The sequence below is a fragment of the Nocardioides ginkgobilobae genome (assembly GCF_054781275.1).
The window spans coordinates 1-54,690 of sequence record NZ_BAAGUS010000005.1 but is presented as its reverse complement, the minus strand read 5'-3'; the positions used below and the strand labels follow the sequence as shown (position 1 = coordinate 54,690).

Annotated in this window: 58 protein-coding genes, 1 pseudogene and 3 riboswitches (1 of these 62 only partly in view); of the genes and pseudogenes, 28 read left to right on the top strand and 31 right to left on the bottom strand. The window is 74.6% G+C overall.

Annotated features, from left to right (window positions below; all coding sequences use genetic code 11):
- Positions 1-1,285 carry the 5' portion of a sensor histidine kinase gene (locus tag ACYVID_RS06585; protein WP_460735609.1) on the bottom strand. Its footprint begins 191 nt before the window's first position, so 1,285 of the gene's 1,476 nt are visible here — the first part of the coding sequence; the start codon lies at positions 1,283-1,285; its stop codon lies off the left edge, out of view.
- A gap of 66 nt (positions 1,286-1,351) precedes the next feature.
- Here ACYVID_RS06585 and ACYVID_RS06580 point away from each other — a divergent pair, with 66 nt between their 5' ends.
- The 4 genes from ACYVID_RS06580 to ACYVID_RS06565 are packed head-to-tail and all read left to right on the top strand — an operon-like array spanning position 1,352 to position 4,832.
- On the top strand, positions 1,352-2,215 hold the full coding sequence (locus ACYVID_RS06580; protein WP_460735607.1) for a DUF2785 domain-containing protein: 864 nt from the start codon (positions 1,352-1,354) through the stop codon (positions 2,213-2,215).
- Positions 2,216-2,257: 42 nt separating this feature from the next.
- Entirely contained in the window at positions 2,258-3,919 is a 1,662-nt protein-coding gene (locus ACYVID_RS06575) for an acetolactate synthase (RefSeq protein WP_460735605.1), read from the top strand.
- Positions 3,916-4,443 carry a GNAT family N-acetyltransferase gene (locus ACYVID_RS06570; protein WP_460735603.1) on the top strand — a complete coding sequence of 176 codons (528 nt, stop codon included), beginning with the start codon at positions 3,916-3,918 and terminating at the stop codon, positions 4,441-4,443. The genes ACYVID_RS06575 and ACYVID_RS06570 overlap by 4 nt, the downstream gene beginning before the upstream one ends.
- The gene (locus ACYVID_RS06565) at positions 4,440-4,832 is read left to right on the top strand and encodes a thioesterase family protein (protein ID WP_460735602.1); all 393 of its coding nucleotides are present in this window, start codon (positions 4,440-4,442) and stop codon (positions 4,830-4,832) included. The genes ACYVID_RS06570 and ACYVID_RS06565 overlap by 4 nt, the downstream gene beginning before the upstream one ends.
- 72 nt (positions 4,833-4,904) lie before the next feature.
- On the opposite strand, the gene ACYVID_RS06560 is transcribed toward ACYVID_RS06565, so the two are convergent.
- The 6 genes from ACYVID_RS06560 to ACYVID_RS06535 all read right to left on the bottom strand — a co-directional run bounded on the left by ACYVID_RS06560 (position 4,905) and on the right by ACYVID_RS06535 (position 8,535).
- The gene (locus ACYVID_RS06560) at positions 4,905-4,979 is read right to left on the bottom strand and encodes a 50S ribosomal protein bL37 (RefSeq protein WP_369759046.1); all 75 of its coding nucleotides are present in this window, start codon (positions 4,977-4,979) and stop codon (positions 4,905-4,907) included.
- Positions 4,980-5,071: 92 nt separating this feature from the next.
- Positions 5,072-5,359 carry a mycothiol system anti-sigma-R factor gene (gene rsrA / locus ACYVID_RS06555; protein WP_460735600.1) on the bottom strand — a complete coding sequence of 96 codons (288 nt, stop codon included), beginning with the start codon at positions 5,357-5,359 and terminating at the stop codon, positions 5,072-5,074.
- Positions 5,356-5,991 carry a sigma-70 family RNA polymerase sigma factor gene (locus ACYVID_RS06550; protein ID WP_460735598.1) on the bottom strand — a complete coding sequence of 212 codons (636 nt, stop codon included), beginning with the start codon at positions 5,989-5,991 and terminating at the stop codon, positions 5,356-5,358. The genes rsrA and ACYVID_RS06550 overlap by 4 nt, the downstream gene beginning before the upstream one ends.
- Positions 5,992-6,142: 151 nt before the next feature.
- Positions 6,143-6,793, bottom strand: a complete 651-nt coding sequence (locus ACYVID_RS06545) for an alpha/beta hydrolase family protein (RefSeq protein ID WP_460735596.1) — start codon at positions 6,791-6,793, stop codon at positions 6,143-6,145.
- Complete coding sequence (locus ACYVID_RS06540) at positions 6,790-7,557, bottom strand: SOS response-associated peptidase (RefSeq protein ID WP_460735594.1); 768 nt, start codon at positions 7,555-7,557, stop codon at positions 6,790-6,792. Before ACYVID_RS06540 ends, ACYVID_RS06545 begins: the two co-directional genes overlap by 4 nt.
- 207 nt (positions 7,558-7,764) lie before the next feature.
- Positions 7,765-8,535, bottom strand: coding sequence for a TetR/AcrR family transcriptional regulator (locus tag ACYVID_RS06535; RefSeq protein WP_013884807.1), 771 nt, complete (start codon positions 8,533-8,535; stop codon positions 7,765-7,767).
- Positions 8,536-8,730: 195 nt separating this feature from the next.
- Between ACYVID_RS06535 and ACYVID_RS06530 the strand changes: the two genes are divergently transcribed.
- The 3 genes from ACYVID_RS06530 (at position 8,731) to ACYVID_RS06520 (ending at position 11,628) form a co-directional block, all read left to right on the top strand.
- The gene (locus tag ACYVID_RS06530) at positions 8,731-10,392 is read left to right on the top strand and encodes an ABC-F family ATP-binding cassette domain-containing protein (protein WP_460735925.1); all 1,662 of its coding nucleotides are present in this window, start codon (positions 8,731-8,733) and stop codon (positions 10,390-10,392) included.
- A gap of 71 nt (positions 10,393-10,463) precedes the next feature.
- On the top strand, positions 10,464-11,075 hold the full coding sequence (locus ACYVID_RS06525; protein WP_460735591.1) for a DUF5701 family protein: 612 nt from the start codon (positions 10,464-10,466) through the stop codon (positions 11,073-11,075).
- A 10-nt stretch (positions 11,076-11,085) separates the two neighbouring features.
- Positions 11,086-11,628, top strand: a complete 543-nt coding sequence (locus tag ACYVID_RS06520; RefSeq protein ID WP_460735589.1) for an SRPBCC family protein — start codon at positions 11,086-11,088, stop codon at positions 11,626-11,628.
- 145 nt (positions 11,629-11,773) lie between these two features.
- Here the strand turns inward: ACYVID_RS06520 and ACYVID_RS06515 are convergent, their stop codons facing one another.
- The 4 genes from ACYVID_RS06515 to ACYVID_RS06500 form a co-directional block, all read right to left on the bottom strand.
- A complete protein-coding gene (locus ACYVID_RS06515) occupies positions 11,774-12,418 on the bottom strand; it encodes a ribonuclease FAU-1 family protein (protein ID WP_460735587.1) in 645 nt (214 codons plus the stop codon).
- A 30-nt stretch (positions 12,419-12,448) separates the two neighbouring features.
- Positions 12,449-13,882: an HNH endonuclease gene (locus ACYVID_RS06510; RefSeq protein WP_460735585.1), complete on the bottom strand. Its 1,434-nt coding sequence runs from the start codon at positions 13,880-13,882 to the stop codon at positions 12,449-12,451.
- A gap of 129 nt (positions 13,883-14,011) precedes the next feature.
- Entirely contained in the window at positions 14,012-14,539 is a 528-nt protein-coding gene (locus ACYVID_RS06505; protein WP_460735583.1) for a hypothetical protein, read from the bottom strand.
- 35 nt (positions 14,540-14,574) lie between these two features.
- On the bottom strand, positions 14,575-15,258 hold the full coding sequence (locus ACYVID_RS06500; protein WP_460735581.1) for a hypothetical protein: 684 nt from the start codon (positions 15,256-15,258) through the stop codon (positions 14,575-14,577).
- Between the two features lie 200 nt (positions 15,259-15,458).
- Between ACYVID_RS06500 and ACYVID_RS06495 the strand changes: the two genes are divergently transcribed.
- The 6 genes from ACYVID_RS06495 (at position 15,459) to ACYVID_RS06470 (ending at position 21,461) form a co-directional block, all read left to right on the top strand.
- Positions 15,459-17,138: a sigma-70 family RNA polymerase sigma factor gene (locus tag ACYVID_RS06495; protein ID WP_460735579.1), complete on the top strand. Its 1,680-nt coding sequence runs from the start codon at positions 15,459-15,461 to the stop codon at positions 17,136-17,138.
- 70 nt (positions 17,139-17,208) lie between these two features.
- The gene (locus tag ACYVID_RS06490) at positions 17,209-17,706 is read left to right on the top strand and encodes a DoxX family protein (RefSeq protein WP_300641151.1); all 498 of its coding nucleotides are present in this window, start codon (positions 17,209-17,211) and stop codon (positions 17,704-17,706) included.
- A 30-nt stretch (positions 17,707-17,736) separates the two neighbouring features.
- Positions 17,737-19,041, top strand: a complete 1,305-nt coding sequence (gene aroA / locus ACYVID_RS06485; RefSeq protein WP_300641153.1) for a 3-phosphoshikimate 1-carboxyvinyltransferase — start codon at positions 17,737-17,739, stop codon at positions 19,039-19,041.
- A 7-nt stretch (positions 19,042-19,048) separates the two neighbouring features.
- On the top strand, positions 19,049-20,050 hold the full coding sequence (rsgA, locus tag ACYVID_RS06480) for a ribosome small subunit-dependent GTPase A (RefSeq protein WP_460735577.1): 1,002 nt from the start codon (positions 19,049-19,051) through the stop codon (positions 20,048-20,050).
- A 23-nt stretch (positions 20,051-20,073) separates the two neighbouring features.
- Positions 20,074-20,964, top strand: coding sequence for a histidinol-phosphatase (gene hisN, locus ACYVID_RS06475; protein ID WP_460735575.1), 891 nt, complete (start codon positions 20,074-20,076; stop codon positions 20,962-20,964).
- Positions 20,965-21,026: 62 nt separating this feature from the next.
- A complete protein-coding gene (locus ACYVID_RS06470) occupies positions 21,027-21,461 on the top strand; it encodes a CBS domain-containing protein (protein ID WP_460735573.1) in 435 nt (144 codons plus the stop codon).
- 19 nt (positions 21,462-21,480) lie between these two features.
- On the opposite strand, the gene ACYVID_RS06465 is transcribed toward ACYVID_RS06470, so the two are convergent.
- Positions 21,481-21,966, bottom strand: coding sequence for an FHA domain-containing protein (locus ACYVID_RS06465; protein ID WP_460735571.1), 486 nt, complete (start codon positions 21,964-21,966; stop codon positions 21,481-21,483).
- 60 nt (positions 21,967-22,026) lie between these two features.
- On the opposite strand from ACYVID_RS06465, the gene ACYVID_RS06460 reads away from it, so the two are divergent.
- From ACYVID_RS06460 to ACYVID_RS06450, 3 genes are read left to right on the top strand one after another with little or no spacing between them, the layout of a single operon-like run.
- Entirely contained in the window at positions 22,027-22,938 is a 912-nt protein-coding gene (locus ACYVID_RS06460; protein WP_460735569.1) for a DICT sensory domain-containing protein, read from the top strand.
- Positions 22,935-24,209, top strand: coding sequence for an NAD(P)/FAD-dependent oxidoreductase (locus tag ACYVID_RS06455; RefSeq protein WP_460735568.1), 1,275 nt, complete (start codon positions 22,935-22,937; stop codon positions 24,207-24,209). The genes ACYVID_RS06460 and ACYVID_RS06455 overlap by 4 nt, the downstream gene beginning before the upstream one ends.
- 7 nt (positions 24,210-24,216) lie before the next feature.
- Positions 24,217-24,636 carry a hypothetical protein gene (locus tag ACYVID_RS06450; RefSeq protein WP_460735566.1) on the top strand — a complete coding sequence of 140 codons (420 nt, stop codon included), beginning with the start codon at positions 24,217-24,219 and terminating at the stop codon, positions 24,634-24,636.
- A gap of 4 nt (positions 24,637-24,640) precedes the next feature.
- Here ACYVID_RS06450 and lepB read toward each other — a convergent pair whose 3' ends face one another.
- Entirely contained in the window at positions 24,641-25,387 is a 747-nt protein-coding gene (lepB, locus tag ACYVID_RS06445) for a signal peptidase I (RefSeq protein WP_460735564.1), read from the bottom strand.
- Between the two features lie 92 nt (positions 25,388-25,479).
- Here lepB and ACYVID_RS06440 point away from each other — a divergent pair, with 92 nt between their 5' ends.
- From ACYVID_RS06440 to ACYVID_RS06430, 3 genes are read left to right on the top strand one after another with little or no spacing between them, the layout of a single operon-like run.
- On the top strand, positions 25,480-25,848 hold the full coding sequence (locus ACYVID_RS06440) for an FKBP-type peptidyl-prolyl cis-trans isomerase (protein WP_460735562.1): 369 nt from the start codon (positions 25,480-25,482) through the stop codon (positions 25,846-25,848).
- A 4-nt stretch (positions 25,849-25,852) separates the two neighbouring features.
- The gene (locus ACYVID_RS06435; RefSeq protein WP_460735560.1) at positions 25,853-27,022 is read left to right on the top strand and encodes an alpha-hydroxy-acid oxidizing protein; all 1,170 of its coding nucleotides are present in this window, start codon (positions 25,853-25,855) and stop codon (positions 27,020-27,022) included.
- Positions 27,019-27,306, top strand: a complete 288-nt coding sequence (locus ACYVID_RS06430; RefSeq protein ID WP_460735558.1) for an RNA-binding S4 domain-containing protein — start codon at positions 27,019-27,021, stop codon at positions 27,304-27,306. The genes ACYVID_RS06435 and ACYVID_RS06430 overlap by 4 nt, the downstream gene beginning before the upstream one ends.
- A 14-nt stretch (positions 27,307-27,320) precedes the next feature.
- Here the strand turns inward: ACYVID_RS06430 and ACYVID_RS06425 are convergent, their stop codons facing one another.
- Positions 27,321-28,643: a DUF445 domain-containing protein gene (locus ACYVID_RS06425; RefSeq protein ID WP_460735556.1), complete on the bottom strand. Its 1,323-nt coding sequence runs from the start codon at positions 28,641-28,643 to the stop codon at positions 27,321-27,323.
- Between the two features lie 61 nt (positions 28,644-28,704).
- On the opposite strand from ACYVID_RS06425, the gene ACYVID_RS06420 reads away from it, so the two are divergent.
- Both ACYVID_RS06420 and ACYVID_RS06415 read left to right on the top strand, forming a co-directional pair.
- The gene (locus ACYVID_RS06420; RefSeq protein ID WP_460735554.1) at positions 28,705-29,103 is read left to right on the top strand and encodes an adenylyltransferase/cytidyltransferase family protein; all 399 of its coding nucleotides are present in this window, start codon (positions 28,705-28,707) and stop codon (positions 29,101-29,103) included.
- Between the two features lie 43 nt (positions 29,104-29,146).
- The gene (locus ACYVID_RS06415) at positions 29,147-30,709 is read left to right on the top strand and encodes an MXAN_6640 family putative metalloprotease (RefSeq protein WP_460735552.1); all 1,563 of its coding nucleotides are present in this window, start codon (positions 29,147-29,149) and stop codon (positions 30,707-30,709) included.
- Between the two features lie 15 nt (positions 30,710-30,724).
- Here the strand turns inward: ACYVID_RS06415 and ACYVID_RS06410 are convergent, their stop codons facing one another.
- The gene (locus ACYVID_RS06410; RefSeq protein WP_460735550.1) at positions 30,725-31,306 is read right to left on the bottom strand and encodes a hypothetical protein; all 582 of its coding nucleotides are present in this window, start codon (positions 31,304-31,306) and stop codon (positions 30,725-30,727) included.
- A 189-nt stretch (positions 31,307-31,495) separates the two neighbouring features.
- Here ACYVID_RS06410 and ACYVID_RS06405 point away from each other — a divergent pair, with 189 nt between their 5' ends.
- On the top strand, positions 31,496-31,669 hold the full coding sequence (locus ACYVID_RS06405; RefSeq protein WP_460735548.1) for a hypothetical protein: 174 nt from the start codon (positions 31,496-31,498) through the stop codon (positions 31,667-31,669).
- Positions 31,670-31,672: 3 nt separating this feature from the next.
- Here ACYVID_RS06405 and cobC read toward each other — a convergent pair whose 3' ends face one another.
- Genes cobC through ACYVID_RS06380 form a run of 5 tightly spaced genes read right to left on the bottom strand, consistent with a single transcriptional unit; the run spans position 31,673 to position 37,373 of the window.
- Positions 31,673-32,689, bottom strand: coding sequence for an Rv2231c family pyridoxal phosphate-dependent protein CobC (gene cobC, locus ACYVID_RS06400; RefSeq protein ID WP_460735546.1), 1,017 nt, complete (start codon positions 32,687-32,689; stop codon positions 31,673-31,675).
- Positions 32,682-34,016: a cobyrinate a,c-diamide synthase gene (locus ACYVID_RS06395; RefSeq protein ID WP_460735544.1), complete on the bottom strand. Its 1,335-nt coding sequence runs from the start codon at positions 34,014-34,016 to the stop codon at positions 32,682-32,684. Before ACYVID_RS06395 ends, cobC begins: the two co-directional genes overlap by 8 nt.
- Positions 34,013-34,627, bottom strand: a complete 615-nt coding sequence (cobO, locus tag ACYVID_RS06390) for a cob(I)yrinic acid a,c-diamide adenosyltransferase (RefSeq protein WP_460735542.1) — start codon at positions 34,625-34,627, stop codon at positions 34,013-34,015. Before cobO ends, ACYVID_RS06395 begins: the two co-directional genes overlap by 4 nt.
- Positions 34,627-35,283: a 5,6-dimethylbenzimidazole synthase gene (gene bluB / locus ACYVID_RS06385; protein ID WP_460735540.1), complete on the bottom strand. Its 657-nt coding sequence runs from the start codon at positions 35,281-35,283 to the stop codon at positions 34,627-34,629. Before bluB ends, cobO begins: the two co-directional genes overlap by 1 nt.
- Positions 35,280-37,373, bottom strand: coding sequence for a VWA domain-containing protein (locus ACYVID_RS06380; protein WP_460735538.1), 2,094 nt, complete (start codon positions 37,371-37,373; stop codon positions 35,280-35,282). The genes bluB and ACYVID_RS06380 overlap by 4 nt, the downstream gene beginning before the upstream one ends.
- Positions 37,374-37,397: 24 nt before the next feature.
- Positions 37,398-37,565: riboswitch (cobalamin riboswitch) on the bottom strand.
- Between the two features lie 16 nt (positions 37,566-37,581).
- Here ACYVID_RS06380 and cbiE point away from each other — a divergent pair.
- Positions 37,582-38,883 (top strand): precorrin-6y C5,15-methyltransferase (decarboxylating) subunit CbiE, encoded by a 1,302-nt coding sequence (gene cbiE, locus ACYVID_RS06375; RefSeq protein ID WP_460735536.1) that lies wholly within the window; start codon positions 37,582-37,584, stop codon positions 38,881-38,883.
- Here the strand turns inward: cbiE and ACYVID_RS06370 are convergent.
- The 4 genes from ACYVID_RS06370 to ACYVID_RS06355 are packed head-to-tail and all read right to left on the bottom strand — an operon-like array spanning position 38,856 to position 42,632.
- Positions 38,856-39,614: a cobalt-precorrin-4/precorrin-4 C(11)-methyltransferase gene (locus ACYVID_RS06370; RefSeq protein WP_460735534.1), complete on the bottom strand. Its 759-nt coding sequence runs from the start codon at positions 39,612-39,614 to the stop codon at positions 38,856-38,858. The two genes, cbiE and ACYVID_RS06370, sit on opposite strands and share 28 nt — an antisense overlap.
- A complete protein-coding gene (locus tag ACYVID_RS06365; protein WP_460735532.1) occupies positions 39,611-41,101 on the bottom strand; it encodes a precorrin-2 C(20)-methyltransferase in 1,491 nt (496 codons plus the stop codon). The genes ACYVID_RS06370 and ACYVID_RS06365 overlap by 4 nt, the downstream gene beginning before the upstream one ends.
- Positions 41,102-41,139: 38 nt before the next feature.
- Positions 41,140-41,808 (bottom strand): precorrin-8X methylmutase, encoded by a 669-nt coding sequence (locus tag ACYVID_RS06360; RefSeq protein ID WP_460735530.1) that lies wholly within the window; start codon positions 41,806-41,808, stop codon positions 41,140-41,142.
- Entirely contained in the window at positions 41,805-42,632 is an 828-nt protein-coding gene (locus ACYVID_RS06355; protein ID WP_460735528.1) for a nitrite reductase, read from the bottom strand. The genes ACYVID_RS06360 and ACYVID_RS06355 overlap by 4 nt, the downstream gene beginning before the upstream one ends.
- 150 nt (positions 42,633-42,782) lie before the next feature.
- Positions 42,783-42,952, bottom strand: a riboswitch (cobalamin riboswitch).
- A gap of 210 nt (positions 42,953-43,162) precedes the next feature.
- Between ACYVID_RS06355 and ACYVID_RS06350 the strand changes: the two genes are divergently transcribed.
- The 5 genes from ACYVID_RS06350 to ACYVID_RS06330 are packed head-to-tail and all read left to right on the top strand — an operon-like array spanning position 43,163 to position 46,955.
- Positions 43,163-43,387 (top strand): CbtB domain-containing protein, encoded by a 225-nt coding sequence (locus ACYVID_RS06350; RefSeq protein WP_460735526.1) that lies wholly within the window; start codon positions 43,163-43,165, stop codon positions 43,385-43,387.
- On the top strand, positions 43,378-44,208 hold the full coding sequence (locus ACYVID_RS06345) for a CbtA family protein (protein WP_460735523.1): 831 nt from the start codon (positions 43,378-43,380) through the stop codon (positions 44,206-44,208). The genes ACYVID_RS06350 and ACYVID_RS06345 overlap by 10 nt, the downstream gene beginning before the upstream one ends.
- Entirely contained in the window at positions 44,205-45,251 is a 1,047-nt protein-coding gene (cobT, locus tag ACYVID_RS06340; RefSeq protein ID WP_460735521.1) for a nicotinate-nucleotide--dimethylbenzimidazole phosphoribosyltransferase, read from the top strand. The genes ACYVID_RS06345 and cobT overlap by 4 nt, the downstream gene beginning before the upstream one ends.
- The gene (locus ACYVID_RS06335; RefSeq protein ID WP_460735923.1) at positions 45,248-45,994 is read left to right on the top strand and encodes an adenosylcobinamide-GDP ribazoletransferase; all 747 of its coding nucleotides are present in this window, start codon (positions 45,248-45,250) and stop codon (positions 45,992-45,994) included. The genes cobT and ACYVID_RS06335 overlap by 4 nt, the downstream gene beginning before the upstream one ends.
- Before the next feature lie 37 nt (positions 45,995-46,031).
- Positions 46,032-46,955, top strand: a complete 924-nt coding sequence (locus ACYVID_RS06330; RefSeq protein ID WP_460735519.1) for a cobalamin biosynthesis protein — start codon at positions 46,032-46,034, stop codon at positions 46,953-46,955.
- Here ACYVID_RS06330 and ACYVID_RS06325 read toward each other — a convergent pair.
- The 7 genes and pseudogenes from ACYVID_RS06325 to ACYVID_RS06295 form a co-directional block, all read right to left on the bottom strand.
- A complete protein-coding gene (locus ACYVID_RS06325) occupies positions 46,912-47,640 on the bottom strand; it encodes a cobalt-precorrin-6A reductase (RefSeq protein WP_460735517.1) in 729 nt (242 codons plus the stop codon). The genes ACYVID_RS06330 and ACYVID_RS06325 overlap by 44 nt on opposite strands.
- Positions 47,637-49,034, bottom strand: a complete 1,398-nt coding sequence (locus tag ACYVID_RS06320) for a cobyric acid synthase (protein WP_460735515.1) — start codon at positions 49,032-49,034, stop codon at positions 47,637-47,639. The genes ACYVID_RS06325 and ACYVID_RS06320 overlap by 4 nt, the downstream gene beginning before the upstream one ends.
- Positions 49,031-49,591, bottom strand: a complete 561-nt coding sequence (locus tag ACYVID_RS06315; protein ID WP_460735514.1) for a 2'-5' RNA ligase family protein — start codon at positions 49,589-49,591, stop codon at positions 49,031-49,033. Before ACYVID_RS06315 ends, ACYVID_RS06320 begins: the two co-directional genes overlap by 4 nt.
- A complete protein-coding gene (locus ACYVID_RS06310) occupies positions 49,588-49,941 on the bottom strand; it encodes a hypothetical protein (RefSeq protein WP_460735512.1) in 354 nt (117 codons plus the stop codon). Before ACYVID_RS06310 ends, ACYVID_RS06315 begins: the two co-directional genes overlap by 4 nt.
- Entirely contained in the window at positions 49,938-50,717 is a 780-nt protein-coding gene (cobF, locus tag ACYVID_RS06305) for a precorrin-6A synthase (deacetylating) (RefSeq protein WP_460735510.1), read from the bottom strand. Before cobF ends, ACYVID_RS06310 begins: the two co-directional genes overlap by 4 nt.
- Positions 50,714-54,355, bottom strand: coding sequence for a cobaltochelatase subunit CobN (gene cobN / locus ACYVID_RS06300; protein ID WP_460735508.1), 3,642 nt, complete (start codon positions 54,353-54,355; stop codon positions 50,714-50,716). Before cobN ends, cobF begins: the two co-directional genes overlap by 4 nt.
- Before the next feature lie 28 nt (positions 54,356-54,383).
- Positions 54,384-54,524: riboswitch (cobalamin riboswitch) on the bottom strand.
- 34 nt (positions 54,525-54,558) lie between these two features.
- Positions 54,559-54,690: pseudogene (locus ACYVID_RS06295) on the bottom strand (IS481 family transposase); the annotation flags it as partial.

The following is a 54,690-nucleotide window of genomic DNA, read 5'->3' as shown; positions in this document are numbered from 1 at the left end:
CGAGCCGGCCGCCGGTGCGCCGCACGGAGACCTCGATCGACCCGGCCCGCTCACCCGGGTAGCCGTGCTCGACGGCGTTCTGCAGCACCTCGGTGAGCACCATCGCCAGCGGGGTGGCGGTCTCCGAGGGCAGCCGTCCGAAGCTCCCCCGCCGCTCGATCCGCACCTGGCCGGCGGTGGCGCTGACCTCGCTGACCATGCCGCAGAGCCGGTCGGCGATCTCGTCGAAGTCGACGTCCTCCTCCACGGCCTGGCTCAGCGTCTCGTGGACGATGGCGATCGATCCGACCCGGCGCACCGCCTCCTCCAGGGCCGCCTTGGCCTCCGGGGCATCGATCCGGCGCGCCTGGAGGCGCAGCAGGGCCGCGACCGTCTGCAGGTTGTTCTTCACCCGGTGGTGGATCTCGCGGATCGTGGCGTCCTTGGTGATCAGCTCCCGGTCCCGGCGGCGCAGGTCGGTGACGTCGCGCACGAGCACGAGCGCCCCGATGTGCTCCCCCTCGGGGCGCAGCGGGATCGACCGGGCGATCAGCGCGACCCCGTCGGTGGAGAACTCCGTGTCGCGGTGCGCCCGCCCGCCCATCACCGCACTGAGCGTCTCCTCGTCGGGACGCCGGCGCGAGGGCACCAGGGAGCGGGTCAGGTCGGTGAGCCGGTGCCCCGCCAGGTCGCCGTTGAGCCCGAGCCGGCGGAAGACCGACTGGGCGTTGGGGCTGGCGTACACGACCCGGCCCTCGGCGTCGACGCGCACGAACCCGTCGCCCACGCGGGGCGAGTCGGCGTGGTCGCTGCGCTGGCCGGTCGCGGGGAAGCGGCCCGCGGCGATCATCCGGGTCAGGTCGGCGGCGGTCTGCAGGTAGGACAGCTCCAGCCGGCTCGGCGTCCGCACACCGAGCAGGTTGGTGTTGCGGGCCACGACGGCCACGACCCGGTCGCGGTGGCGCACGGGGATCGTCTCGACCCGCACCGGCACCTCGTCGCGCCACTCCGGGTCGCCCTCGCGGACGAGCCGGCCCTCGGCGAGCGCCTGGTCGAGCAGCGGACGCCGGCCGACCGGGACGAAGGTGCCGATCACGTCGTCGACGTACGCCGTCGGGGCGGTCGTGGGACGCATCTGGCCCGCCGCCCAGAAGCCGGAGCCGCCCTTGTCGGGCAGCCAGAGCACGAGGTCGGCGAAGGAGAGGTCGGCGATGATCTGCCAGTCCGCCATGAGCAGCTGCAGCCAGGCGACGTCGTCGGCGTCGAGGTCGGTGTGGCTGCGCACCAGCTCGGTCAACGAGGTCACGCGGGGAGCGTAGACCGGCCCCCTCCCCTGTCGGCCCTGTCGGTCGGAGGTGGCAGGATCTGCGCCATGACGGGGCGCGTCTCGGGGGGCTACGACTACTGGGAACAGGTGCTGGCCAGTGACATGGCGGTGCCCACCGACCGACCCCTCGGCGACCTCACCGCCGAGCTGACCCGGATGCTCGGCGACCCCGACCCGGTGCTGCGCGACGGGACGGCCTTCCCCACGCTCGCGACCTGGGTCTCGCGCGGGATCTACGACGACCTGCTGGGCGGTCTGGGCGACGGGATGGCCGCGGGGCTGTCGACCGGCCTCGGCGGGTCCGGCGACGACTCGGTGTTCCGCCGCTCCTTCTCCGCCCTGGTGCTCGGGGCCTGCGTGGCGCGTGACAACCAGCGTCCGCTGGTCCCCGGCGGCAAGATCCTCGAGTGGGGCGACCGGCTGGCCACCTGGCTGCTGCGCGAGCAGGACCTGCGCGGCTTCGTGCCCGGCAAGGGCTGGGCCCACGCGGTGGCCCACGGTGCCGACGCGCTCGGCACGCTGGCCTGCTCCCCGCACCTGCACACGCCCGAGCTGACGGTGCTGCTCGACGTCGTCGCCGACCGGCTGCTGACCCCCACCACCACCACCTGGTCCAGCGGGGAGCCCGACCGGCTGGCGGTGGCGGTCATCGAGGTGCTGCGCCGCGACCTGGTGCCGCTGGGGGTGGTCGAGCCCTGGATCAACCGGGTGGCCGCGGCCGCCACGCACGGCCCCGGCGAGGACGCCGACCCCTACGCCCGCTCCGCCCACCCCGAGGCGTTCCTGCGCTCGCTCTACCTCCACCTCGCCATCGGCCCGCGCCCGCCGGCGGTGCGCAGCGACCTGCTGCTGGTGCTGGTGGAGGCGCTGCGCCGCTCCAACCCCTGGTCCCTGGCTCCCGAGCGCTGAACGACCCGCCCCCGCGGGTGACCGCCGGGTAACCTGCGCCACATGACGCACCTCGAGGGCCACGCTGGCGCGCTGGCCGTCGCCGTGGCCCGGGCCCACGGCGTGGAGACCATGTTCACCCTGTCGGGAGCCCACGTGTTCCCGCTCTACGACGGCGCCGTCCACGCCGACCCGCCGATGCGGCTGCTGGACGTGCGGCACGAGCAGACCGCGGCGTTCGCGGCCGAGGCCACCGGCAAGCTGACCCGCGTCCCCGGTCTGGCCGTGCTCACCGCCGGCCCGGGCGTCACCAACGGCACCAGCGCCATCGCGCAGGCCCAGTTCGCCGGCTCCCCCATGGTCGTGCTCGGCGGCCGCGCGCCGCAGAGCCGCTGGGGCAGCGGTGCGTTGCAGGAGCTGGACCAGCCGCCGATCCTGGCGCCGGTCTCCAAGCTCGCGCGCACCATCCCCACGGCCGGCGACATGCTGAGCGGGATGCACGAGGCCTTCACCGTGGCGCGCTCGTCGCACCGGGGCCCGGTCTTCGTCGACGTGCCCATGGACGAGCTCTTCGGCTCCTCGGCCGGCGAGGTCGCCGCCGGCGGCCACGTGCGCGGCGCGGACCCCGACACCGACGCCCTCGAGGCGATCGCCGCCCTCCTGGTCGCCGCCCAGCGCCCGGTCCTCGTGCTCGGCACCGACGTCTGGGCCGACCACGCCGAGGAGGCGGCCCTGCGCCTGGTCGAGGCGCTGGGCATCCCCACCATCACCAACGGCATGGGCCGCGGTCTCGTGCCCGGCGGCCACCCGCTGCTCGTGACCAAGGCCCGCGGGCAGGCGCTCGGCAACGCCGACCTGGTCGTCGTCGTCGGCACGCCGCTGGACTTCCGGCTGGGCTTCGGTGTCTTCGGGGGCGCTGGGCCGGACAAGGGGCAGGGCACCGAGCCCGCAAAGGTCGTGCACGTCGCGGACTCCCCCGGGCAGCTGTCCGGGCACGCCACCCTGGCCGGCCGGGCCTCGGGCGACCTCACCGCGTGCCTGGACGGGATCCTCGCGGCCGTGGAGAAGGCCGGCCAGGCGTCGTACGCCGGGTGGGTGTCCTCGCTGCAGGAGACCGTGAAGGCGGCGACCGCGCGCGACGCCGAGCTGCTCGCCGCGGAGGCCGACCCGGTCCATCCGGCGCGCATCTACGGCGAGCTGGTCCCCCGGCTCGCCGACGACGCGGTCGTGATCGGCGACGGCGGTGACTTCGTGTCCTTCGCGGGCAAGTTCGTCGAGCCGCAGCGGCCCGGCGGGTGGCTGGACCCCGGCCCCTACGGCTGCCTCGGCGCCGGGCTCGGTGCCGCGATCGCCGCTCGCGTCGCGCGTCCCTCCTCGCAGGTCGTGCTGCTGCTCGGCGACGGCGCGGCCGGCTTCTCGCTGATGGACGTCGACACCCTGGTGCGGCACGACCTGCCCGTCGTCATGGTCGTGGGCAACAACTCCGCCTGGGGCCTGGAGAAGGGCCCGATGCAGATGCTCTACGGCTACGACGTGGCCGCCGACCTGGCCCCCACGCGCTACGACGAGATCGTCAAGGCGCTCGGCGGCGCGGGCGAGACCGTGACCGACCCGCGCCAGATCGGGCCCGCGCTCGACCGCGCGTTCGCCTCGGGGGTGCCCTACCTCGTCAACGTGATGACCGACGTGAACGCGGCCTACCCGCGCGCCACGCTGGGCATTTGAGCGCGGCACCCAGCGCCCGGATCAGGCTGGCCCGACCCGAGGAGCTGCCGGTCGTCGGGGAGATCACCGTGGCGGCGTACGCGCCGTTCACGCTGGGTCCCGACGACCCCTACCTCGCCCAGCTGCGCGACGCCGCCGCGCGCGCGGAGCAGGCCGAGCTGTGGGTGGCCGTCGACGAGGAGACCGGGCAGGTCCTGGGCAGCGTGACCACCTGCCCGCCCGGCTCGCCCTGGCGCGAGGTCTCCCGCGACGGCGAGGGCGAGTTCCGGATGCTCTCGGTCTCTCCCGCCGCGCAGGGGCGCGGGATCGGCACGTCGCTGGTCGAGCACGTGCTGGCCCACTACCGCACCGCCGGCGCGCACGCCGTGGTCCTGTGCTCGCTGCCGGACATGACCGCGGCACACCGGCTCTACGCGCGGCACGGGTTCACCCGGCTGCCCGAGCGCGACTGGGACGTGCACCCCGGCAAGCCGTTGTGGTCCTTCGGCCGTGACCTGGACACCCACCTGCAAGGAGACGCATGAGCGGGCAGAGTCAGACGACCCTCACCTTCACCGTCGGGCCCGACGACACCGCCCGGGCCGTCGGCTCGGGGAGCCTGGAGGTGCTCGGCACCCCGCGGCTGCTGGCGTGGCTCGAGGCCGCCACGTGCGCCGCGCTCGAGCCGGACCTCGAGCCGGGGTCGACCAGCGTCGGCACCCGCGTCGAGCTCGACCACCAGGCACCGAGCCCCGTGGGAGCCGTCCTCGAGGTCACCGCGTCGACGACGTACGTCGACGGGCGGCTGCACCGGCTCACCGTCGCCGCGCGGCACGCCGCCGACACGCCGGCCGGGCGGCCCGGCAAGGTCGTGGCGACCGGCGAGGTGACGCGGGTCGTGGTGGACGCGGAGAGGTTCATGTCCCGGCTCTGACCACCTCTCCCGGGGACGACGGAACCCCCGGCCCTGACGGGTCCGGGGGTTCGGCGTACCTGGCGCTGGCGCTCAGGCGTTGGGGCGCTTGCCGTGGTTCGCGCCCTTCTTCTTGCGAGCGCGGCGCTTGCGACCGGTCTTGCCCATGGGGTTTCTCCTAGCGGTAGGTCATCGGCCCGTGCCCAGGCCAGCGGTCAGTCTCCCAGGTCGGGTCCCGGAGGAGAAATCGGGTCCGGGGATCAGCCCTCGCGGATCTCGACCTGCACCTGCTGGACGCGCATCATGACGCGGGCGCGCAGGTCGGCCGGAGCGGCCTCGGAGCACGAGCGGGCGACGAGGGACTTCACCGTGCGCTGGAGGTCGTACTTCTCCAGGCAGGGGTTGCAGGTGTCGAGGTGCACCCGCACCGCGGCGCAGTCGGCGGTGTCGAGCTCGTTGTCGAGGAAGTAGACGATCTGCTCGAGGAAGTCCGCACACTCGCTGGCGCTGGGCTCGCGGTCGTCGTGGTCGTGGGTGTGCTGGTTCACGATCCCTCCCCGGGAAGGCTCGAGGCGGGCAGCAGGTCGTTGGCCCGGACGTAGTCGGTGAGCATGTCGCGCAGCTGGCGGCGCCCTCGGTGCAGCCGCGACATCACGGTGCCGATGGGGGTGTCCATGATCTCGGCGATCTCCTTGTAGGCGAACCCCTCGACGTCGGCGAGGTAGACCGCCAGGCGGAACTCCTCGGGCAGCCGCTGCAGGGCGTCCTTGACCTGGCTGTCGGGGAGGTGCTCAAGCGCCTCGGTCTCGGCCGACTTCAGGCCGGTCGAGGTGTGCGACTCCGCCCGCGCGAGCTGCCAGTCCTCCACGTCCTCCGACATCGACTGCTGCGGCTGCCGCTGCTTCTTGCGGTAGCTGTTGATGAAGGTGTTGGTGAGGATGCGGTAGAGCCAGGCCTTGAGGTTCGTGCCCGGCTTGAACTGGTGGAAGGAGGAGTAGGCCTTGGCGAAGGTCTCCTGCACCAGGTCCTCGGCATCGGCCGGGTTGCGGGTCATCCGCATCGCGGCGGAGTAGAGCTGGTCGAGGAAGGGCAGCGCGTCGCGCTCGAACCGGGCCGAGCGCTCGGCGTCGGTCTCGGTCTCGCGGTCCACCGGCTCGTCCGGCGGCAGGGTCTCAGTCATCGCGTCCCAGCCTAGCCCCGGCGAGTCCGGCTCGACGCGCGCGGCGGCAGGGTCCACCCGCTCGGTCGTCGGTTCCAGCAGTGCCATCACGACGGGTCCAACGTCAGCGATGTGCGCAGGCATTCCCCCGGTGTTCACCCGGAGTCCTCGTTCAGCCGGGCAGGACCTCGCGCACCAGCCACTCCAGGGTGGCCTCGACCAGCAGGGCGAGGGCGTCGTCCTGGGACAGGTCACCCCGCTTCGGGACCTTCAGCCCGTGGTCGGCCCCCGGCACGACGGCGAGGTCGACGTGGTCGGGCAGCGGGTCGGGGAACTCCTCGGGGCGCCCCATCGTGTCGCGCTCCCCCTGCACCACGAGCGTGGGTACGCCGGAGGCCGCGAGCTCGGCGAGCCGGCTCCTCTCCGGCTTCCCCGGTGGGTGCAGCGGGAAGGCCAGGGCCAGGCAGCCGACGGCACCCAGGTCGCCGGCGCACCGCGCCGCGGACCGCGCGCCGGCCGAGCGCCCACCGACCACGAGCGGGGTGCGGGTGCGCAGCGCAGCCGCGGCCGCGCGGAGCCCGTCGTCGAGGGTCGGCGGGGCGGTGGCGACCTTGCGGCCGGCGACCCGCCACGGCTGCTCGAAACGGGCCACCGTGATGCCCTGCCGCGGGAGGCACTCGGCCAGCACCTCGAGGTCGCGGGTGTCGATCCCGACGCCCGCGCCATGGCTGAGCAGCAGGGTCGCCGAGGCGCCGCGGGCGCGGGTGGTCACGAGACGCCCGGGGCCGTGGGGGGTGGCGACCTCGCGCTCGTCGCCCGTCATCGCTCCGCTCCCCCCTCGGCTGCGTCCTCGAGCGGCAGCGGCTCGACCAGCTCGGGACCGTTGTTGCGGACGTTGCTGACCAGCGGCGGGACGGGGTAGGCCTCCAACCGTCCGGGAGCCGCCGGCTGCAGCAGGTCGCGCAGGTCCTCGGGCCCGGCGCTGGTGTCGAGCCACGCCGACCACCGGTCGCGCTCGACCATCATCGGCATCCGGTCGTGGATGTGGCCGAGGTCGTCCTCGGCGTCGGTGGTGATGACCGTGGCGGTCCACAGGAAGCGGTGCGGGTCGTCGTCGGCCCGCGTCGGGTCGCGCCAGATCTCGTAGAGCCCGGCCATCGCCAGCACGCCGTGGTCCTTCGGGCGGATGAAGAAGGGTTGCTTCAGCGGCTTGCCGGCCTTCGTGCGCTGGTCGGTCGGGTACCACTCGAAGTACCCGTCGGCCGGCAGCAGGCAGCGGCGCTTGGCGAAGGCCCGCTTGTACGCCGGCTTCTCGGCCACGGTCTCCACGCGGGCGTTGATCATCCGGTTGCCGATCGTCGGGTCCTTGGCCCACGACGGCACCAGACCCCACCGCAGCACGCGCAGCTGGCGCTCGGGCTGCGGCCGCTCGTCACCGTTCGCGGGACGTTCGAGGACGGCGTACACGTCCTTGGTGGGGGCGACGTTGTAGTCCGGCTCCAGCGCGGTCTCCAGCACCGGCTGGTCGACCTCGAACTCCTCCACCAGGTCCTCGGGGCGCCTGCTGGAGGCGTAGCGGCCGCACATGCGGCCCAGCCTAGGGCCGCGGGCGGTCGGCGGGCGGCTGTCGAGATGCAGCGAACATCGACAACTCGCTGTCAAGGTCACGATCTACTGGCCAGTGGAGATTCGGTGGCGCCGGCCGAGGGTGAGCGCCGAGGATCACCGATCGCGCAGGACTTCGTGGCTCGTCACGCTCCACACGCTCCACCCCTCGACAGATGAGCGCGTGCCTCACGTGCCGTCGCGGATCAGGGCGGCCAGGCCGTCCAGCGTGCGGGCAAGCCCGAACCGCCAGGCCCGGTCGGCGTTCCACGCGCTGCCCTGCGCCTCGCCGGCAGCCGCACCGATGCGCACGGCGCGCGGGTAGGCGCCGGGGTCGAGGACGCGGGCCAGAATGGGCTGGTTGGTGGCCCACCACTCCGCATCGCTCATCGCCGTGTCGGTGGTGACCCGGGCGGCGTCGTGTGCCGCGCGGCAGTGCGCCTGCACGAAGCCGAGGAGGTAGGTCAGCGCCGCGTCGGTGTCCACGTCGGAGAGGCCGGTGTCGTCGAAGGCCGCGAGCTCGTGCTCGTACTTCGCCATCACCCCCGGCCCCACCGGCGGGCGGCTCAGACCGGCCACCTCGGTGAGCCACGGATGGGTGGTCAGGAGATCGCGGTTCGACTCCGCGACGAGGGTCAGCCGGTCCTGCCACAACTGGCCGCCCCAGGTCGGGCGGGCCATCCGGTGGTAGGTGGCGTCGACCATCAGGTCTAGGAGCTCCGGCTTGCCGGGCACATAGGTGTACACCGACATCGCCGAAACCCCCACGCGCTCGGCCACGGCCCGCATCGTGACTGCGGCCAGGCCGTGCTCGTCGGCCAGCACCAGCGCAGCGTCGACCACCTGAGTGACGTCGACCGACCGCGCCGGGCCCTTGCGCCGCCTCGCCGTCGACGGCTCGCCCCACAGCAGCGCCAGGGTGCGGCTGGGCTGCCCGGTTCCTGTGCTGTTGGAGGTCACTGGGACATTCTCGCACAATTATGGTTTACAAGGTACAGTGTACGACGTACAATGCTGTCGTGCGGGTCGGCCGACGCCGAAGCACCGGCCTGCGCGCCCCGACTTCCTGATCGCCCGAACGGAGAACGCCCTTGCTCCTCTGAGACGCCGCCTCGATCGCCGTCGTGCCCGTCCTCACGCGTCTCAGGAGCAGCCATGTCCACTAGATCGTCCGCCGTCTCCGTCGCCGTCTCCGACCTCCACTTCGCCTGGCCCGACGGGACGCCCGTCTTCGCCGGTCTGTCCTTCGCCGTGGACGCCGGCCGCGTCGGCATCGTCGGTCGCAACGGCTCTGGCAAGTCGACCCTGCTCCGGCTCCTGAGCGGCCAACTTCGCCCAGACCGGGGTTCGATCCGGCGTGCCGGCTCGCTCGGCTACCTGCGCCAGGACCTGCCCCTGCGCGTCGATGCGCGTGTCGACGAGCTCCTGGGCATCGCCGACGTACGCCGAGCCCTGGTCGCCGTCGAGGCCGGCGACGTCTCGGAACCGGTCCTGGAGACGATCGGCGACGCCTGGGACATCGAGGACCGGGCGCACGCGCTGCTCGAGCGCCTCGGACTGGAGTGCGGGCTTGATCAGCGGATCGGTGAGCTCTCCGGCGGCGAAGCCGTCCTGCTCGGGCTGGTGGCCGAGCTGCTGCACGAGCCAGATGTCCTTCTGCTCGACGAACCGACGAACAACCTCGATCGGTCCGGGCGGGCCCGGCTCGTCGAGGCGGTGCGGTCCTTCCGCGGCGCGCTCGTTGTGGTCAGCCACGATGAGCAGCTGCTCGAACACGTCGACCAGGTCGGCGACCTGCGCGACGGCCAGATCGACTGGTACGGAGGCAACTTCGCGGCCTATCGGGAGGCGCTGGCGCTGGAGCAGGAAGCCGCGGAACGGGCGGTCCGCGTCGCCGAGGCCGATGTCCGACGTCAGCGGCGCGAGCTCGCGGCGGCCCACATCAAGCTCGACCGGCGCAGGCGGTATGGCCAGAAGATGTGGGACACCAAGCGTGAGCCGAAGATCGTCATGGGCGCCCGCAAGCGCGAGGCCCAGGTGTCTGCGGGCAAGCACCGCCTCATGCACGAGGAGCGCCTGACCTCGGCGCGAGAACGACTCGCGGAGGCCGAGGACGGAGTCCGGGACGATGCCCCGATCCGGATCGACCTGCCCGGCGCCGAGCTGCCGGAAGGTCGCGTGGTGCTGCGGCTGCAGGACGTCGTGCTGCGCAACGGCGTGCGTGGCAGTCTGGAGGTGCGCGGCCCGGAGCGGATCGCCCTGGTAGGCGCCAACGGCTCTGGCAAGAGCACCTTGTTGCACACCATCGCGGGCGAGCTGGAGCCGGCCGGCGTGTGCGAGCTACGCGTGCCGGCCCGGCTGCTGCCGCAGCGGATCGACATCGTTGACAACGGCCTGTCGGTCGTCGAGAACGTCGCACGCTTTGCCCCGGCCTCGGACGAGAACCGGCGCCGGGCACGCCTGGCCCGGTTCCACTTCCAAGGACGCGCCGCGGACCAGCAGGCCTCGACCCTCTCGGGTGGCGAGCGGTTCCGTGCCGCGATGGCCGCACTGCTTCTGGCCGAGCCGGCCCCGCAGCTGCTGATGCTCGACGAACCGACCAACAACCTCGATCTCGCCAGCATCGACCAGCTCGTCAGCGCGCTGGAAAACTTCCGTGGCGCGCTGCTCGTCGCCAGCCACGACGAGGCGTTCCTGCGGCGGCTCCACCTCACCCGGTACGTCGAGATGGCGCTGGGCCGGTTCACCGCGACCTTGACACCGCCGTCGCCCAGCCGTGCGACCGTCACCCGCTCCCGAGGAGGACTTCGGCCATAGGAACCCACGCCTCGACAGACCCCCTCCACCCTGAGGCAAGTCCTGGCCTCATCCGACGTCAAAGCAGACCGATGACCCTGACAGATCAGCTCCAGCACCTGATCGACCTCGACCTGCCCGCCATCGCCGACGTCACGCCGGCCGACCTCGCCGGGTGGGTGGCCGAGGTGGACGGCCACCCCGACGGCGTGCTGGCCGTGCACCCGGCGCTGGCGCCCCCCAGCACGCTCGCACCCCTGCTCAGCAGGCAGGGCAAGCAGGGCTTCGTCGTCCACGACATGACCGACCTCGACGAGTTCCGCCCCACTCCGGACCTGGTGATCCCGGACCGGCCGCTGTACGTGGTGACCGGGATCGACCGAGGCGACGACATGCTGAACTGGAGCCCTGAGGAGGCGGCTCCCGCGATCGCTCAGCGAGGGCGCACGCCGCTGACGATCAGCGAAGGCATCAGCTGGCTGCTCCAGGAGCCAGAGGTCCTCGTGCCGAACCGGTGCTTCATGTGCATCGGCTCGCGGAAGCCGAAGCCCAAGGGCTACGACTCCCGCACGCCGGCGCTGTGGATCAGCGGCGGCACCGGACATGATGGACCGGCACGCAGAGACGCTCCGAAGGTCGGCTGGTGCTGGTGGCGGAACCGGCACACCTGGCTGGGGTTCGCCTCGGCCACCGGCCGCCGATGAAGACAGGGCAATGAAGACGGGGAAGGACACCACCATGGCCGAGCGGATCTCAGCGCACCGAACCCTGCCCGCCTCACCGCAGGCGATCTTCGACGTCCTTGCCGACCCCGACGGCCACGTCGCCATCGACTCCAGCGGCATGCTGCAAGGAGCGTCCGGCGCCCCCGTAGCACGAGTGGGTGACGCGTTCGTCGTCCACATGGACCGCGAGGCCCTCGGCGACGTGCCGCTGGGCACCTACGACGTCCGCGTGGTCATCACCCGCATCCGGGCGCCCGAGCACATCGAGTGGACGATCGAGGGAACCGTCAAACCCCCGATCGGGCATGTGTACGGCTACGAGCTGGCTCCCCATCCCGACGGCACCACCGTCACCTCCTACTGCGACTGGTCCGGCGCGGCCGAGGAGTGGAAGCCCATCTTCCCGGTGATCGACGAGAAGGCGCTGCGAGCATCCTTGGGACTCCTCGAGCGGGCCGTCCGGCGTGGCTACCCCACGCCGGCGGCCCGCTCTCTCCGCGCCAACAGCGACGGCCGCCGGGACCAGCAGTAGGGGACTCGAGCCCGCGCGCCGGCTTCGCCCATCAAGTCGATGAGCTCCAGATCAGGCGTCCCGGTGTCCGCGATCCGTTCCCGCCGTACCTTGACGAGCGACTGCCGGGCGGCCGACTTCGTCAACGTGGCCCGCGAGAGGTTCGTCAATCTTCGCTGCATCTCGACAGCGGCGGCTCGTCGAGCAGGACCGGGACCGTCCAGCGCGGGTCGGGCACGAAGTGCTCCCAGCCGTCGCAGAACGGCGAGCCCCACGCAGCGACGACGTCCTCGACCTCCGCGGCGACGGTGCGGATGTCATCAGCCTCGGCGTCGGTGTAGCGCCCGGCCCGGACGGCGGCCTCGAGCTCGTGCTCGTCCTTGCGCACCACGCTGCGGTCCGGCTCCACCCACACGTCGAGGAGGTGGTCGCGGCTGCGGGTCGTGCGACCCCAGCGCACGTGCGGGTCCTCGATGTTGACGTACCAGCCCTCGAAGGCACCGGTCACCCCGTGGAAGAAGTGCCACACCGACCAGGGTCTGGCCTTCGGGAGCACCCGCAGCACGGAGTAGCCGCTCCAGGTGGAGGCCACTCGACGACGCGGCGCGGTGAACGCGTCCTCGCCACCGTCGCGCAGGTCGCGCCCGTCGGCGCGCACCACCTTCAGGACCGGGCTGCCCACGGCCAACCAGGCCGCCAGTACCTCCGCGTCGTCGCGCACGACCGTGAGCGGTGCCACGAAGTCGAGGTCGTGCCCGCCTGGGTGCCCGTAGCGCCAGGCGATCTGGGTCCCGGGCGTCCAGAAGCTCACGTCGGCATGCTCCTACGTCGGGCGCGCCGGTCAGGCGCTCAGGAGGAAGTCGGCGAGTCGGACCTCGATGAGAGAAGCGTGGTCGCGCGGTGGTGGCAGTCCCGGTGCCCGTGACCGGTGGCGGTGGCCGGTGGGGGTCGTGGTCTCGACGGTGTGCGGGTCGGTGTCGGCGACCTGGGCGGCCCAGGCGCTGGCTTCCTTGGCCTGGTTGCAGGCCTCGCACAACCCCTGCCCGTTCTCGGCGGTCGTCCGGCCACCGTCGGCCCAGGGCCGGACGTGGTCGCGGTGGCGGACGGGAGCGTCGCAGTACGGCCTGCGGCAGCACCGATCGCGTGTGGCCAGGAACTGCGCGAGACCGGCCGGGAAGACGCGGGAGCGGGAGTCCATGGCCAGGAGCTGCCCGTCGGGGTCGGCGTAGAGCCGGCGCAGGCTGGCCAGCCCTGCTTCCTGGGCGCGGGCGACCAGGTCCCGCACGTCGTCGGCCGGCAGCGGCACCGGTGTCACGCCGGGAGCCGAGACCCAGCCCGGCTCGTCGCCCGACTTTCCGGGCAGGTTCAGCAGGGTCGCGTCCGAGACGACGACCTGCACCGCGACCGGCACCACCGGTGCCCCCACTGCGGTCGGGACGACCGTCTGGTCCCAGGTGCCCGCGCGAGCAGCCACCGACTCGACCACCGAACTCCGCCGCGGCTGCCCGTCGGCACGACCCCCGAGGACCGCGGCGACCAGCGCGTCGACCATCACCTGCCCCCGGGACCGCTCATCCCCCGCAGCCCGCGCGACGTCAGCCGCACGGCCCAGCGTCGCGTGCACTGCCACACCCTGCTCCAGCGGCAGCACCGCCGAGAACCTCGTCATCCCGTCCGGCGCCGGTCGCAGACTGGCGTGCCGCTGCGCCACAGCCTTCGCCCGGCGCTCGACCGCGGCCACCGGGTCCGCGACGTACGCCAGCCGGTCCACCTCCGCCCGGAACCGACGATCACCCCAGCCCCGCGTGGTCGACGGGTCGGCCATCAGCTCCGCATCGATGGCCTTGCGGTCGGCCAGCGACAGGCACGCCGTGCCCTGCGCGACCTGGACCGCGCGCCACTCCGAGCACCAGCCCGCCTCCATCGCCGCCAACGTGTGCGGCAGCTCGGCGCACAGAACCACCGCCAACCCCAGGTGGATGCCGCCCCGGTGCGGCGACTCCCGCCGCGCCAGCGCGACCTCGGCACCGATCCCGCGCTCGCGCATCGCCACCGGCTGGTGCGACCGCTGCGCGACACGGGTGTCCTGCAGCAGCACGGACAAGCGGGCCTGCGCAGCTGCGACCGTGTTCTTCAACGACTCCAGCTCGCCCAGCAGATCCACCGCAGCGACGTCGCGCTGGTCCGCCTCCAGGTCTCCCACCGCACCCGCCAGCGCCAGCACCTGCTCCCGCAGGTCAGCGGCGAGGGGTGTCGCGAAGGTGGCCGAGTCCATGACTCATGCTATCGAACATGTGTTCGACAGGCAAGGGATCGCGACGCGTCATGTGGACGACTCGATCGCCGGGCGCGCCACACTCAGGCGCACTCCCACGGCCTGGGACGCTGCTACTGCCACCGGTGCTCACAGACGCACCGGCTCCCACGTCTCCCCAGGACGCGTGAGCGGCTGCAAAGACACCTCGACGTCCGACGGCCTCCCAGGCAGCTCGGCCGTGACCTGCACGAGGGGACCGCCGCCGAACGAGCCTCCACCGGCCTGCGGCAGGACGCTCCCCTGGTGCTCGACCTGCAGCCGCCCCAGCACCTCGCGATGGACGGCGCGCGGCACCTCGGCACCGTCGCGGGTCACGAGCACGAGGTGCACCACGGTCCAGTCACCGACGTGCCACTCGGGCAGGCGCCAGATGGACACCGGGCACTCGGAGACCTCCAGGACCACGGGCTGCGGGAGCTGCTTCCCGGCCACGGCCGCGCCGGGCGCATCAGCCAGTCCCGAGCGGCACGTGTGGCCCCCGAGCGAGAAGCTCGCGAGGGAGCGCAACGGCACGCCGGCCATGAGCGGCACCGACGGGACTCCCTCCCCGTCGGCAGCCGCGTCGTGGTCGAGGTCGCGCAGCACCAGCAGGTCCCCGAGAAGGAATCGCTCCACCCGACCAACCTAGCCAGCCGGCGGACCAGCGCTTCCTACCCGACGTCCAACCGCTCGAGCAGCAGGACCAGCTCCAGCTCCCCCTCCGGGAGCGGGTGGACCCGCACGTCGGCCTCCCAGCCGTCGTCCTCGAGCAGCCGCCGCAGCAGCGCCACCAGCCCCTCCAGCCGGTGGTCCCTGTCGGCGAGCACGACGACCCGTCCGGTGTGGGTGTGCGCGACGGTCTCCCCACCGCCGAACACGACCCGCACCCGCTCGCCCAGGGCGGCGCACGAGAGGGCCCTCCCCAGAGCCCCTCCCTCCGCGGCCGCCCCGGGCGGACCGGACCCCTCCGGGGTGTCGGACGCCGGGCGGTCCCCCCCAGGACCGCCCGGCGTCACGACCACCAGGGCGTGAGCCTGCGCGGGGTCGAGCCCCGCGCGCCGCTGCTCGGCCACCCTGGTGCGCAGGTGTGCCATCGTGGCGAGGCCCGTGAGCGGGTCCTCGCAGGTGAGCCGGTGCAGGTGCCCGAGGGTGGTGTCGGCCCATCCCTCCACGAGGGCCTCCACCTCCCCCGGCCGGGGCTCCCGACCCCGCACCTGCGACTCGGCCCGGAGGGTGCGCAGCGCCTCTCCCACGCCCGCACCGTCCTCCGCCAGGCGACGACCGACGTCCCGTGCGTGCTCGAGGGACGCGGTGTCCGCGGACGGGCGGCGCAGCAGTCCTGCCAGCTTGCCCATCGGGTCTCCTCACGTCTCGCTCGTGTCTGCACGCCGGCGCTGTCCAGGTGTGTCCGGGACGTCGGCCGCCGCCTCCATGGCGGGTCCTGCAGCGAGGGGACGGGCCACGCGGAGGGTCATGACGCGGAACTCGCGACTTCCTCGAAGTTTTTTTCGCCGGCGCGGTCGTGATCTTTCGCCGGGTCGCGCGTTGTACCTCTGTGAGCGCCACCGAGGCGCCCGCAGCGCTGCTCCTCGAGCGCTCGGACGCCGACCTCATCGCAGCCGTGCGGGCCGGCGACCTGGAGTCGTACGGCGAGCTCTTCGCGCGCCACGCCGAGGCCGCCCGGCGCCTGGCCCGGCAGCTCACGAGGGGCAGCGGGGACGCCGAGGACCTGGTCTCCGACGCCTTCGCGAAGGTCATGGAGGTGCTGCGCCGCGGCGGCGGACCCGACGAGGCGTTCCGCGCCTACCTCCTCACCTCCCTGCGCCGCCTGCACGTCGACCGCACCCGGGTCACGGCCCGCGCGACGCCCACCGACGACATCGCGGCGTACGACGCCGGGGTGCCCTTCCACGACACGGCGGTGGCCGGGTTCGAGAACGAGGCGGCGGCCGAGGCGTTCGCCTCGCTGCCCGAGCGCTGGCAGCTGGTGCTGTGGCACACCGAGGTCGAGGGCGCCAAGCCCGCCGACGTCGCGCCGCTGCTCGGCATGAGCCCCAACTCCGTCGCCGCGCTGGCCTACCGCGCCCGCGAGGGCCTGCGCGAGGCGTTCCTCGCCGCCCACGCCGCGCGCTCGGACGACCAGGACTGCCGCACCACCCAGGGCAGGCTCGGCGCCTACGTCCGCGGCAACTCCTCGCGCCGCGACGCCGGCAAGGTCGAGGAGCACCTCGAGGGCTGCCGCCGCTGCGCGGGGATCTACCTCGAGCTCGTCGAGGTCAACTCCGGGCTCGGCGCCCTGCTTGCCCCGCTCCTGCTCGGCGGGGCCGCCGCGGCGTACGTCGGGTCCGGGGCGGTCGCCGTCACCGCTGCGACGGGTGCCGCGACCGGCGTGGGCTGGACCGGGTGGCTGCTCGCCGTCCCGGGGCGGATCCGCGACCTCGCCCTGGCCAACCTCCCGGCCACGGCCGCAGCGGGCGTGGCGACCGCCGCCGTCGTCGGCGGCAGCGTGGTCGCGGGCGTCGCCATCACCTCCGACGACCCCCCGCGCGAGGCTGCGACCACGGCACCGGCCTCCCCCGGCGCAGCCGAGGACGACGCCGTCGATCCCGCTGGTGAGCCCGCGCCCGGCAACGGCGAGGCCGCGGCCCGCGAGGAGGACGACGGGCCGGGCGACACCGGGTTCGGCACGGACCTGCCCGACGCCCCCGGTGTGGAGGAGCTGCCCGCCGACGAGCCGCCCTCGGACGGCGCGCCGACGGACGAGGTGCCGGTCGAGGCGCCGCCGGGCGACGAGTCCCCGACCGAGGAGGCACCGGAGCCGCCGGGCGACGGACCGGGGCCCCAGCCCGGACCCGAGCCCCAGCCCGAGCCCCAGCCCCAGCCCGAGCCCCAGCCCCAGCCCCAGCCCGAACCTGAGCCCGAGCCGACCCCGCCGCTGACCGCGGAGGGCCGGGCGACGACCGCCCTGGGTCTCTCCTGGCGCGTGGTGCTCGACGTCGCCGGCCTCGAGGAGGGCACGACCGGTCGGGTCCGGCTCACCAGCGACCGGCCGCTGCTGGCCCTGACCCTGGACCGTCGCTGCGCCGGTCTGGCGCTGGGCCCGGCGAGCTGCTCGCTGTCCGGCGGCACGTACACCTTCCGGGCGCTCCCGGCGCCGGGGCAGCGGACCACGTTGACCTTCGAGGTGGAGACGGCCGACGGCCGCACCACGACGGTCCGGGTCCCCCTCGCCTGACGCGTCCGCACGCGCTGCCTCACCCCCTCAGGCGGACTGGGACCCCGAGGAGCGGGGCAAGAACCCCCGCATGTCGCTCAGCCGCACGATCGCCCGCCCGATGCTCGCCTCCGTCTTCTTCGTCGGGGCCGCCAACGCCCTGAAGAACAGCGGTGCCCTGGCCGCCAAGGCCCAGCCGGTCACCGACCGCGTCGGGCCGATCGCCCGCAAGGCCGTGCCGGTCCTGCCGCAGGACCCCGAGGCGCTGGTGAAGGTCAACGCCGGCGTGCAGATCGTCGCCGCCCTGGGCCTGGCCACCGGTCGCGCCCCGCGCCTGTGCTCGGCGGTGCTGGCCGCCTCGCTCGTGCCGACCACGGCCGCCGGTCACGCCTTCGGGGCTGCCGACGACCAGGCGACCGCGCAGCAGCAGCGGCTGCACTTCGCCAAGAACCTCTCCATCCTGGGCGGCCTCGTGATCGCCGCCGGCGACACCGACGGCAAGCCGGGCGTCGCGTGGCGCACCCGTCACCTGGCCAAGGACGCCAAGCGCGAGGCGCGCCTGGTCGCCGCCCGCTCCCCGATCGGCTGAGGCACGCCGCGGCCCGACTAGGCTGCGCGCGTGCCCCTCGACACGCTGCCGAACCCCTGGCCCGCGCCCCGCGCGCACGCCCCCGTCGAGGCCGACGTGACCCTGCCGGGCAGCAAGAGCCTCACCAACCGCGCGCTGGTGCTGGCCGCGATCGCCGACGGCCCCTCCGTCGTACGTCGGGCGCTGCGGTCGCGTGACTCGCTGCTGATGGCGGCGGCGCTCACCGGGCTCGGCGCGCACGTCGACACCACCACCGACGACTGGACCGTGACCCCCGGGCCGCTGCGCGGCGGCACCGACGTCGACTGCGGGTTGGCCGGCACGGTGATGCGCTTCGTCCCGCCGGTGGCGGCGCTCGCCGAGGGCACCGTCTCCTTCGACGGCGACCCGCACATGCGCAGCCGGCCGATCGGCGAGGTGCTCACCGCCCTGCGCAGCCTGGGCGTCGAGGTGGACGACGAGGGCCGTGGCTCGCTCCCGTTCCGCCTGCACGGCACGGGGTCGGTGCGCGGCGGCCGGGTCGTGATCGACGCCAGCGCCTCCTCGCAGTTCGTCTCCGCCCTGCTGCTGGCCGGCGCCCGCTACGACGAGGGTGTCGACGTCCGCCACGACGGCAAGCCCGTCCCTTCCCTGCCCCACATCGACATGACCGTGGCAGTGCTGCGCGCGCACGGCGTCGAGGTCGACGACAGCGACGCCAACCGGTGGGCCGTCGCCCCCGGCCCGGTGCGTGCCGTCGACCACACCATCGAGCCCGACCTCTCCAACGCCGGGCCGTTCCTCGCGCTGGCCGCGGTCAGCGGCGGCACCGTGACGGTCCGCGACTGGCCCGAGGCCACCACGCAGGCGGGGGACGCCCTGCGCGGGCTGCTGACCGACATGGGCTGCACCGTCGAGCGCACCACCGCGGGCCTGCGGGTCACCGGCCCGACCCCCGGCACCCTGCAGGGCATCGACGCCGACCTGCACGACGTGGGCGAGCTGACCCCGGTCGTGGCCGCGCTGTGCGCCCTCGCCGCCTCCCCCAGCCACCTGCGCGGCGTCGGCCACATCCGGCACCACGAGACCGACCGGCTGGCCGCCCTGGCCCGCGAGCTCGGCGGTCTCGGCGCCGACGTGACCGAGCACCCCGATGGCCTGTCGTTCCGGCCCGCGAGCCTCCACGGCGGCGTCTTCGGCACGTACGCCGACCACCGGATGGCGCACGCCGGCGTCGTGGTCGGCGCGGCCGTCGACGGGGTCGAGGTGGAGGACGTCGGCACCACCGCCAAGACCTTCACCGACTTCGCCGGGGCCTGGTCGGCCCTCTTCGAGCCCACGGCCCCCCGGGACTGAGGGAGCCATGGCGCGGGAGCGGTACTCGACGCACGACCACGAGCACTACGAGCGTCCCCGTCGCCGCACGCGCCCGCGCACCAAGGAGCGCCCGACCTACGACGACGCCACCGACGGCCTGGTCGTGACCGTCGACCGCGGACGATTCACGCTGCTCGTCGAGGACCGCACCGTCATGGCGGTCAAGGCGCGCCCCCTGGGCCGCAAGGGCGTCGTGGTCGGCGACCGGGTCCGCGTCGTCGGTGACGTCTCCGGCGAGGAGGGCACGCTCGCCCGGATCGTCGAGGTCTCCGAGCGCACCACCGTCCTGCGGCGCACCGCCGACGACGACGACCCGGTCGAGCGGGTGATCGTCTCCAACGCCGACCAGCTGGTCGTCGTGACGGCCCTGGCCGACCCCGAGCCGCGCCCGGGCCTGCTCGACCGCGCGCTCGTGGCCGCCTACGACGCCGAGATGCGCCCGCTGCTGTGCCTGACCAAGGCCGACCTGGCGTCCCCCGAGACCCTGCTGTCGACGTACCGATCGCTCGGTGTGCCGTGGGTGGTCACCGAGCGCGGCGCCGACCTGTCCCCCCTGCGCGAGGAGCTGGCCGGGCGCACCAGCGTGCTGATCGGGCACAGCGGCGTCGGCAAGTCCACGCTGGTCAACGCACTGGTGCCGGACGCCGGCCGGGCCATCGGGCACGTCAACGCGGTCACGGGCCGCGGGCGGCACACCTCGACCTCGGCCTACCTGCTCGCCCTGCCCGAGCACGGGGGTCGGCCCGGGTGGATCGTCGACACCCCCGGCATCCGCTCGTTCGGGCTGGCCCACGTCGAGCCCGAGCACCTCATCGAGGCGTTCCCCGACCTCGACGAGATGACCGAGGAGTGCCCGCGCGGGTGCACGCACGGCACCGACGAGCCGGAGTGCGGCCTGGACGAGGCGCTGGCCGCCGGTGCCGTCGACCCCGACCGGGTCACCTCCTTCCGACGGCTGCTCGAGGCGCGCTCCGAACCCGCCTGGTGAGCCGCGGGCTAGCCTGTGCGCTCGTGGCCCCCTCCTCGTCGACCAGCCCGGACTTCACCGACGACCTGCGCCTGGCGCACCTGCTGGCCGACGACGCCGACTCGCTGACCACCGCGCGGTTCAAGGCGCTGGACCTGCACGTGATGAGCAAGCCCGACCTCACGCCGGTCACCGACGCCGACCAGGCCGTCGAGGAGGCGATCCGCCGCACCCTCTCGCGGGTCCGCTCGCGCGACGCCGTGACGGGCGAGGAGCAGGGCACGACCGGCAACTCCCAGCGCCGCTGGATCATCGACCCGATCGACGGCACCAAGAACTTCGTGCGCGGCGTCCCGGTGTGGGCCACCCTCATCTCCCTCGTCGTCGACGACGAGGTCGTGGTCGGCGTGGTGTCCGCGCCGCAGCTGCAGCGCCGCTGGTGGGCCTCGGCCGGCGGTGGGGCCTGGACGGGCAAGTCGCTGCTGAAGGCGACGCGCATGCAGGTCTCCGACGTACGCCGCCTGGAGGACGCCTCCTTCTCCTACTCCTCCCTGTCGGGCTGGGAGGACCGCGACCGCCTCGAGGACGTGCTCGCGCTGACCCGGCGGTGCTGGCGCACCCGGGCCTACGGCGACTTCTGGTCCTACATGCTGGTGGCCGAGGGCGCCGTCGACATCGCCGCCGAGCCGGAGCTCGAGGTCTACGACATGGCCGCGCTCGACGTGATCGTCCGCGAGGCCGGGGGCGCCTTCACCTCCCTCGACGGCAGCCCCGGACCCTGGGGCGGCAACGCGGTGGCGAGCAACGGGCACCTGCACGACGCGGCGATGGCCTTCCTCGGCGGACTGCCCGACGACCACGGCGACGACCCCGACCAGCCGCGCACGGGTCCCGGGTCGGTCTCGGACCTGCGCTCGCGCCGCCCGCGGGACTGAGCCGCCGACGGGACGCGGACAGGCCCTGTACGCGTGAGCCACGTCACTTGTACGGTCGGAGGGTGAAGATCGCCGACGTGCTCGCCGCCAAGGACCGTGGCCGTGAGGTCGTGTCCATCGCCCCCGAGGCCGGGGTCCGCGACCTCCTGGCCCTGCTCGCCGAGCACAACGTCGGCGCGGTCGTGGTGAGCGCCGACGGCTCGACGCTCGACGGGATCGTCAGCGAGCGCGACGTCGTGCGGCACCTGCACCACGACGGCACGGTGGTCAACAACACCGTGCGGGCGATCATGACCCGCGAGGTCGAGGTGTGCCGGCCCGACGCCGGCCTCGACGAGGTCATGGAGACGATGACCCGCCGGCGCTTCCGCCACCTGCCGGTGGTGGGCGAGGAGGGCCTGGAGGGCGTCGTCAGCATCGGCGACGTGGTGAAGGCCAAGATCGGCCAGCTGGAGTTCGAGCGCGACCAGCTCGACTCCTACGTGCACCAGACCTGAGGGCTGGTGCCGCCCGCGCTCAGCGCAGGCTGACCCGGTGCCCGCCGACGCGGATGTCGCTGTCCTCGTCGACCACCTGCGAGACGACGGGCGAGCCGTCGACGTGGCAGCCGCCGGCGAGCGCCTTGAGCACCCGGCGACCCTCGAGGTCGTGGCCTAGCACCGCGTGCCGGGCCCGCAGGCCGGGCAGCACGACGTCGCAGCTGGGGTGGGAGCCGATGACGACCGAGGCCTGTGCCGGCAGGGCAGTGACCACCGGGATCGTGGCGACCGCCCCACCCACGGCACTGCTGCCGGCCGCCTCGGCCGGCGCGACCCGGCCGACAGCACCGGGCGCCGGGACCGGGACCACGGGCGCGAGGGTGCGCCGACGCGGCGCGACGATCCGGACCGTGCTCGGGGCCGTGCGGGGCTCCTCGGAGCGGGGGCGGGTCCAGCGGTTGTGGATCACGCGGAAGCCGCCGCGCTCGGGCCGTCCGGGACCCGCGACCTGGTCGTTCGTCATGTCCGACTCCACCCCTTTGACACGTTCCTCAACACGCTGTTGAGGTATAGCATCACAGACGTGAACACATCGTCCACCCCCACCCTGAGCATCGGGGACCTCGCCGAACGCACCGGCGTCGCTCCCGCCACCCTGAGGATGTGGGAGCAGCGCCACGGCTTCCCCGTCCCCGAGCGCCTCGACAGCGGCCACCGCCGCTACGCCGAGGCCGACGTCGAGAGCATCCGTGGTGTCCTGGACCGGCGCGACGCCGGCTCCCGCCTCGACGCCGCGATCGCCGACGTCCTGGCCGCCCGCCGCCGCGAGAGCGAGCCGGGAGCCCGGTCCATCTGGGCCGAGCTGCGCCGCCGCCACCGCGAGATCCCCACCCACCGGCTGACCAAGCAGACCCTGCTGTCCCTGTCGTGGGCGATCGAGGACGAGTTCGCCGCGAAGGCCGAGCGCGCACACCTCTTCGGCCTCTTCCAGCACGAGCACTACTACAGCCCCGCCCGTCGCCGCTGGGACGAGCTGGCGCGGGTCGCCGGCTCGTCGTACGCCTTCTTCGCACCCGAGGACGAGGCCGACCTCGGGCACCCCGAGAAGTTCGGTCCGACCGCGGGCCGGGCGGCGTCGGTGCCGGTGCTGCTCGACGACTCCTCCCCCGTGCGCCGTGAGTGGGCGGTCGTGTGCGACAGCGTCGACCTGCCCGTCGTGCTGACCGCGTGGGAGCTGCCGGGCCAGGAGGGCGTCGCCGACCGCGACCGCGTCTTCGAGTCCGCGTGGAGCATCGACCCGATGGCCGTGCGCCGCGCCTCGCGCACCTGTGCGGCACTCGCCGCGGAGGCGGGCGCCGAGGGCGTCGCCGCCGTGCAGTACGCCCTGGCCGACGACCCGGCGCCGGTCGCCGCGGACCTGGCGGCCGTCAGTGCCCTCTTCTCCCGCGTCGTCGCCTACGTCGACGACGGCGCCCGCCGGCTGCGGCGCGCGTGAGCGCCGGCCCCGGCCCCGCAGCCGAGGTCGACGTCGCGGTCGTCGGTGCGGGGCTCGCCGGCCTGCGCTGCGCCCGGGTCCTGGCCGACGCCGGGCTGCACGTCGAGGTGCTCGAGGCCGCCGACCGGGTCGGCGGGCGGGTGCGCACCGACGAGGTCGACGGGCACCTGCTCGACCGGGGCTTCCAGCTGCTCAACCCCGCCTACCCCGCCGTACGCCGCTGGGTGGACGTCCCGGCACTGGGGCTGCAGCCCTTCCCCGCCGGCGTCGCCGCGGCCACCGAGCGCGGCACCGTCCGCCTCGGGGACCCGCGCCGAGCGCCGGGGCTGCTGGCGCCCAGCGCCCTGGCCGGGGCCCGTCGGCTGCGCGAGGTGGTGCCGCTCCTGCGGTGGGTGGCGCCCCTGCTGCGCCCGCGCGCGCAGGGTCTCGCGGAGCGGCTGCGGGCCACGCGCCCGACCCGCTCGCTGCGCGCGGCGCTCGACGACCTGGGCGCCCGCGGCGACCTGCGCCGGGTGCTGGAGGCGTTCCTCTCCGGCGTGGTCCTCGACCGCGAGGGTGCCACCGACGAACGGGTCGCGCTGCTGCTCGTCCGCTCCTTCCTCGACGGCAGCCCCTCGCTGCCCGCGGGCGGCATGCAGGCCCTGCCGGCCCAGCTCGCGCAGGACCTGACCGTGCACCTCGACACCCCCGTGGAGGCACTCGAGCCGGGCGGGCTGCGCACCGCCGCCGGCTCGGTCCGCGCCCGCGCGGTGGTCGTCGCCACCGACCAGCTGGCCTCAGCGGCGCTGCTGGACCGCACGCCCGGCACCGACCGCGGCGTGGTGACCCACTGGTGGAGCGCCGAGGCGGGGTCGCTCCCCGCGACCGGTGGGCTGCTGCACGTCGACGCCCGGCCCCGCCCGACCGGCCCCGTGGCCAACACCGCGGTCGTGTCGCAGGCGGCACCGTCGTACTCCCCCAACGGACGGGCCCTGGTGCAGGCCTCGGTGGTGCTGGACCACCGCGGGGTCGTGCCCGAGGCCACCGTGCGCCGCCACGCCGCCGAGCTGCTCGGCACCTCGGCCGCGGGGTGGCAGGAGCTGGCCCGGCACGAGGTGCCGCACGCGCTGCCCTCGGCCACCCCGCCGCACGACCTGCGGCGCCCGACCCGCGTGCGGCCCGGGCTGCACGTGTGCGGCGACCACCGCGACACCCCGTCCATCCAGGGCGCCCTCGTCAGCGGCGACCGGGCGGCGCGGGCGGTGCTGGCCGAGCTGCGCGCGGCCCGGTGAGGCTGCGATGAGCGCCGAGACCTCCCTGCTCGTGCTCCTGGCCGCCACCTGGGCGCACCTCGGCTTCCAGGTCACGGTCTCCTCGCTGGTCTACCCCGTGCTGGCGGCCACCCCGTCCGAGGCGTGGCGTGGCGCGCACGACCGGCACAGCCGGGTCATCACCCCGACCGTCGGGGCGGTGTACGCCGCCCTCCTGCTCGGCACGGCGGCCTCGCTGTCCGCCGCGGCGGGCCCGGCCGTGGTCGCCGCGGCGGCCGGGGTCGCGCTCAGCCTCGGGACGACCGCCCTGGTGGCGGCGCCGCTGCACGGGCGGCTGGCCGCCGCGGGCCCCACGCCCGAGCGCCTGCGGACCCTGCTCGTCGCCGACCGGGTGCGGACCGCCGGGGCGGCGCTCGCCGCCGTCGCGGCCACGGTCGCTGCGCTCTGAGGACCTACTGCTCGAGGGCCTCGAAGGCGTCGGGACGGCTCAGCAGGTCGAAGCGGCTCGCCGGCCAGACCCGGGCGAAGACCTTGCCGACGACCAGCTCGACGGGCACGTAGGCCTCGGAGTCGTCGCACGGCTCGCCCTTGCGCCCGCCGCAGCGCAGGTGGAAGGAGGAGTCGGCGGAGTCGTCGCGGTGGTCGCCCATGACGAAGACCTCGCCGTCGGGGACCGGGCCGGCCGACCAGCGGCAGGTCGAGACCATCGGCCCGTCGCAGCGGTCGTCGTTGAGGGTGAAGCCGCGAGAGTCCAGCGGGACGCCGTTGACCAGGAGCCGGCCCTGCTCGTCGCAGCACTCGATGGTGTCGCCGGCGACCCCGATGACGCGCTTCACCAGGTGGCCGCCGGTCGGGTAGAGACCGATCCGGCTCATCACGTCGGTCAGCAGCCCCGTCGAGGTGGTCGCGTCACCGGCACCCAGCCAGGAGCCCGGGTCCTCGAAGACGACGACGTCGCCGCGCTCGGGACCGCCGCCGCCCCAGTACGACACCTTCTGGACCAGGATCCGGTCGTTGATCTCCAGGCCCGGCTCCATCGACCCCGAGGGGATGTAGAAGGCCTGGACCAGGAAGGTCTTCACCACCAGGGCCAGCACGATCGCGAGGCCGAGCAGCAGCAGCGACTCCTGCCAGATGGGGATGCGCCGCCGACGGGCCGGCGCAGCGGGCGCCGTGGCGCCCTGGTCCTCCTCCGACACGTGCTCTCCCTGTCCTGGTCGCCCGGTCCCACGCCCCCTCGAGGCGAGCGCGGGCGGTGGGAACCATACCCGTGCGGTCTAGGCTCCCCCTCATGGACAAGCCCGAGATCGACTTCCCCGACTTCGACCCGCCCGCCGACCTCGAGATCACCGACATCACCGTCGGCGAGGGCGAGGAGGCCGGCGCCGGCCAGACCGTCTCCGTGCACTACGTCGGCGTCGCGCACTCCACCGGCGAGGAGTTCGACGCGTCGTACAACCGGGGCGAGCCGCTGCGCTTCCGCCTCGGCATCGGCCAGGTCATCCAGGGCTGGGACACCGGCGTGCAGGGCATGAAGGTCGGCGGCCGCCGCCAGCTCGTCATCCCCCCGCACCTGGGCTACGGCGACCGTGGCGCCGGCGGGGTCATCAAGCCCGGCGAGACGCTGATCTTCGTCGTCGACCTGCTCGCGGTCTCCTGACCTCGTGACCCACTTCGGCGACCACCAGGTCGCGATCTACGCGGCCGGGATGTTCGCCGGCCAGGTCCCGACCTGGACCACCGACCTGACGTCGCTGGAGACGCACGCGGCCGAGGTGCTCGCCCCCGAGGCGCTGGGCTACATCGTGCCCAGCGCCGGGGGCGGGTCCACGGCCCGCGCCAACGTCGCGGCCTTCGAGCGGTGGCGCATCGTGCCGCGGATGCTGCGCGACCACGCCGCCCGCGACCTCTCGACCACCGTGCTGGGCACCCCCATGGCCGCGCCCGTGCTGCTCGGCCCCGTCGGGGTGCAGACCCTGGCCCACCCCGAGGGCGAGCTGGCCACGGCCCGCGCCGCCGCGGCGCTGGGCCTCACCTACGTCCACTCCACCCAGGCCGGTCACTCCATCGAGCAGGCCGCCGAGGCGAACGGCGACGGCCAGCGGTGGTACCAGCTCTACTGGCCCACCCACGACGAGCTGTGCGAGTCGTTCCTGGCCCGGGCGAAGGCCGCCGGCTACACCACGCTCGTGCTCACCGTGGACACCACGATCCTCGGCTGGCGCCCGCGCGACCTCGACCGTGGCTACCTGCCGTTCCTGGCCAACGAGGGCATCGCCAACTACACGACCGACCCGGTCTTCAACGCCATGCTCGAGAAGCCCGCCGAGGAGGACCCGGCCGCGGCCGGCATCACCTTCGCCGGCGTCTTCGCCAACCCCGGTCTCTCCTGGGAGCAGCTGCCCTGGCTGCGTGAGCGGTGGGACGGCCCGATCGTGCTCAAGGGTATCCAGCACGTCGACGACGCCCGCCGTGCCGTCGACGCCGGCGTGCAGGGGATCGTGGTCTCCAACCACGGTGGCCGCCAGGTCGACGGCGCCGTCGCCTCCCTGGACTGCCTGCCGCCCATCGCCGAGGCCGTCGGCGAGGACCTCACCGTGCTCTTCGACTCCGGCGTCCGCTCGGGCCCCGACGTCATGAAGGCGCTCGCGCTGGGCGCCGACGCGGTGCTGCTCGGCCGCCCCTACCTCTACGGACTGGCCCTCGGTGGGCAGGAGGGTGTCGAGCACGTGCTGCGCTGCCTGCTCGGCGAGCTCGACCTCACCCTGGCCAACGCCGGGTGCTCGACGCTGGCCGACCTCACCCCGGAGATGCTCCAGCGGGTGTCGGCGTGAGCGGCTCCCCCGGCCCCGTGGACCCCGTGGACCCCGTGGACCCCGTGGACGTGGCGATCCGCGACGAGGTGATCCGGTTGGGCCAGTTCCTCAAGCTCGCCAACCTCATCGAGTCCGGGTCCGAGGCCAAGGAGGTCGTCGCCTCCGAACGGGTCCTGGTGAACGGGGTGCTCGAGACCCGGCGGGGCCGGCAGCTGGTCAAGGGCGACGTCGTCGAGCTGGTCGGGAGCGGCCAGGCCGCCCGGGTGTCCGACGAGTCGGCGTACGACGACCTGCCGTGGTGACGTGGACGGAACATCTAGAGCACCTCGGCCACCGCGTGGATCAGCACCCCCACGAGCCCGCCGACGATGGTGCCGTTGATCCGGATGAACTGCAGGTCGCGGCCGACGTGCAGCTCGATCCGCCGTGCGGCCTCCTTGCCGTCCCAGCGCTCGATGGTCTGCGTGATGACCTGCGTGAGCTCGGCGCCGTAGCGCTCGATCGCGTAGACCGCGGCGTCGGCGACCAGCCCGTCGAGCCGCTCGCGCAGCTCCGGCTCCTCCACGAGCCGGCGGGCGAAGCGCTCGACCTCGGTGCGCATCCGCAGCCGCACGGCGCCGTCGGGGTCGGCCAGCGACCCCTCGAGCGCGCGGCGCAGCGCGTCCCACAGGGCGATGCCGGTGGCGATGACCTGCGGACGGTCCAGCAGCCTGTCCTTGAGCGCCTCGGTGCGGGCGCGGGTGTCGGTGTCGTGGAGCAGGTCCTCGGCCAGCTGGCGCAGCATCGAGTCCAACGCCAGCCGGGCACGGTGGCGCGGCTGGTCGCGGATGTCGGCGACCCAGCGCACCAACTCGAGGTGGATCCGGCCCGTGACCCGCTCGTTGATGCTCGTCGGCGCCCACCACGGGGCCCGCTCGCCGATGACCTCGGTGACGGTGTCGGGGTTGTCGAGCAGCCAGCCGTGCAGCTCCTCCAGGACCAGGTCGACCAGCCCGTGGTGCAGGTCGTCGCGCATCGCCTCGGCCAGCAGGTTGCCCAGCAGCGGGGAGATCGGCTCCTCGCGGAAGCGCGGCACCAGCGCGTCCTCGACCAGGCTGCGCACGTGCTCGTCGCGCACCTTGCCCAGGGCCGTCGAGACCAGCTCGGCGGCCTCCTCGACCACGCGCGCGGCGTGCTGGGGCTGGACCAGCCAGTCGCCCACGCGGCCCGCGGGACCCGCGGCCAGCACCCGCTCGCGCACGACCGGCTCGGAGAGGAAGTTCTCCCCCACGAACTCCTCGAGCCCGCGGCCCAGCTCGTCCTTGCGCCGCGGGATGAGCGCGGTGTGCGGGATCGGCAGGCCCAGCGGGTGGCGGAACAGCGCGGTCACCGCGAACCAGTCGGCGATCGCACCGACCATCGAGGCCTCCGCGCCCGCGTTGACGTAGCCCCAGAAGCCGTCCTGGCCGTGGGTGGCGACGTAGACGGTGGCGGCCAGCAGCAGCAGCCCCAGCGCCACCGCGCGCATCCGGCGCAGGGCGCGGGCCCGGTGCAGGTCGGCGTCGGGAGCGCCGCGCGTGACGGGACCGGCGCTCGGGCCATCGCTCGGGCCGTTGCTCCGGCCGTGGCTCGGGGACGTGGACGTGCTCGTGGCGCTCATCGCTGCCGATCATGACGCACGGACAGTGGGACCGGGCCGTGGGCCTGACACACTGGCCCCCATGGCCCGCACCGTCATCACCTTCGGCACCTTCGACGTCTTCCACGTCGGACACCTCAAGGTGATCCAGCGCGCCGCCGAGCTCGGCGACCGGCTGGTCGTCGGGGTCTCCGCCGACGAGCTCAACCTGCGCAAGAAGGACCGGGAGCCGGTCTTCAGCGAGGCCGAGCGGATGGCCATCGTGGCCGCGCTCAAGCCGGTCGACGAGGTCTTCCTCGAGGAGAGCCTGGAGCTCAAGCGCGACTACATCCTGAAGTTCGCCGCAGACGTCCTGGTCATGGGCGACGACTGGGCCGGGCGCTTCGACGAGTTCCGCGACATCTGCGAGGTCGTCTACCTCCCCCGCACGCCCGCCATCTCCACCACCGCCCTGATCGAGAAGATCTCCAGCGCCACCTGAGCGCACCCGCCTCCCCACCTCGGCCCCCTCGGAAGGTCACCGCATGCGTCACCCCGTCGCCCTGCTCGCCTCCCTGCTCCTGCTCGGCGGGGTGCTCTCCCCCGCCCTCGCGGGCGCCGACGAGCCTGCGGTCCTCGTCGGCCCCGTCCCAGCGACGACGAGCGGTGCAGCCGACCCGCGCGACCTGCTCGCCGAGGCCCGGGCCCTGCTGCGGGGCGAGCCGGTGCCGGGCGCACCGGCCCAGCGTCGTACGTCGGGGGGCCACGCGGACCGCGAGCTGACCCTGGTCCTGCGCGACCTGCGGCTCGCACTGCCCCGGCTCGGGGCTGCCGACCGGCGCGAGGCCACGGCGCTGCTGGCGCGGCCCACCGACGGGCGGGCCGACCCGCTGGAGCAGGGGTACACCGCGAAGTCGGTGCGCACCTGCGGCGGCCGGTTCTGCGTGCACCGGGTCCGCACGGGCGACGACCGCGCCACGGCGGCCTGGGCCACGACGACGGTGCAGGTCATGAACCGGGTCTGGCGCAGCCAGGTCGGCTCGCTGGGCTACCGCGCACCGCTCAGCGACGCACCGCTGGCGCGCTCCCGCAACGGGGGCAACGGCAAGTTCGACGTCTACCTCAAGGACCTCGGCGCGCAGGGCCTCTACGGCTACTGCGCCGCGGAGTTCGCGCTCGAGCGCGAGCCGCGGCGCGCCGGTGGCTACTGCGTGCTCGACAACGACTTCTCCCGCGACGAGTTCGGCCGCGACCCCGCGGACACCCTTGCGGTGACGGCGGCCCACGAGTTCTTCCACGCCGTGCAGTTCGGCTACGACGTGCTCGAGGACCGCTGGTTCATGGAGTCCACGGCCACGTGGATGGAGGAGCGCTTCGCCGACGACGTGGACGACAACCGGCAGTACCTCCGCGCCAGCCAGCTCGCCGCCCCCGGCACCCCGCTGGACCTGTTCAACCGCCAGGGCTCCGAGCACTACGGCAACTGGACCTGGTGGGAGCACCTGTCCGCGCGCTACGGCAACCGCCTCGTGCGGTCGGTGTGGGACTCGGCCCGCGGACCGCGTCACTCGACCGTCGCGCTGGAGCGGGTGCTGGCCGGGCGCGGCGGCTTCCCCGCGAGGTACGCCGCCTTCGCGGCCGCCAACCTGACCCCCGCGCGCAGCTACGAGGAGGGGGCGGCGTGGCCGACCCCGCGGCTGCGTGCCTCCTGGCGGATGGCCGCCGGCGCCGAGCGCACCGACACGGTGCGGCTGGACCACCTCACCTCCGCCTCCTACCTCGCGCAGCCCGACGTCACCCTGGGCGGGGGCTGGCGGCTGCGGCTGGACATCGACGGCCCGAGCCGGGGGGCCGCCCCGGCCGCGTGGCTGGTCGTGCGCACCGCCGACGACGAGTGGCGCAGCCGCGAGGTCGAGCTGGACCGGCGGGGGCGCGGCAGCGTCACGGTGGGCTTCTCCCCCGCGACGGTCCGTGCGGTCAGCCTGACGGTGGCCAACGCCTCGACGCGCACCCGCTGCGGCGTCGACGACGTCCGCTGGGCCTGTGAGGGCCGACCTCGCGACGACGACAAGGCCTTCGACGTGCGGGCCGAGCTGGTGCAGCGGTAGGGGTGGCGGTCGCCGCTACTGCAGGCCGAGGAGGCCGTCGACCACGTCGGTGACGCCGTCGACGACCCCGGTGACCGGTGCGGTCACCGGCGTGGTCGCGCCCCCGGACACGCCGTCGACGGTGCCGGCCACGCCCTGCACCACGGGATCCAGCAGGGCGCTCGTCGCGCCCGGGGCCGCCGGCGGGTCGGGGTCGGGCTGCGGCCCGGGGTCGGGCTGGGGCTGGGGCGGCGGGCCGCCGCCGTCGGGCCCGTCGGCGTCCGGCTGGCCGGTGCTGTCGGTCTGCCCGGTGGCGGGCTCGATGACGGGCCCCGGCACGACCGTGCCGACGCCCACCACCGCGGGCGGTCCCTGCGGCACGCCGCGACCGTCGGGGGTGGGCTCGCGGGCGGGCTCGAGCTCGGAGGCGGGGACGACCCGCTGCTCGGGGGCGGGCTCGTCGTCGAGGAGGCCCGGCACCACCTCGGTCACCAGCAGGGTGCCGGCGAGCACCAGCACGAAGCCTCCCGCACCCAGGCCGAGCGCGGAGTAGCCGAGCCGCTGGTCGCGGCGTCGACGGTGCCACGCGCGTGCCACCTGCCCGGACGTCTCTCCCACACTGACGACCGTAGGCAGTGCGAGGGCGCAGGAGAAGCGGAACGCGCCCCGACCACCCTCAGGACGGAGCAGAAATGACCGATCGGAGGAGCGAAGGCATCCCCTCACCCGGTCGGATGGTTCATCTTTCCAGGACCTGGGGAACCGTCCGAGCGTCCACCACGACCGTCATGTCGCAGGAGCAACCCCATGTCGCCGAGCACCCAGCCCGTCCACACCCACGTCGTCCGCCGCCGTCCCGCCCTGGTCGACGGCGCCTCGGTGGCCGCGGCCGGCCTCGTCCAGGCCGCCATCCTGCTGGCCTCCCCCGCCGTCGGCCACGGCATGGTGGCCGTGCGCTCGCTGCGCACCTCCCAGGGCTGAGCCCTACGTGTCGCCCAGCGCCGCCCACAGGGGCCGCAGGGCGGCGGGAGGGCGGGCCGCGATCCGGATCCAGGACCCGTCCAGGCCGGGGAACGTGTCGCAGCGGCGTACGGCGACACCCGCCTCTCGCAGCCGCGCGTGTGCGTCGGCGCCTGGCCTGGCAAGCACGAAGGGCGCCTGAGAACGCAGGTGTGGCACGCCGCGCTCGGCAAGCGCGGCCTCGAGCCCGGCTCGCCACGCCTGCAGCTGCGTGGCCCGGCGCGCCGCCTCGACCTGCCCCTGGGGCGTGGCCACGGCGCGGATGGCCGCGACGGCGGCTGACGAGACCGACCACGGCGGCCGCAGCGCCCGCAGTCCCTGCGCCGTTCCGACGTCGGCCAGCAGGTAGCCGACCCGCACACCCGGCACCGACCAGGTCTTGGTGAGGCTGCGCACCACGACTACTCCCGCTGCCTCGTCGCCGACCAGGGACTCCGACTCCCCCGGCACGGCGTCCATGAACGCCTCGTCGACCACCACCACGCGCCCTGGACGCGCAAGCGCCAGCAGCGTCGTGCGCGGGTGGAGGGTGCCCGTCGGGTTGGTCGGGTTCCCCAGGACCACGAGGTCTGCCTCCGTGGGCACCGCTCCGGGGTCCAGCGGCTCGCCCGGAGGGACCAGGACCGCCTCCACCCGGTGGCCGGCCTGCAGCAGTGCTGCGTGCGGCTCGGTGAACTGAGGGTGCACCACCACCGGGTGGCGCCACGGCCGCCACCGCGCCAGCAGGGTGAAGGCCTCGGTGGCGCCCGCCGTGGCGACCACCTGCTCGGGCCGCCGACCGTGCTGCCGGGCCAGCAGCGCCTCGGCCTCCCGGGCATCGGGATAGGCACCGACGTCGTCGACCGCGGCACGCAGCGCGTCTCGGAGGAACCCGGGCGGGCCGTGCGGGTGCACATTGACCGCCAGGTCGAGCAGACCCGAGCCACGGACCTCGGCGTCCCCGTGATGGAGGAGGCCGGGGCCGTGCACCGGGTCAGGCACGGTGCACCGCGGCGGCGAAGCGCTCGGCCAGTTGCGGGTGGCCGGCCCAGTGCGTGTGCAGGTAGGAGGCGTGCAAGGTCGGGGACGCGAAGCCGGTCGGACGTCCGTCGACCAGCCAAGCCGGCTCGAGCCCCGCGGACCCGGCTTCCGGGGTCACGTGGGTGCGGTGGAACTCGTGACCGGTGACCCGCTCCCCGGCCCGGGTCAGCAGGGAGTCCGAGGCGGCCACGGCTTCCGGGTAGCGCAGGGTCAGCCGCTCGGTCATCGTCGCGTCGGCGGGAACCGCGCCCGTCATCGCGACCCCGTCGAGGGAGCGGCACAGGTAGAGCAGGCCAGCGCACTCGGCGACGGTGGGCAGACCGTCGGCCACGGCGTCGTGCAGCTGGGCCATCAACGAACGGTTGGCGGCGAGACCGGTGGCGTGCACCTCCGGGAACCCGCCGCCGAGGTAGACACCGGTCGTGCCCGACGGGAGGAAGGTGTCGTGGAGCGGGTCCAGCACGACGGGGTCACAGCCGGACGCGCGCAGCAGCTCCTCGGTCTCGGGGTACCTGAAGGTGAAGGCTCGGCCCCCGGCGACCGCGACCACCGGGCGACCCGGACCGGGCGGACGCACGGGTGGCCGCCACGCAACGGCGTCGAGGTCGGGGGCAGTGGCGGCGAGTGCGAGGACCGCGTCGAGGTCGACGTGCTGCTCGACGAGGTCGGTCAGCGGGTCCAGCGCCGCGGCCGACAACGCGCGTTCGGCCGCCGGCACGAGTCCGAGGTGCCGCGAGGGCGTGGACACCGAGGCGTCCCGAGGCACCTGGCCCAGGACCGGGAGTCGGACCGAGGAGACGACCTCGGCTGCGTGTCGCGGCGACCCGACCTGGTTGAGTACGACTCCGACCACCTCGACCGACGGGTCGAAGGTGGCCATGCCGTGGACGACCGCCCCCACGGAGCGCGACGAGCGCGCGCAGTCGACGACCAGCAGGACCGGCGTCCGGGTGAGGGCGGCGACGTGCGCGGTGGAGGCGAACCCGCCCCCTCCGACGCGGCCGTCGAACAGGCCCATCACGCCCTCGACGACCGCCACGTCGGCGCCCTCCGCACCGTGCAGGAGCAGCGGGACCACCCGCTCCTCCCCGACCAGGTGCGGGTCGAGGTTGCGGCCGGGCCTCCCGGTCGCCAGCGCGTGGTAACCCGGATCGATGTAGTCGGGCCCGACCTTGTGTCCGGAGACCACGAGCCCTCGGCGCCGCAAGGCAGCCATCAGGCCGGTCGCGATCGTGGTCTTCCCCTGCCCGGTGGCCGGCGCGGCGACCACGAGCCGCGGCACGCTCACCACTCGATCCCCCGCTGCCCCTTCTGGCCGCGGTCCATCTGGTGCTTGACCTTGGTCATCTCCGTCACGAGGTCGGCGGCCGCGACCAGGTCCGGATGCGCGCGGCGGCCGGTCACCACGACGTGCTGCCGGCCGGGCCGTGCCGTGAGGGTCGCGACCACGTCGGCCACGTCGACCCACCCCCACTCCATGGGGTAGGTGAACTCGTCGAGGACGTAGAGATCGTGCCGCTCCTCGGCCAGGGCGCGTTTCACCTCCGACCACCCCTCTGCGGCGTCCGCGGCGTGGTCGGCGTCCGAACCGTCCTTGCGACGCCAGGACCATCCGGCTCCCATCTTGTGCCAGGTCACCGGCCCGCCCTCGCCACTGTCCTCGTGGAGCTGGCCGAGGCGCTCCAGCACCGTCTGCTCACCGATGCGCCAGGTGGCGGACTTGACGAACTGGAACACGCCGACGTCCCAGCCCTGGTTCCAGGCCCGCAGCGCCAGTCCGAAGGCGGCGGTGGACTTCCCCTTGCCGTCGCCGGTGTGGACCATGAGCAGCGGCAGGTGCCGGCGCTGCGCGGTGGTGAGGCCGTCGTCGGGGACGACCAGCGGCTTGCCCTGGGGCATCAGTGCTCCTCTCGGTCCGGGCGCCAGGCCTCGTGGTGGACGGCCTCCTCGAGTGGACGACGGCGGCGCCAGCCGTGTCGCTCCAGGTCCGGCACCTGCTGGAGGCCCGAGACCCGCCCCAGGCAGAGCCACGCGATCGGCCGCACGTGGTCGGGCAGGTCGACGAGCCGAGCGAGTACTTCCTCGCGGTAGAAGGAGACCCAGCCGACCCCGAGGCCCTCGGCCGTCGCCGCGAGCCAGAGGTTCTGCACGGCCAGCACCGACGAGAAGAGCCCAGCATCGTCGACCGTGCGCCGGCCCAGGACCTGGCGGCCGCCGCGGGTGGGGTCGTAGGTGACGACGATGCCGAGCCCGCTCTCGCGGATGCCCTCGACCTTGATGCCGGCGAAGGCGGCCCGGCGCTCGGGCGGCAGCTCGGCGGCGTACCGCACACGCTCGCCCGCCACGTGCTGGGCGAACCCCTCCAGCGCACACTGCTCACGCACCACGACGAAGTCCCAGGGTTGGCTGAGCCCGACGCTCGGCGCCCGGTGGGCCGCCCCGAGGACCCGCAGCAGGGTGTCGTCGTCGACCGGGTCGCCGGTGAACTCCGCGCGCACGTCGCGTCGGCGCTCGACGAGCCGGTAGAACTCCTCGGCCTCACGCGTCGTGCTCATGCCGCCCTCCCGCGCACCACGCCGCGCAGTGCGGCCGCGTCGACGGCCGCCAGGGGCAGGTGCTCGGCTCGCAGCCGATCGGCCAGGACGGCTGCCAGCCCCATCCGCAGCGGACCCGACTCGCAGTCGACGACCACCACGGCGGTGCCTCGCTCGGCGATCCTCCCGGCCGCCTCGTGGGAACGTCGCACGGCGTCGCGACCACTGGTCGCCCGACCATCGGTGATGACCACCAGCAGGGGTCGGCGCGCGTCGGGTCGCCGGCGCTCCCGCTCCAGGACCGCGGCAGCCTCCAGCAGTCCCTCCGCCAGCGGGGTCCGGCCACCGGCCGGCATCTGCGCGAGCCGCGTGGCCGCGACATCCACCGAGGCCGTGGGTGGCAGCACGAGCCTGGCCGCGTCCCCCGCGAAGGTCACCAGGCCCACCGTGTCGCGCCGCTGGTAGGCGTCGAGCAGCAGGCTCAGGATGGCGGTCTTGACCTCCTGCATGCGGCGGCTGGCTGCCATGGAGCCGGAGGCGTCGACGCAGAAGAGCACGAGGTTGGCCTCGCGGCCCTCACGCACCGCGGTGCGCAGGTCCGTGCCGGCGAGGCGCAGCGGCCCGACCGACCGTCCGCGCTCGTGCTGGTGAGGTACGGCGGCGAGCACCGTCGCGAGCAGGTGCACGCCGCCGGCGGCACCCGGCCGGGCACCCACTCGCCGACCCGCCGAGGTGCCACTGGCCCGGCTGCGCCGCCCCGCGATGCCCGTGTCGCGACCCTCGGCCTCGAGCAGCCGGGCACGGAAAGGGTCGCCCGCCGCGACGGTGCTGGCCCGTTCGGCAGGTCCGTCGGCAGGTCCGTCGGCAGGTCCGTCGGCGGGTCCGTCGGCGGGTCCGTCCGCGGGCTGGTCCGGCGGAGGAGCACCGGTGGCGTCGCCGCCACCGCTCGGCCCCGCGGGGCCGTCACCGCTCTGGGGTCCCGGCTCGCGCCCGGGGACGGGGTCGGGCTCGGGGTCGGGCTCGGGGTCGGGCTGCTCGACGCCGAGTGCCTCGTCGAGCGCCTGCTCGAGCCGGTCGTCATCGAGGTCGGGGCTGTCGAAGGGCGAGCGGCGCCGACGGTGCGGGAGCGCGAGCCGGGCCGCGACGCGCACGTCCTCGTCGGTCACCTCATGGCGTCCGCACCAGGCCGCGTGCGCCCTCGCCGTGCGGGCGGTGACCAGGTCGGCGCGGAGCCCGTCGACCTCCAGAGCGGCGCACACCTGAGCCACCGCGAGCAGCACCGCGTCGGGCAGGTCCACCTCGGTGCGCGCCAGGCGGGCCGCGGCGACCCGGTCGGCCAGGACCCGCTCCTGCTCGGCCCACCGGGCGGCGAATCCGGCGGGATCGGCGTCGTAGGACATCCGCCGACGCACGACCTCCACACGCAGCGCCGGGTCGCGCGGCGCCGCCACGTCCACGGCCAGCCCGAACCGGTCGAGCAGCTGGGGGCGCAGCTCCCCCTCCTCGGGGTTCATCGTGCCGACGAGGACGAACCGGGAGGCGTGGGTCAGCGAGACCCCGTCCCGCTCGACGCTCGTGCGTCCGGTCGCAGCAGCGTCGAGGAGAAGGTCGACCAGGTGGTCGTGGAGCAGGTTGACCTCGTCGACGTACAGCAACCCCCGGTGGGCGCGGGCGAGCAGACCGGGCTCGAACTCCGCCACCCCGTGGGCCAGGGCGCGCTCGAGGTGCAGCGAACCGACCACGCGGTCCTCGCTGGCCCCGACAGGGAGCTCGACCAGCCGCACAGGCCGGGAACCGACGCGGGCCTCGGGTCCGAACGGCCCGTCGGGCGAGGTGTCGGTCGGATCGGACGGGTCGGTCGAGAACCGGTCGCCCTCGACGACATCGACCGGCGGCAGCACGGCTGCCAGGGCACGCACCGCGGTGGTCTTGGCGGTGCCCTTCTCGCCTCGGACCAGCACCCCGCCGATGCCCGGGTCGATCGCGGCGAGCAGCAGCGCGAGCACGAGGTCGTCCGAGCCGACCAGGGCGCTGAGGGGGAAGGTGTGCCTGGTGCCCTCGGGGACACGCAGGTCCGGGGCAGGGGTGGGCAGGGTGGACTGGTCTGGCACGTGAGGCTCCCGCTCGTACGCCGACGGACATGACGCCCCGAGGCCGGTCTTCGGACTTCCGGCGCTACGCCTGGCTGGCGCGACCGGTCACCGCAGCGGGCCTGTGCCGGACTCCCACCGGCTTCCCAGATTCTCCCCTCCGGCCCGACCGCGATGATCGGACGTGGGGGCACCTCGGAGCTGCGCGCTCACGATAGCGTCGCCGCCCGTGACCTCCGCCGAGCCGTCCAGGAACACCGTCCGTGAAGGCTCCCGCGGCCCCGGGGCTGCCGGTCCGCCACGACGCGTGGTCGTGGTCGGCATCGGCGCCGATGGCTGGTCCGGGCTGGCCGCCCCAGTGCGCGAGCGGCTGCTGGCCGCACCCGCCGTGCTGGGCTCGGCCCGCCAGCTCGACCTGTTGCCGGCGGTGGCCGGGCAGGTCCGCGCTGCCTGGGGCAGGCCGTTCCGGGAGAGCCTGCTCGACCTGCTGGCCACCTACGGGGGTGAGCGACCCGTCACCGTGCTCGCCTCCGGCGACCCGTTGCTCTCGGGTGTGGCCACCACCCTCGTCGACCTCCTCGGCGCGGACCGGGTCGAGGTGGTGCCAGCGGTGTCCTCGGTGACCCTGGCGAGGGCCCGCATGGGTTGGGCCGCGGAGTCGTGTGCCGTGGTGACGGTCGTGGGGCGACGGGTCGAGCGGGTGCTGCGCGAGCTGTCACCTGGACGTCGCGTGGTGGTGCTGTCCTCCGACGCGGCGACCCCGGCCACGCTCGCGGGGCTGCTCGTCGGCGCCGGCTGTGGAGCGTCGGCGATGACCGTGCTCGCACACCTGGGCAGCGCCCAGGAGCGCCGGTACGCCGGCACCGCGGACGGCTGGGACCACGAGGTCCCGGCGCTCAACGTCGTCTGCGTCGAGGTGGCGGGCGTCCCGCAGGTGGCGTCCTGGGTGGCCGGGCTGCCCGACGACGCCTATGAGCACGACGGCCAGCTGACCAAGCGCGACCTGCGGGCCTCGGCCCTGGCCCGGCTGGCCCCGCGGCCCGGGGAGCTGCTGTGGGACGTAGGGGCGGGCGCGGGGTCCGTCGGCATCGAGTGGCTCCGGGCGCACGGGTCGTGCCGGGCCGTGGCCCTCGAGCGTGACCCGACGAGGGCGGCTCGGGCCCGCGCCAACGCAGCGCGCCTCGGCGTGCCCGACCTGGAGGTGGTCGAGGGGAGCGCGCCGGGGGCACTGGTGGGACTGCCGTCCCCGGACGCGGTCTTCGTCGGCGGCGGCGCGAGCACTCCGGGACTGCTGGAACGGTGCCAGGAGGCCCTGCGGCCCGGGGGCCGGCTCGTGGTGCACGGGGTCACGCTGGAGACCGAGATGGTGCTGGGCGCGGCCCGGGCCCGGCACGGAGGGGAGCTGGTCCGGCTGTCGGTCGAGACCGCTGCGCCCCTGGCCTCCTTCACCGGGTGGGAGCCGGCGCGCACCGTCACCCAGTGGTCCTGGCGGCGCGATGCCGATCAGGCGCGCGGGCGCTGCGCCGAGTAGAGCCACGACTCCCCCGCGCCCGTGTCCTCGGCGAGGGCCGGGCCGACCAGGACCACCGCCGCCCGGCGGAGGCCGGCACCCTCCACCGCGTCCGCGATCGTGGCGATGCTGCCTCGCAGCACCAGCTCCGAGGGCTGGCTCGCACGGTAGACCACCACCACGGGACAGTCGGGACCGTGGGTGGGCAGCAGCCGCTCCATCAGGGAACGCGTGCGCGTGATGGCCAGGTGCAGCACCAGGGTCGCCCCGGTCGCCGCGAACGCCTCGAGGCTCTCGGCGTCGGGCATCGCCGTGGAACGTTCCCGGGTGCGGGTCAGCACGACGGACTGGGTGAGCAGCGGCACGGTCAGCTCGCGCCCCACGAGGGCGGCCGCAGCGGCGTACGACGGCACGCCCGGCACCACCTCCCACGCCACTCCCGCGGCGTCGAGACGGCGAGCCTGCTCGTGCAGGGCGGAGTACAGCGAGGGGTCGCCCGAGACCAGTCTGACGACCCGCTCCCCACGACGCTGGGCGGGGACGACCTCGTCCAGGATGGCGTCGAGGTCCAGGCCTTGGGTGTCGACGAGCCGCGCGCCCGGCGGGCAGTGCCCCAGGACCTCGGCGTCCAGGTAGGTGCCCGGGTACAGCACCAGGTCGGCGCGGGAGAGCAGCCTCACCGCACGGACGGTGAGCAGGTCGGCCGCCCCGGGGCCGGCACCCACGATGCCCACCGGAGTCGGGCCGCTCACGCCTCCACCCACCGCGGGGTCCACACGCGCCCGGCCCGATCGACCCGCGTGCTGGACGACCCCACCAGGAGCAGGCACTTCATGTCGACCGAGGCCACGTCCAGCTCGGCGAGGGTCGTGACGACCAGGGACTCCTCTGCCCGTCCCACGTCCCGCCCCACCACCACCACGGTGTCGGCCGGACGGTGCTCGAGCAGCAGCTCGCGTGCACGCACCAGCTGTTCGGTCCGGCTGCGGCTCGCCGGGTTGTAGACCGCGAGCACGAGGTCGGCCTCGGCCAGTGCCCTCAGTCGCCGCTCCAGGACCGGCCACGGCTTGAGCCGGTCGCTCAGGCTGAGGACCGCGAAGTCCCCACCGATGGGCGCACCCGCCCGGGCAGCCACCGCCTGCACCGCCGAGAGGCCCGGCAGGACACGCACCGCGACCCCGTCGTAGGCCGGGTCCTCGGCGGCCTCCAGGACCGCGGTGGCCATGCCGAAGACGCCGGCGTCACCCCCACTGACCACGGCGACCCGCTCCCCCGCCCGTGCCAGGTCGAGCGCGGCGCGAGCACGGTCGATCTCCACGCCGTTGCCGGAGGCGTGCCGGCGCAGGCCAGCACGTTGCGGGACCCTGGCGACGTACGGCGCGTACCCCACGACGTGGTCGACCGTGTCCAGGGCAGACCTGACCTCGGGGGTCGACCAGCTCTCGGGGCCGGGACCGAGACCCACGACCAGCAGCTCGCCGCTCGCGGCCCCCTCGTGCCCGACCGGGGTCGCGGGCTTCGGGAGGGCCTCGCGCCGACCGCGACCGTGCACGGAGTCCCCGTTGACCACGACCAGCGAGAAGTAGGGCACCGACCCGGGGTCGACCTCGGCCACCGGCATGGACCGCTCGCTGCCGGTCGAGGCGCGCTCGACGTACATCGCGTGGTCCAGGCGCCCAGCCGCCTCGAGCGCACGGCGCACGGCGGGGAAGGTCCGGCCCAGCTTCATGATCACCGCCCCGTCGGTGTCGGCCAGGCGGCGCGCCAGCTCCGGTTCCGGGAGGGTCCCGGGCAGCACCGTCAGCACGTCGGTCTGGCGGACCAGCGGCCAGGCGATGGCGGCGGTCGCGGCGGCGAAGGCGGGCACCCCGGGGACCACGGTGGTCTCGAAGCGCTCGGCGAGGGCGTCGTGCATGTACATGAACGAGCCGTAGAACAGCGGGTCGCCCTCCGCGAGGAGCACCACGTCACGACCGGCCGCGAGGTGCGCCGCCAGCCGGTCGGCGGACTCGACGTAGAAGTCGGCCAACGCACCGGCGTACCCGTCCGGGTGCGAGGTGGTGCCGGTGGTGACGGGGTAGGTCAGGCACTCCTCGACGCATCCCTCGGGCACCAGGTCGGCGGCGATGCGCCGCGCATTGGACTGCCTGCCGACGCCCGCGTGGTAGGCCACCACGTCGGCGGAGCCGATCAACCGCGCCGCCTTGAGGGTGACCAGCTCGGGATCCCCCGGGCCCACGCCGACCCCCCAGAAGCGCCCGGGGGCGCCCCCGGGCCTCACTCCTTCTCCTGGGCGAGGGCGTTGACCGCCGAGGACGCCATCGCCGAGCCGCCGCGACGGCCGAGGACGGTGACGAACGGGACGTCCACACCGTGGTCACGGCGCAGGTCGACGAGCGCCTGCTTGGACTCGGCGGCTCCGATGAAACCGACCGGGCAGCCCACGACCGCGGCCGGCCGAGGACCCCCCGCCACGAGCATCTCGAGCAGGTGGAACAGCGCGGTGGGCGCGTTGCCGATGGCGACGACCGCGCCCTCGAGGGCCGGCTCCCACAGGGAGACGGCGGCCGCGGTGCGGGTGGTCCCCCAGGCCGCAGCGAGGTGGGGGACCCGAGGGTCGGTGAGGTCGCAGCGCACCTCGTTGCCGCGCGGGAGGCGCGAGGCGGTGACACCGACCGCGACCATCCGTGCGTCGCAGAGCACCGGCGCGCCCGACTCCAGCGCCTCGCGCGCGGCCGGGACGACCTCCGGGTGGACCACCAGGTCGCGAAGCAGGTCGACCTGGCCGCTGCCGTGCACCATCCGGACCGCCAGGCGCTCGGCCACGTCAGGCACCCCGGACAGGTCGGCCTCGCGCCGGATGGTGGCGAAGGAGTCGACGTAGATCGCCGGGCCGTCGGTCACGTAGTCATAGCGCCGCGGGGGCGCGGTGGGCTGCCAGGTCATGCGCCGACTCCCACCGCACCACGGGCATCCGTCGCACCATCGGGCACCAGGAGACCGCGCCAGGGCGTGACGACGACCGAGCTTGCCGGCGTTCCGGTCCCGACCGCCTCTCGCAGCACCTCGTGGTCCAGCGCCGCACCCGGCACCGCCACGTGCCGACCACCGGCCACCGGACCGAACCCCAGGGGCGGGCAGGGCTCGGGCACTCTCGGGTCGGGCGGCTCCGTCCGAGCCAGCGGGAGGGGGAGCTCGGCCACGTGCCACGGCGCGTCCGGGCCCTGGCCCCGCACACGGAGGAACTCTCGGGCGTGGTCGACGAGGTTCTCGTGCGCCCGGGCCAGCGGCACGACCGGACCCCACGCGTCCCCGACGCGCAGCTGGCCGTCGCGGTCGTCCAGGGCCACGAGTCCGAGGTCGCACGAGCGGTCGACGAGGTCCCCGCGGCCGTCGTCGAGCACGAGCAGGAACCGCCCCGGCAGCGCCGCGAGCCGGGGGTCCGCGCACAGGGCGCGGTCCAGCCGGTCGGCGACCGGGCGCAGGTCGGCTCGCCCACCGAACGATCCGGTCTGCGGGGAGACCATCACGTTGCGGACCAGCTCGTGGGTGCGGCTGGGGACCAGCCCGGTCGCCAGGATCTCGGACGCGACGTCGGCGTGCACCACGGGCTGCTCCCGGGCCGCCCGCGGGTCGCGCGGCAGACCGCGCAGCTGGACGTTGGCCCGACCGGTGAGGTGCACCCTGCCGTCACCCCAGCGCTGCGCGACGTCCAGCAGCGCCCGGAGCGCACCCACCCCGACGCGACCGCCGACCAGGCGCAGACGCACCAGCAAACCGTCCTCGGCGGGCCAGGGGCGGGACAACGCCGGGCACCGGTCACGCCGGGCACGGGCAGGGGGCGGGGGCGGGCAAGCGGTTGCCACGGGGGCTCCTTCGAGGTCAGGGCTCGTGCGCGGAACCCTCGTCCGACCTCGCGGCGGTCGCCGCAAGGGCCAGCAGGTCTTCGGACTCGGGTTCGCTCGGTACCGGGCGCCTTCCCAGGGACCGAGGTCCCCAGTGGCGTCGTGCCCGGCCCGTCACCCACACCGCTGCGCGTCAGTCCCGGATTCTCACCGGGTTCCCAGTGACTGGCGAGGTGACCGTACCAATTCCCCGGCGGACCGTGGTCCACGTCCGGCCGGTGATGCCCTAGGGTTCGGCTCGCGGGCGTGAGGAAGCCGGTGGGAATCCGGCACAGTCGCGCTACTGTGACCGACTCCTCGAGCCGTCGTACGACGGCACGTGGGGACGGAAGTCAGACCCGATCGTCCGCTTCCACCCCATCAACCAGGGACGCAGTCATCCCTGAGGAGGAACCATGTCGCAGTCCACCCTGCCCGCCCCCGCCGTCCTTCCCGCCGGGGAGCTCCCCGCCATCCCGCTCCACGAGGTCGCCCCCTGGGCGCTGCTCGCCGTGGTGCTCGGCTCGCTCGTGCTCTTCTTCGTCGGTGTCGACCAGGGCGCGGTGTCGCTGTCCACGGGCACGTTCGTGCACGAGCTGGTCCACGACGGTCGGCACCTGCTGGCCTACCCGTGCCACTGAGCGGCGTCGTGCACGCCCGCACGCTCCTGGTCCGGGGGCTGCTCGCCGGACTCCTGGCCGGTCTGGTCACCTTCGCCGTCGCCCACCAGGTCGGGGAACCGCCCCTCGAGGCGGCCATCGCCCTGGAGACCACGTCGGCCGAGGACCCGTCTGACGTGGCCGGCGCAGCCCAGCACAGCCACGACCACGACCACGAGGACACCGCCAGCCACTCCCACGCCGACGAGGGCGCGGTCGTGAGCCGCACCGTCCAGCGCACCGTCGGCCTGGCGCTGGCCACCACCCTGGTCGGAGTCGGCCTGGGCGGCCTGCTCGGGCTCGCCGCGGCGCTCGCGGTGGGCCGTCTGGGTCGGCTCACGGCCGCCCAGTCCACCGCGGTGGTCGCTCTGGTCGGCTTCACGTCCCTGGCGCTGGTGCCGTTCTGGCGGTACCCGGCGAACCCGCCGGCCGTCGGCAGTGCCGAGACCATCGGCAGTCGGACCGCCGCCTCCTTCGGCTTCGCCGGTCTCTCGCTGGTCGTCGCGGTGCTCTGCGTGGCACTGGCAGTGCGGCTGGCCCCCCGGCTGGGTGGGTACGCCGCCACGCTGGCCGGCGTCGGCGGCTACCTCCTGGTCGTGGTCACCGTCGGGTCCCTGCTGCCCCCGGCCGCCGACGTCGGGACCTACCCGGCCGCGGTCCTGTGGGAGTTCCGCACGGCCTCCCTCGTGGTGCTGGCCACCCTGTGGGGCGTCCTCGGGACCGCCCTGACCGGAGCGATCGGTCGGGTGGCGGCGCAGTCCCAGCGCGACCTGGCCCGCCGCCGGCTGGCGGCGAGCCTGTGAGCCTGCGCGCCCCCGACCCCGACCTCCGTGCGGCGGCCCGGGAGCGGCTGGGCGCCCTCGCCACCCCGGCCGGGGCCCTGGGCAGGCTCGGCGACCTCGCGGTGTGGTGGGCCGCCACGAGCGGTGAGCTGCCACCGCCGGACCTCGCGGGTCCGGGGGAGGTCCGGCTGGTCGTCCTGGCGGGCGACCACGGCGTCGCCGCCCACGGCGTCTCGGCCTACCCCGCGGCGGTCACCCCGGCCATGGTGCGCACGGTGGCGGCGGGCCGGGCGGCCGTCAACGCCCTTGCCGCCGCCCACCAGGTCAGCGTCCGGGTGCTGGACGTGTCGGTGGACGTGCCGCCCGCGCCGGCGGACGGCCCGCTGCCGGCGGAGGTCTCCAGCCGGAAGGTGTGCCGGGGCAGTGGGGCCATCCACCTGCAGGACGCCACCACCGTGGAGGAGGCCGAGACCGCGCTCGCCCTGGGCCGCGAGCTGGCGCGCGAGGAGGTGGCCGCCGGTGGTCGGCTCCTGCTGGGTGGCGACCTGGGGATCGGCAACACGACGCCCGCGGCGGCGCTCGTCGCCGCGGCGCTCGGCCTGCCCGCGACCGCGGTGGCGGGCCGGGGCACCGGCATCGACGACGCCGGACTGGCCCGCAAGACCGAGGTGGTCGCGACCGCGCTGGCCCGCACGCGCGGCCGCCACGAGGACCCGCTGGACCTGCTGGTGGGGCTGGGATCGGCCGACCTCGCCGCGACCACCGGCTACCTCGCCGAGGCCGCCCGCCTCGGGGTGCCCGTCCTGCTCGACGGGCTGATGTCGGTGGCCTGCGCGCTGCTCGCCGACCGGATGGCACCGGGGGCGGCCGCGTGGTTCGCCGCCGGGCACCGCTCGACGGAGCCGGCCCAGTCGCTGGCCCTCGACCATCTCGGCCTCGTGCCGCTCCTCGACCTCGGCCTCCGCCTGGGCGAGGGCAGCGGGGCGGTCGCCGCGGTCCCGCTGGTCCGGGCCGCTGCCGCGCTGTTGCGCGACACCGCGCTGCTCAGCGAGGTCCTGCCCTGAGGGACTCGCTGCTCCTGGCCGTCGGCACCTTCACCGTCCTGCGGGTGCCTCCACCCGCCCGCATCGACAGCGCGGTGACCGGACGCGCGATGCTGCTCGCGCCCTTGGCGGCCCTCCCCCTGGGTGCTGCGGTCACGGGGATGCTGCTTGCCGGTGCCGCGGTCGGTCTGCCGCCGCTCGCCGTCGGGGTGCTGGCGGTGCTGATGCTGGCGCTGGGGACCCGGGCCCTGCACTGGGACGGCCTCTCCGACGTCGCCGACGGGCTGACCGCGTCGTACGACCGTGAGCGTTCGCTCGCGGTGATGCGCACGGGCACGTCTGGTCCGGCCGGCACGCTGGCGGTCGTGCTCGTCGCCGGGCTGCAGGCCGTCGGGTTCGCCGGCCTCTCGGGCAGCACCCCCGGCTGCCTGCTGGCCGGGGTGCTGGTGCTGGTCTCCCGTTGCGCCCCGGCCACCTGCTGCGCGCGACCGGTCCCCGCCGCACGCCCGGAGGGGCTCGGCGCGACGGTGGCCGGCAGCGTGCCGGTCGTCGCCAGCGTCCTGTCCTGGCTGGTGGCCGCGGTGCTCCTGCTGCTCGTCGGCGACCAGGGACCCGTGCGGCTGCTCGTCGCACCGCTCGCGGCCGTCACGGTGGTGCTGGTCGTGCTGCGTCGCTGCACCACACGCCTCGGGGGCATGACCGGGGACGTGGTCGGCGCCTGCGTGGAGCTGTCGCTGGCCGTGCTGCTGGTGGCGCTGGCGTGAGGGCCCGCCGGTCCCCCGCAGCGTCGGGCCGACGGCCGTGACCGCGCGTGCCCTCGGCCTCCTGCTCGGCTGGTGCGCCGACCTGCTCCTCGCCGATCCCGCGCGGCACCACCCCGTCGCCTGGTTCGGCAGCAGCGCGCACCGCCTCGAGCAACGGGTCTGGCGGGACGACGCCCGCGCCGGCGCGGCCTATGCAGCGGTCCTCGTCGCCGGGGTCGTCGCGCCGGCCGTGCTGGTCGAGCGCCGGGGCGGGCCGGTCGTGCGCACGTTGACCACGGCCACCGCCACCTGGGTGGCCCTCGGCGGCACCAGCCTGGACCGAGAGGCCGCAGCGGTGCAGGCCCGGCTGGAGTCGGGCGACCTCGCGGGTGCGCGACGGCAGGTCGCGCGCATCGTCGGGCGCGAGACCGCGGGCCTGGACGAGGCCGGGGTCGCGCGGGCGGCGGTCGAGTCGGTCGCCGAGAACACCTCCGACGCGGTCGTGGGCACGCTCGTGTGGGGCGCGGCCCTCGGCCTCCCCGGCCTGCTGGGCCACCGGGCGGCCAACACCCTCGACGCGATGGTCGGGCACCGCACGGTGCGACATGAGCGCTTCGGCTGGGCGGCCGCGCGGCTCGACGACCTGCTCGGCCTGCCCGCCGCCCGGCTCACCGCGAGCCTGGCAGTCGTCCTCGGCGAGGACCCGCGCGCAGCGGCCCGGGCCTGGCGTCGCGACGCCGGGGCCCACCCCAGCCCCAACGCGGGACCGGTCGAGGCCGCCTTCGCCGGGGCGCTCGGGCTCAGCCTGGGCGGACCGACGACCTACGGGACACGGACCGAGCCACGCCCGCGACTCGGCGACGGCCGCGCCCCGGGTCCTGTCGACCTGGCCCGGGCCCGACGTCTCGCGCGCCGGGTGGGAGCGGGCGCACTGGTGATCAGCGTGCTGCTCGCCGCCGCACCCAGGCCCGCGCGGCGCTGACGTCGTCCACGAGCTCCACCCCGGGCGGGGGTCCGGGGCGGTCGACGACCACGCAGGGGACGTCGAGCGAGGCGGCCGCCACCATCTTCGGCCAGGTGTAGGACCCACCGGAGTCCTTGGTCACCAGCACGTCGGCCCGGTGACGACGCAGCAGCGCGGTCTCCCCCGCGAGTGAGTAGGGGCCCCGGTCCAGCAGCAGCGCCCACGTCGCGGGCAGCGGCACCTCGGGCTCGTCGACCACCCGCGTCAGCACGGCGTGCTCGCCCATCGGTCCGGTGAAGGCGTCGAGGTGCTGGCGCCCGACCGTGAGCAGCGGTCGCCGCCCCAACGCCGCCGCCCGACGGGCCGCCTGGTCGTGGTCGGCGACCCGGTGCCACCCGCCGGTGGGGTCCTCCCAGCCGGGTCGGGCGAGGCGGAGCAGCCGCTCGCGCGGCACCGCCGCCGCGGCATGGGTCGAGATCGTCGCCGCGAACGGGTGGGTGGCGTCCACGACCGCGTCGAACGCAGCGGCGTACGCCGCCAACCCGGCGATCCCGCCGAAGCCACCGATCCGCAGGCCGCCGACCGGCAGGCGTGGACGGGCGACCCGTCCGGCCAGCGAGGTCTCGACCTCGACCCCGTCCTCGACGAGCAGCTCGGCCAGCCGACGGGCCTCGGCGGTCCCGCCGAGCAGCAGCACCCTCACGCGGACCCGCCCCCGCTCAGCGCCAGCCCGAGCAGGGCGTCGACGTCGAGGTGCTCCTCGACGAGGTCGCCGAGCAGGTCCAGCCGTCGCTCGCGCGCAGCCGGGAAGGACACCCGGGACACCACGCCCAGCGCGGCCGCCAGGTAGCGGGCCCGGTGGTCGTCGTCCTCGAGGGACCCGTGGACCATCGTCCCCGTCACCGGGCCGGCCGACAGCGAGCCGCGGACCCGCCCGTGGTGCACCTCGTACCCGGCCGGTTCGTGCCTCCGCAGCGCCTTCTCCTCCGAGAAGTCCGTCTCCAGGTCCAGCAGACCCAGGCCCTCCACGACCGCCCCGGCCGGGCCCTCGACCCCGTGGCGGTCGCGCACGACTCGCCCCAGGACCTGGCACCCGCCGCAGATGCCGAGCACCGGCCGGCCTGCTGCCGCGTGGTCGCGCACGGCCCGGTCCAGGCCGCGGGACCGCAGCCAGGCCAGGTCCTCGAGGGTGGCCCGGGTACCGGGCAGGACCACCAGGTCGGCGTCCCCGAGGTCGCGTGGGGACGAGGCGAAGACGACGTCGAGGTCCGGCTCGAGGGCCAGGGCGTCCACGTCGGTGAAGTTGGAGATCCGCGGGAAGCGGACCACGACGACCCGACGTCCCCGCTGGGTCGCGGTCCGTCCCTCCAGGTCCAGTGCGTCCTCGGAGTCCAGCCACACGTCGGGCCGCCAAGGGAGCACGCCGTGCACCGGGAGCGACGTCCGTGCCTCCAGCACGTCCAGGCCGGGTCGCAGCAGCGCCGGGTCCCCGCGGAACTTGTTGACCACCCAGCCGGCCAGCAGCGCCCGGTCCGCCTCGTCCAGCAGCTCGCGGGTGCCGACGAACGCCGCCAGCACCCCGCCGCGGTCGATGTCCCCCACGACCACGGTCGGCAGGCCGAAGCGCCGCGCGAGGCCCATGTTGACGAAGTCACCGGCCCGCAGGTTGACCTCGGCCGGGCTGCCCGCCCCCTCGGCCACGACGACCTCGAAGCGGTCGGCAAGGTCGGCGTACGCCGCGTGCGCGGCCTCGGCGAGGTGGCGACGTCCCTGGTCCCAGTCCCGCGACGAGACGGTCCCGCCGGGACGCCCCATCACCACGACGTGGCTGCGACGCTCGCCCCCGGGCTTGAGCAGCACCGGGTTCATGGCGACCTCGGGCACCGCGCGCGCGGCCAGCGCCTGGGTCCACTGCGCCCGGCCGATCTCCGCGCCAGCGCCGTCGGGTCCCGTCACGACCATCGAGTTGTTGGACATGTTCTGCGCCTTGTAGGGCGCCACCCGCAGCCCTCGGCGGGCCAGCGCCCGGCAGAGCCCGGTCACGACCAGGCTCTTGCCCGCGTCGGAGGTGGTGCCCGCCACCAGCAGCCCGCTCACAGCACCCTCCCGGACGGGAGCCACCAGGTGTGCAGGCGGCGGCACGCGTGGTTCCCCCACCACTGCAGGTCGACCCGGTCCACGCGCAGGACCGCGGGCAGCAGGTCGCCGACCGAGCGCCGCACCGAGTCCACGGTCGTGCCCGCGCCGACCCGGTCGAGGGTCACGTGGGGCACGGGGCCGCCGGTCGAGTCGTACCTCCCGCCGTAGGGCGGGCAGGCGGGGAAGGCCGCCGCGAGCGCAGCGGTGAGGGCCCGCAGCGGTGCGTCGGGTTCCGGCACGGCGTGCACGAGACCGTCGGGGAAGGCCGTCACCCGCGTGAGCGCCACCTCGAAGGCGGGCACCGCGGCGAGCACGTCCGCGACCCGGTCGAGGTCCGCGGCCACGGGCTCGGCCAGCCACGGCGCGAGCAGCGTCAGGTGGGCGTGGGCGAAGGTCGGATCGGTGGAGACGAAGCTGTCGTCGTAGTGGGCCGTGCGCTCCCGCACCCAGTCCTCCAGCCGCGGCACGGGCACGGTGAGGCACGCCTGTCCCGGCAGCAGGGCCGTCTCCCTCACGTGCTGCGCCTGACCGTCGGGCGGCTGCGCTGGAGCACGTGGGCGTCCAGCAACGCCGGCACCGGGCCGCCCTCCTCGGCCCAACGGACGACGGCCTGGGCGCTCGAACCGTCCAGCACTCCCCCGAGCCAGGTGTCGGTCGGCCTCCTCCCGGCGGTGAAGTCGCGCACCAGGACGACGTTGCTGCCACCGCACTCGTCGAGGCAGTCCACGACCCGCACCCGCACCCGGTCACCCGCCGCGGCGAGCAGGGCGTCGAGCAGCGCGTCGTGGTCCACGTCCGGGTGCTTGGTGCGCGAGCCGCAGCAGCAGTCGCGGCACACGAGCACGTCGCGGTCCGGCCGCGTCACCGCGCGTCCTCGTCCGCGCCCACGCCGCCGAGGTCCGGGGCACGCAGCAGGTAGAGGTCCATGACCCAGCCATCGGCGGCCTCGGCACGCTCCCGGGCGGTGTGCACCTCCGCGAGCACGTCGCGCACCCGTCCCGCCACGGCCTGCTCGCCCCCGGCCCCGAGGTTGGCGGCCCACCACATCGTCCAGTCCTCCACCCCCAGCCCCGCGAGGTCGACGCGCCGGTTGAGCAGGACCACGACGTTGCGCTGGCCCTGGGCCAGCGCCTCGGGCAGTCGCCGTGCGGTGGTGACGTGGAGGGGCTGCGTGACGTCGTGCAGGACCAGACGGTGGCGGGCCGCGAGCAGTTGCAGGCTGCTCACTCCCGGGACCACCTCGACGGCCAGCTCGAAGCGGCCGCCGAGGGCATCGAGCAGCCGCAGTGTCGAGTCGTAGAGGCCCGGGTCGCCCCAGACCAGCAGACCGACGTCGCCGGGGTGCTCGGCCAGCGCGTGCGCCCAGGCCGCGACGCGGCGCTCGTGCCAGTCCGCCACGGCGTCGGCGTACGCCGGGCCATCGAGACTCTCGCGGCGGTCGCGCTCGGCGTCGGGGACGACGACGAGCCGCACGTCGTGGTCGGCGCAGACCGCCCGCCGCACCTCCAGCAGCGGGTCGTGCGACCCCTTCTCGAAGGCCAGCACCAGGTCGACCGACCGCAGCGCCCGGACCGCCTCGGGCGTGAGGTGCTGGGGCCCCATCCCCATCCCGATCGCGACGACCCGCCGGGCCGCGCTCACGCGCGGTCCTCCAGGTCGCCCTCGGTCTCCAGGTAGACCTGCTGCAGCGCGCCGAGCAGCGCGGGGTCGGGCTCGGCCCACAGCCCGCGGTCGGCCGCTTCGTGCAGCCGCTCGACGATGCCGCGCAGGGCCCAGGGATTGGACGTGCGCAGGAACTGCTGGGTGGTCTCGTCCAGCACGTACTCCTGCGCCAGGGCGGCGTACATCCAGTCCTGCACCACGCCGGCGGTGGCGTCGAACCCGAAGAGGTAGTCGACGGTCGCGGCCAGCTCGAACGCGCCCTTGTAGCCGTGCCGCTGCATCGCAGAGATCCAGCGCGGGTTGACCACGCGGGCCCGGAAGACGCGGTTGGTCTCCTCCTGCAGCGAGCGGGTCCTCACGGCGTCGGGGCTGGTGGAGTCACCGACGTAGGCCTGCGGGTCCGCCCCGGTGAGCGCGCGCACGGTGGCGACCATGCCGCCGTGGTACTGGAAGTAGTCGTCGGAGTCGGCGATGTCGTGCTCGCGGGTGTCGACGTTCTTGGCCGCCACCTGGATCCTGCGGTAGGCCGTGCGCATGTCGTCGGCGGCGGGCCGACCGTCCAGGTCCCGGCCGTAGGCGAAGCCGCCCCACGCCGTGTAGACCTCGGCCAGGTCCGCGTCGCTGCGCCAGTCCCGCGACTCGACCACCTGCAAGATGCCGGCGCCGTACGACCCCGGCTTGGAGCCGAAGATGCGGGTCGTGGCGCGGCGCTCGTCGCCGTGCGCCTGCAGGTCCGCGCGGGCGTGGGCACGCACGTAGTTGTCCTCGTCGTCCTCCTCGAGGGAGGCGACGAGCCGCACCGCGTCGTCGAGCATGGCGACGACGTGGGGGAAGGCGTCGCGGAAGAAGCCGCTGATGCGCACCGTGACGTCGATGCGGGGTCGACCCAGCTGCTCCAGCGGCACCACCACCAGGTCCGTGACCCGCCTCGAGGCCTCGTCCCACACCGGCCGCACGCCGAGCAGGGCGAGCACCTCGGCGACGTCGTCCCCGGAGGTCCGCATGGCGGAGGTCCCCCACACCGAGAGACCCACCGAGCGCGGGACGCTGCCGGTGTCCTGGACGTGGCGGCGCACGAGCCCCTCGGCCAGCGCCTGGCCGGTCTGCCACGCCAGCCGGCTCGGCACGGCGCGGGGGTCGACGGTGTAGAAGTTGCGCCCGGTCGGCAGCACGTTGACGAGGCCTCGCAGCGGGGAACCGGACGGACCCGCCGGGACGAAGCCGCCGTCCAGGGCGTGCAGGACCATGTCCAGCTCGTCGGTGGTGCGCCGCAGTCGCGGTACGACCTGCTCGGCGGCGAAGCGCAGCACCCGCTGGACCTCGGGGTCGTCGTGCAGCCCGAGCGCCGCGGCCGGGTCCCAGCCGGCGTCCTCCATGTCCTGGACCAGGCCGCGGGCGCGCTCCTCGAACTCGTCGACGGTGCGGGTGGAGACCGCCGCGTCCTCCGGGCCCTCCTTGAGCCCCAGCGCCGCGCGGAGCCCCGGCACGGCCTGCTCCCGCCCACCGAAGACCTGGGCCGCCCGCAGGATCGCGAGCACCAGGTTGACCCGGGCACCGCCCTCGGGGGGCTGCCCGAGGACGTGCAGCCCGTCGCGGATCTGGGCGTCCTTGATCTCGCACAGCCACCCGTCGACGTGCAGCAGGAAGTCGTCGAACTCCTCGTCGCCGGGCCGCTCCTGCAGCCCGAGGTCGCGATGCATCTCGGCGGCCTTCATGAGCTGCCAGATCTCGCCGCGGACCGCGGGCAGCTTGGCGGGGTCCATCGAGGCGATGTTGGCGTGCTCGTCGAGCAGCTGCTCCAGGCGTGCGATGTCGCCGTAGGACTCCGCCCGCGCCATCGGCGGCACGAGGTGGTCGACGATCGTGGCGTGGGCCCGGCGCTTGGCCTGGGCACCCTCCCCGGGGTCGTTGACGAGGAAGGGGTAGACCAGCGGCAGGTCCCCGAGCACGGCGTCGGTCGCGCAGCCCGCCGAGAGCGCGGCGTTCTTGCCCGGCAGCCACTCCAACGAGCCGTGCTTGCCGAGGTGGACCAGGGCGTGCGCGCCGAAGCCGCCGGTCCCCGGGTCGGCCTCCAGCCAGCGGTAGGCCGCGAGGTAGTGGTGGCTCGGCGCGAGGTCGGGGTCGTGGTAGATCGCCACCGGGTTCTCGCCGAAGCCGCGGGGCGGCTGGATCAGCAGGACGACGTTGCCCGCCCGCAGGGTGGCCAGGACCAGCTCGCCCTGCTCGTTGCGGAACAGGGTGCCCGGCGCCGGGCCCCACGCCTCCTCGATCCCAGCCCTCAGGCCCGGGTCGAGGTCGTCGGTCCAGGCGGCGTACTGCTCGGGCGTGATCCGCACGTGGGCGTCGGTCAGCTGCGCGCTGGTCAGCCACTCCTCGTCCTGGCCACCGGCGTCGATGAGGGCGTGGATGAGGGCGTCGCCGGCCTCGGTGTCGTCGTCCATGTCCAACACCCGGGCGACGACACCGGGCCGGTCCAGCCCCAGGTCGTAGCCGGCGTCGCGCAGCCGCCGCAGCAGCCTGACGGCCGAGACCGGGGTGTCCAGGCCGACGGCGTTGCCGACCCGGCTGTGCTTCGTGGGGTACGCCGAGAGCACCAGTCCCAGCCGGCGCTCGGCCGGCGGGGTCCGGCGCAGGCGTGCGTGGTTGACCGCGATCCGCGCGACCCGGCGGCAGCGCTCCTCGTCGGGGACGTAGTGGGGCAGCCCGTCCTCGTCGACCTCCTTGAAGGAGAACGGGGCGGTGATGATCCGGCCGTCGAACTCGGGGATCGCCACCTGGGAGGCGGAGTCCAGCGGCGTCACCCCGTCCTCGCTCGCCTCCCAGTCCGCGCGGCTGCTCGTCAGGCACAGGCCCTGCAGGACGGGGATGTCCAGGGCGCGCATGCGCTCCACGTCCCAGGCCTCGTCGTCGCCACCCGCGCTCGCTCCCGCAGGCGTCGTCCCGCCGGCCGCCAGCACCGTCACCACCAGGGCGTCCAGGGTCCCCAGAGCGGCGTACAGCTCGTCGGGGGCCGAGCGCAGCGAGCCGGCGAAGACCGGGACGCCCACGGCCTGGCCCGTCGCGTCGACGGCCTCGGCCAGCGCGTGCGCAAACCGGTCGTTGCCCGAGACCTGGTGGGCGCGGTAGTAGAGGATCCCGACGCGTGGGAGGTCCTCCTCCTCGGAGGTGCACGGCCGCTCCGACATCCCCCACTGGGGCACCACCGCAGGCGGCTCGAAGCCCTCGCCGGTGAGCAGCACGGTGTCGGAGAGGAAGGCATGCAGCTGACGGAGGTTCTCCGGACCTCCCTCGGCCAGGTAGCGGTGCGCCTCCGCGGCCACGCCGATCGGCACCGAGGACAGCTCCATCAGCTCGGCACTGGGCTGGTTCTCCCCACCCAGCACCACGGTGGGGACACCGGTCCCGCGGATCCGCACGAAGCCGCTGCACAGGTCCTGCGGGGACCCCAGCACCCGACTGACGACGAGGTCGCAGCCCTCGAGGGTCGCGGCCATCGACTGGTGCCCGGGCCGGCCCGGGTTGGCCAGCAGGTAGTCCGCACCGCTGGCACGCGCGGACAGGAGGTCGGTGTCGGAGGTGGACAGCAGCGCGATGCGCGCGCGACGGGACTCGGCCATGGGTTTCTCCTCGGGGTTCTCGCCCCTGCTCGACGGAGGTCCCGTGGCCAGTGTCTGGCTACGCGCCGGCGGTCCCGAGGTCCCGGCCCGACGCTCACAGTGGCGGAACCGCCCCGGAATGGACGCGAGGTCGCACCGGGTTCCTGTCACCACGAGACGTGTGGCCACACCCTAGGCCACCGTCGCCGGCAGCCGCCCACGCCCTAGATGTTCTGTCCACGCAGGTTGGGTACGAGGTCGGCCGGTGACTTGCCACCGAGTGCGGTGTGACCGCGGTGGTGATTGTAGGTGTGGAGCCAGTCGGTGAAGCTGGCTGCTCGTTCTGACTCGGAGCC

Excerpts from the sequence above, each read along its gene's own strand:
- ACYVID_RS06580 (WP_460735607.1), top strand. The coding sequence starts at position 1,352 with ATGACGGGGCGCGTCTCGGGGGGCTACGACTACTGGGAACAGGTGCTG.
- ACYVID_RS06575 (WP_460735605.1), top strand. The coding sequence starts at position 2,258 with ATGACGCACCTCGAGGGCCACGCTGGCGCGCTGGCCGTCGCCGTGGCC.
- ACYVID_RS06565 (WP_460735602.1), top strand. The coding sequence starts at position 4,440 with ATGAGCGGGCAGAGTCAGACGACCCTCACCTTCACCGTCGGGCCCGAC.
- ACYVID_RS06550 (WP_460735598.1), bottom strand. The coding sequence starts at position 5,991 with ATGACTGAGACCCTGCCGCCGGACGAGCCGGTGGACCGCGAGACCGAG.
- ACYVID_RS06545 (WP_460735596.1), bottom strand. The coding sequence starts at position 6,793 with ATGACGGGCGACGAGCGCGAGGTCGCCACCCCCCACGGCCCCGGGCGT.
- ACYVID_RS06540 (WP_460735594.1), bottom strand. The coding sequence starts at position 7,557 with ATGTGCGGCCGCTACGCCTCCAGCAGGCGCCCCGAGGACCTGGTGGAG.
- ACYVID_RS06530 (WP_460735925.1), top strand. The coding sequence starts at position 8,731 with ATGTCCACTAGATCGTCCGCCGTCTCCGTCGCCGTCTCCGACCTCCAC.
- ACYVID_RS06525 (WP_460735591.1), top strand. The coding sequence starts at position 10,464 with ATGACCCTGACAGATCAGCTCCAGCACCTGATCGACCTCGACCTGCCC.
- ACYVID_RS06520 (WP_460735589.1), top strand. The coding sequence starts at position 11,086 with ATGAAGACGGGGAAGGACACCACCATGGCCGAGCGGATCTCAGCGCAC.
- ACYVID_RS06510 (WP_460735585.1), bottom strand. The coding sequence starts at position 13,882 with ATGGACTCGGCCACCTTCGCGACACCCCTCGCCGCTGACCTGCGGGAG.
- ACYVID_RS06500 (WP_460735581.1), bottom strand. The coding sequence starts at position 15,258 with ATGGGCAAGCTGGCAGGACTGCTGCGCCGCCCGTCCGCGGACACCGCG.
- ACYVID_RS06490 (WP_300641151.1), top strand. The coding sequence starts at position 17,209 with ATGTCGCTCAGCCGCACGATCGCCCGCCCGATGCTCGCCTCCGTCTTC.
- rsgA (WP_460735577.1), top strand. The coding sequence starts at position 19,049 with ATGGCGCGGGAGCGGTACTCGACGCACGACCACGAGCACTACGAGCGT.
- ACYVID_RS06465 (WP_460735571.1), bottom strand. The coding sequence starts at position 21,966 with ATGACGAACGACCAGGTCGCGGGTCCCGGACGGCCCGAGCGCGGCGGC.
- ACYVID_RS06450 (WP_460735566.1), top strand. The coding sequence starts at position 24,217 with ATGAGCGCCGAGACCTCCCTGCTCGTGCTCCTGGCCGCCACCTGGGCG.
- ACYVID_RS06440 (WP_460735562.1), top strand. The coding sequence starts at position 25,480 with ATGGACAAGCCCGAGATCGACTTCCCCGACTTCGACCCGCCCGCCGAC.
- ACYVID_RS06425 (WP_460735556.1), bottom strand. The coding sequence starts at position 28,643 with ATGAGCGCCACGAGCACGTCCACGTCCCCGAGCCACGGCCGGAGCAAC.
- ACYVID_RS06420 (WP_460735554.1), top strand. The coding sequence starts at position 28,705 with ATGGCCCGCACCGTCATCACCTTCGGCACCTTCGACGTCTTCCACGTC.
- ACYVID_RS06415 (WP_460735552.1), top strand. The coding sequence starts at position 29,147 with ATGCGTCACCCCGTCGCCCTGCTCGCCTCCCTGCTCCTGCTCGGCGGG.
- ACYVID_RS06405 (WP_460735548.1), top strand. The coding sequence starts at position 31,496 with ATGTCGCCGAGCACCCAGCCCGTCCACACCCACGTCGTCCGCCGCCGT.
- cobO (WP_460735542.1), bottom strand. The coding sequence starts at position 34,627 with ATGCCCCAGGGCAAGCCGCTGGTCGTCCCCGACGACGGCCTCACCACC.
- bluB (WP_460735540.1), bottom strand. The coding sequence starts at position 35,283 with ATGAGCACGACGCGTGAGGCCGAGGAGTTCTACCGGCTCGTCGAGCGC.
- ACYVID_RS06360 (WP_460735530.1), bottom strand. The coding sequence starts at position 41,808 with ATGACCTGGCAGCCCACCGCGCCCCCGCGGCGCTATGACTACGTGACC.
- ACYVID_RS06350 (WP_460735526.1), top strand. The coding sequence starts at position 43,163 with ATGTCGCAGTCCACCCTGCCCGCCCCCGCCGTCCTTCCCGCCGGGGAG.
- cobN (WP_460735508.1), bottom strand. The coding sequence starts at position 54,355 with ATGGCCGAGTCCCGTCGCGCGCGCATCGCGCTGCTGTCCACCTCCGAC.